The organism is Pseudomonas sp. NBRC 111133, from assembly GCF_001320605.1.
GTDB classification, from domain to species: Bacteria; Pseudomonadota; Gammaproteobacteria; order Pseudomonadales; family Pseudomonadaceae; genus Aquipseudomonas; species Aquipseudomonas monteilii.
Map to the genome: position 1 here is coordinate 1 of NZ_BCBJ01000019.1, position 57,671 is coordinate 57,671.

Below are 57,671 nucleotides of genomic sequence, written 5' to 3' on the forward strand. Positions count from 1 at the left end.
CCTGGGCGCTGGCCATCGGCAGCGTGTAGGTCAATGCCTTGAGCTTGCTGCCGCCGCGAATGGTCAGCGGTGGGCGGCCTTCCGGACCTGTCTCGACCACCGCACCCATTTCGCGCAGCGGGTTGGCCACACGGTTCATCGGGCGCTTGGACAGCGAAGCGTCGCCTGTCATGGTGACGTCGAACGGCTGACCGGCCAGCAGGCCCGACAGCAGGCGCATCGAAGTGCCGGAGTTGCCTACATACAGTGGCCCGGGTGGTGGCTTGAGGCCGTGCAGGCCAACGCCGTGAATGGTCACGCGACCGTGGTTGGGGCCCTCGATGACCACACCCATGTCACGGAATGCCTGCAGGGTCGCCAGCGCGTCTTCACCTTCGAGGAAGCCTTCGACTTCGGTGGTGCCTTCGGCCAGTGAGCCGAGCATGATCGAGCGATGGGAAATCGACTTGTCGCCCGGTACGCGAATACGCCCGTTCAGGCGGCCACCCGGTTGGGCCAGGAAAATCAGATCGTTGGCGTTCATAGCGTCCACATAGGCCCGGCGGGCCAGGATTTTACTGAAATGCTCGCGGGCAACCCGTGCGCGGGTGAATACACCCAGCAGCTGGTGCCCGTCCCCTTCAGCGATCGCGTCGCGCAAGGCGTCGAGATCGCTGCGATATGTATCTAGCGTGCGCAGGACAGCGTCGCGGTTGGCGAGAAAGATGTCGTGCCACATGGTCGGGTCGCTGCCAGCGATTCTTGTGAAATCGCGGAAACCTCCCGCAGCGTACCGGAAGATCTCGAGGTTTTCATTGCGTTTGGCCAACGAGTCGACCAGGCCAAAGGCCAGCAGGTGCGGCAAGTGACTGGTGGCTGCCAGCACTTCATCATGGCGCTCGACCGACATGTGCTCCACATCGGCATCCAGCGCACGCCACAGGCGATCCACCAGGGCCAGTGCGGCCGGGTCGGTTTCAGCCAACGGCGTGAGGATGACCTTGTGGCGGCGGAACAGGGCAGCGTTGGAGGCCTCTACCCCGCTCTGCTCGGAACCGGCGATGGGGTGGCCGGGCACGAAGCGCGGCAGACGCTCACCGAAAACGGCACGCGCTTCACGGACGACGTTGCCCTTGGCGCTACCGACATCGGTGATGATCGCGTCACCCAGGTCGAGCTGGGCCAGGCGGGCCAGGACTTTCTCCATGGCCAGGATCGGTACGGCCAGCATGATGACATCGGCACCGACACAGGCGACTGCAAGGTCCTCTTCGCAGCGGTCGACAACACCCAAGGCAACGGCTTGCTTGCGTGAGGGGGCGTCCAGGTCGACACCGACCACTTCGCGGCACAGGCCGCTTTCACGCAGGCCCTTGGCGAAAGAGCCGCCGATCAGGCCGAGACCGACCACGACCAGGCGGTTGATGATGGGTGCGGGTTTGGTTTTTGCTGCATTTACCACTGGTGCGAACCCTGTTCAAAAATCTAGACAGCCTTTAAGACCGTAGGGGGCTGCTTTGCAGCCCAATCGCAACCTTTGGTCGCCCCTACCAGCCTACGCGCCCCCTGTAGGAGCGACCGAAGGTCGCGATGGGGCGCAAAGCGCCCCCAACAACCTCAAATCACAGCACCGCCTTCGGATAAGACCCCAGCACCTTCAGCGCCACAGCCTCCTGGCTGATCTGCTCCAGCACCGCCTTGATCAGCGGGTCGCGGTGGTGGCCAACGAAGTCGATGAAGAACACGTAGGTCCACTTGCCGCTGCGCGACGGGCGGGTCTCGATGCGGGTCAGGTCGATGCCATTCTGGTGGAACGGCACCAGCAGCTCGTGCAAGGCACCGGGCTTGTTGCTCATCGAAACGATGATCGAAGTCTTGTCGTCGCCGGTCGGCGGCACTTCCTGGTTACCGATCATCAGGAAGCGCGTGGAGTTGTCCGGGCGGTCTTCGATCTTCTCGGCCAGGCGAGTCAGACCATACAGGTTGGCCGCCATATCACCGGCGATCGCCGCCGAATTCCACTCACCCTTGACGCGTTTGGCGGCCTCGGCATTGCTCGAAACAGCGACGCGTTCCACGTTCGGGTAGTGCGCGTCCAGCCACTTGCGGCACTGGGCCAACGACTGAGCATGGGAGTAGATACGGGTGATGCTGTCGGTCTTGGTATTTTCGCCCACCAGCAGGTGGTGGTGAATACGCAGCTCGACCTCGCCGCAAATCACCATGTCGTGCTCGAGGAAGCTGTCCAGGGTATGGCTGACAGCGCCTTCGGTGGAGTTTTCCACCGGCACCACGCCAAAGTTGACAGCACCGGCCGCCACTTCACGGAACACTTCGTCGATGGCCGCCATCGGGCGGCTGATCACCGCGTGGCCAAAGTGCTTCATGGCCGCCGCCTGGGTGAAAGTACCCTCAGGGCCGAGGTAAGCGATTTTCAGCGGTTCTTCCAGGGCCAGGCACGACGACATGATTTCGCGGAACAGCCGCGCCATCTCTTCGTTGCCCAGCGGGCCTTTGTTGCGCTCCATCACGCGTTTGAGCACCGCCGCCTCACGCTCTGGGCGGTAGAACACCGGCTTCTCGCCATCTTTCAGCGAGGCAGTCTTGACCCGGGCCACTTCTTCGGCGCAACGGGCGCGGTCGCTGATCAGCTCGAGGATTTTCTCGTCGAGGCTGTCGATGCGTACGCGCAGCGCCTTGAGCTCCTGTTCGGACATCAGCCGTGCTCCTTCTCGAATTCAGCCATATAGCCCACCAGTGCTTCCACTGCTTCCAGGCCCAGGGCGTTGTAGATGGAAGCGCGCATGCCGCCCACCGAACGGTGGCCCTTGAGGTTGAGCAGGCCACGGGCATCGGCACCGGCGAGGAAGGCCTTGTCCAGGCGCTCGTCAGCCAGGCGGAACGGCACGTTCATCCACGAACGAGCGTTGTGGCTGATCGGGTTGGTGTAGAAGTTGCTGCTGTCGATGAAGCCGTACAGACGCTCTTTCTTGGCGCGGTTGCGCTGTTCCATGGCGTCAACGCCACCCTGCTCTTTCAGCCACTCGAAGACCAGGCCCGAGAGGTACCAGGAGTAGGTGGCCGGGGTGTTGTACATCGAACCGTTGTCGGCCGAGACCTTGTAGTCGAGCATGGTCGGGCAGCTGCTGCGGGCGTGGCCCAGCAGGTCTTCGCGCACGATGACCACTACCAGGCCGCTTGGGCCGATGTTTTTCTGCGCACCGGCGTAGATCAGGCCGTACTGCGACACGTCGATGGGGCGCGAGAGGATGTCGGAGGACATGTCGACCACCAGCGGCACATCACCGGTTTCTGGCACCCAGTCAAACTGCAGGCCACCGATGGTCTCGTTGGATGCATAGTGCACGTAGGCGGCGTTTTTGGTCAGGCTCCACTCGTTTTGGCCCGGGATCGCCAGGTAGTCGTAAGGCTTGGCGCTGGCGGCGACGTTCACATTGCCGAAGCGGCGCGCTTCCTCGATGGCTTTTTTCGACCAGATGCCGGTTTCGATGTAGTCGGCAGTGCCGTTTTCCGGCAACAGGTTCAGCGGGATTTCAGCGAACTGCTGGCTGGCACCACCCTGCAGGAACAGCACCTTGTAGTTGGAGGGGACGGACAGCAGGTCACGCAGGTCCTGCTCGGCCTTTTCAGCGATGGCCACGTAGTCGTCGCTGCGATGGCTCATTTCCATCACCGACAAGCCCTTGCCGTTCCAGTCCAGCATTTCGGCCTGGGCGCGCTGCAGGACAGCGTCAGGAAGCGCGGCAGGGCCTGCGCAGAAGTTAAAGGCTCGTTTGCTCACATCCACTCTCGCTCTAATAGATCTAAACAGCTAGTTCTGCGGGAACCCTGTGGGAGCGGGCTTGCCCGCGAACACCGGCGAAGCCGGTGCCATACACCGCGGCGCCTCGTTCGCGGCCAAGCCCGCTCCCACAGGGCCAGGCAATGCCCGGCCTATTCAGTCAAACGGGGCGACCTTGGTCGCCCCGTTCGGGTTTACGCTTGCTTACTCCTGCGGGGCCTCTTCGGCGCCAGCAGCTTCTTCGTTGTCTGGCGCCTCGGCCTCGACGCCCTCTTCGTCCGTCTCGATCACATCGTCGAGTTCGTCCTCGGAAGGCTCCTGGATACGCTCCAGGCCCACCAGCGTCTCGTCGGCAGCCAGCTTGATCAAGGTCACGCCCTGGGTGTTACGACCCAGGCTGGACACTTCACCCACCCGTGTACGCACCAGCGTACCCTGGTCGGAGATCAGCATGATCTCTTCGCCTTCCTGCACCTGGATGGCGCCGATCAGCAGACCGTTGCGCCCTTTGGTACCCATGGCGATCACACCTTGGCCACCGCGGCCGCGACGCGGGAACTTGGACAGCGGGGTGCGTTTGCCGAAGCCACGCTCGGAGGCAGTCAGGATCTGTGCACCCGATTCCGGGATCAGCATGGAAATGATCCGCTGCCCCTTGCCCAGCTTCATGCCACGTACGCCACGGGCGTTACGGCCCATTTCGCGCACCACGCTTTCAGCGAAGCGGATCACCTTGCCGGCATCGGAGAACATCATGACTTCCTTGGCGCCGTCAGTAATGGCTGCAGCGATCAGGGTGTCACCTTCTTTCAGCTTGAGGGCAATCAGGCCGTTGGAGCGCGGACGGGCGAACTGCACCAGCGGCGTCTTCTTCACGGTACCCGAAGCGGTGGCCATGAAGATGTAGGCGCCAGTCGGCTCGGCCACCCACTCAGGGGTGTCGCCGTCTTCTTCGTCGACTTCCTCGGCCTCGACCACTTCGCCTTCGAGCACGGCGTCTTCCGCCTCGTCCAGCTCTTCTTCGGCGCCAGCGCTCTGCTGCAGGGCCTCGAGGTCGATCTGCAGCATGGCGGTGATGCGCTCACCCTCCTCCAGCGGCAGCAGGTTGACCAGCGGGCGACCACGGGCAGCGCGGGACGCTTCAGGGATGTCGTAGGTTTTCAGCCAGTACACCTTGCCCTTGCTGGAGAACAGCAACAAGGTAGCGTGGCTGTTGGCCACCAGCAGGTGCTCGATGTAGTCCTCGTCCTTCACCCCGGTGGCCGACTTGCCTTTGCCGCCACGGCGCTGGGCCTGGTAGGCGGACAGCGGCTGGGTCTTGGCGTAGCCGCCGTGGGAGATGGTGACCACACGCTCTTCTTCCGGGATCATGTCGCCGTAGTTGAGGTCGTGGCGCGCATCGAGAATTTCGGTACGTCGGGCATCACCGTACTCGGCACGGATGGCTTCCAGCTCTTCGCGGATCACTTCCATCAGGCGCTCGGCGCTGCTGAGGATGCGGATCAGCTCGCCGATCTGCTCGAGGATTTCCTGGTACTCGGCCAGCAGCTTCTCGTGCTCCAGGCCGGTCAGGCGGTGCAGGCGCAGGTCGAGAATGGCCTGGGCCTGCTCCGGCGACAGGAAGTACTTGCCGTCATGCAGGCCGTATTGCTCTGGCAGGTCTTCAGGGCGGCAGGAATCGGCGCCGGCGCGCTCGACCATGACCTGCACGGCACTGGATTCCCACGGCGTCGAAACCAGGGCTTCCTTGGCTTCGGACGGCGTCGGCGAGGCCTTGATCAGGGCGATGACCGGGTCGATGTTGGACAGCGCAACCGCCTGGCCTTCAAGGATGTGGCCGCGTTCGCGGGCCTTGCGCAGCTCGAACACGGTGCGGCGGGTCACCACTTCACGGCGGTGACGGACGAACGCTTCGAGCAGGTCCTTGAGGTTGAGCAGGCGCGGACGGCCGTCGACCAAGGCCACCACGTTGATACCGAACACACTCTGCAGCTGGGTTTGCTGATAGAGGTTGTTCAGCACCACCTCCGGCACCTCGCCGCGACGCAGCTCGATGACGATGCGCATGCCGTCCTTGTCGGACTCGTCGCGCAGTTCAGTGATGCCTTCGATCTTCTTCTCTTTTACCAGCTCGGCGATCTTTTCGATCAGGCGCGCCTTGTTCAGCTGGTACGGCAACTCGGTCACGACGATCTGCTGGCGGCCGCCGACCTTGTCGATGTCTTCGATTTCGGAACGGGCACGCATGTAGATGCGGCCACGGCCGGTACGATAGGCCTCGATAATGCCCTGGCGACCATTGATGATGCCGGCAGTCGGAAAGTCCGGGCCCGGGATGTGCTGCATCAGCTCATCGATGGTGACTTCCGGGTTGTCGATCAGCGCCAGGCAGCCGTCGATGACTTCACCGAGGTTGTGCGGCGGGATGTTGGTCGCCATGCCCACGGCGATACCGCTGGAACCGTTGACCAGCAGGTTGGGAATACGGGTCGGCATGACCGCCGGGATCTGCTCGGTGCCGTCGTAGTTGGGCACCCAGTCGACGGTTTCCTTGTGCAGGTCGGCCAGCAGCTCGTGGGCCAGCTTGGTCATGCGCACTTCGGTGTATCGCATGGCTGCGGCGTTGTCGCCGTCCACCGAACCGAAGTTGCCCTGGCCGTCGACCAGCAGGTAGCGCAGCGAGAACGGCTGGGCCATACGCACGATGGTGTCGTAGACCGCAGTGTCGCCGTGCGGGTGGTACTTACCGATCACGTCACCGACCACACGGGCGGATTTCTTGTACGGCTTGTTCCAGTCGTTGCCCAGTTCGCTCATCGCATAGAGAACGCGACGATGCACGGGCTTCAAGCCGTCACGCGCATCGGGCAGCGCTCGCCCGACAATCACGCTCATCGCGTAGTCGAGGTAAGACTGTCTCAGTTCGTCTTCGATATTGACCGGGAGGATTTCTTTGGCCAGTTCGCCCATGAGAAGCCTGATTCCTTTTTCTGGTGAAACTTCGCAGCTCCATCAAGGGCCGAACGAAGCTCGCCGCCGCAGCGCATAAGGGTGCGACGACTTACGACAAATCAATGAGTTGTGCCATGGATCTGCGCAATGAAGGCCGCCGTGATGGGCGGTCTTGGAAACTGCCGGATGTTATCACAAAGGCGGGGGCGGTGGGGAGATGTGGCACGGGTGTGCTTGCCGTGAATCTTGTGCCGCCCTACGCCCTCAGTGCAACCGCTTGCGGCACATCAACTGCGCCAGTTTGGCGGTATCCGGGCGTTCGACAATGCCTCGCTCGGTTACGATCACGTCGATCAGGTCGGCCGGGGTCACGTCGAACACCGGGTTGAACACCTCCACATCCGGCGCCACCCGGGTACCGGCAATGTCCAGCAGTTCGTCGGCCGCGCGCTCTTCCAGCGGAATATCCTCGCCAGTGGCCAGGTTCAGGTCGATGCTGGTACTCGGCGCCACCACCATGAAGCGCACACCGTGGTGCATGGCGCTGACCGCCAGCTGGTAGGTGCCAATCTTGCCGGCCACGTCGCCATTGGCAGCGATGCAGTCCGCGCCCACCACCACCCAGGTGATGCCTTTGGTCTTCATCAGGTGGGCGAGCGCCGAGTCGGCGCACAGGGTGACCGGGATGCCTTCGTTGGTCAGCTCCCAGGCGGTCAGGCGTGAGCCTTGCAGCCAGGGGCGGGTTTCGCCGGCATACACCCGCTCGACCATGCCTTCGAGGTAGCCGGCGCGGATCACCCCCAACGCGGTACCAAAGCCGCCGCTGGCCAGCGCACCCGCATTGCCGTAGGTGAGCAGGGTCTGGGCATTGCCCTGGTGACGACGGATCAGTTCGATGCCTTGCTGAGCCATGGTCAGGTTGGCTTCACGGTCGCTTTCATGGATGGCCACGGCTTCGGCCTCCAGCGCTGCCAGCACGTCTTCATCCGGGCGCAGACGCTGCAGGCGCTCGCGCATGCGGTTCAGCACCCAGAACAGGTTGGCTGCGGTGGGACGCGCCTCGGCGAGGCAGAGGAAGTCCTCTTCAAGGTCCATTTCCCAATCGCCACCTTCGGCCAGCCGCTCTTCAAGGGCCAGCACCAGGCCGTAAGCGGCGGCAATGCCGATGGCCGAAGCGCCGCGTACTGCCATGTCACGGATCGCCGCCGCCACCTGCGCGACATTGTCGCAGGCCAGCCAGCGTTCATCCGAGGGCAGCAGGCGCTGGTCGAGCAGGTGCAGGACGCCGCCCTGCCAGCGGATCCCGGTCACCTTCTCCGCCGCCAAAAGTCGCTCGCGCATCGCCTCTCCCCGTCGTTCGGATATCAAAAGCCGGCGATTATAGCGACCCTCGGGGCCGAGCGCTCGGGTATACTCCGGCGCAATTTTGCGAAGTTTCAGAGGACTGTTCAATGAGCAACGTCGACCGCGCCGAAATCGCCAAGTTCGAAGCGCTGGCCCACCGCTGGTGGGACCGCGAAAGCGAGTTCAAGCCGCTGCACGAAATCAACCCGCTGCGCGTCAACTGGATCGACGAACGCGCCAGCCTGGCCGGCAAGAAGGTGCTGGACGTCGGCTGCGGCGGCGGCATCCTCAGCGAAGCCATGGCCCTGCGCGGCGCCACGGTGACCGGTATCGACATGGGCGAAGCTCCCTTGGCCGTGGCCCAACTGCACCAGCTGGAGTCCGGCGTGCAGGTGGAATACCGGCAGATCACCGCCGAAGCCCTGGCCGAAGAGATGCCTGAACAGTTCGACGTGGTCACCTGCCTGGAAATGCTCGAGCACGTGCCCGACCCGTCTTCGGTGATTCGCGCCTGCTACCGTATGGTCAAGCCGGGCGGCCAGGTGTTCTTCTCCACCATCAACCGCAACCCCAAGGCCTACCTGCTGGCCATCGTCGGCGCCGAGTACATCCTGAAAATGCTGCCGCGCGGCACCCACGACTTCAAGAAGTTCATCCGCCCATCCGAACTGGGCGCCTGGAGCCGCGCTGCCGGCCTCGAAGTCAAAGACATCATCGGCCTGACCTACAACCCGCTGACCAAGCACTACAAGCTCAACAGCGACGTCGACGTCAACTACATGATCCAGACCCTGCGCGAGGAATGAGCATGCGTTTGCGAGCAGTACTCTTCGACATGGACGGCACCTTGCTGGACACGGCGCCAGACTTCATCGCCATCTGCCAGGCCATGCTCACCGAGCGCGGCCTGCCGGCCGTTGACGACAACCTGATCCGCGGCGTGATCTCGGGCGGTGCCCGCGCCATGGTAGCCGCCACGTTTGCCATGGCCCCGGAGGCCGAAGGCTTCGAGGCCCTGCGCCTGGAGTTCCTGGAGCGCTACCAGCGCGACTGCGCGGTGCACAGCAAGCTGTTCGACGGCATGGCCGAGTTGCTGGCCGACATCGAGAAAGGCAACCTGGTGTGGGGCGTGGTCACCAACAAGCCGGTGCGTTTCGCCGAGCCGATCATGCAGCAGCTGGGCCTGGCCGAGCGTTCGGCATTGCTGATCTGCCCGGACCATGTGAAAAACAGCAAGCCCGACCCCGAGCCGCTGATCCTGGCCTGCAAAACCCTGGACCTGGACCCGGCCAGCGTGCTGTTCGTCGGCGACGACCTGCGCGACATCGAGTCTGGCCGCGACGCCGGCACCCGCACGGCGGCGGTGCGTTACGGCTATATTCATCCAGAGGACAACCCAAACAACTGGGGTGCCGACGTGGTGGTGGACCACCCGCTGGAACTGCGCAAAGTGATCGACAGCGCGCTGTGCGGCTGCTGACCCCCGCCAACGAACACGAAGGACCTACCATGTTCGACTACACCGCCCGCCCCGACCTGCTGCAAGGCCGGGTCATTCTGGTTACCGGTGCCGGCCGCGGCATCGGTGCCGCTGCCGCCAAGGCCTACGCCGCGTTAGGCGCCACCGTGCTGCTGCTGGGCAAGACCGAGGCCAACCTGAACGAGGTCTACGACCAGATCGAAGCCGCCGGGCATCCGCAACCGGTGGTCATCCCGTTCAACCTGGAAACCGCCCTGCCCCACCAGTACGACGAACTGGCGGTAATGATCGAGGATCAGTTCGGCCGCCTGGACGGGCTGCTGAACAATGCCTCGATCATTGGCCCGCGCACGCCGCTGGAGCAGCTATCGGGCGACAACTTCATGCGCGTGATGCACATCAACGTCGATGCCACCTTCATGCTCACCAGCACCCTGCTGCCGCTATTGAAACTGTCGCAAGACGCGTCGGTGGTGTTCACCAGCAGCAGTGTCGGGCGTAAAGGCCGTGCCTACTGGGGCGCCTATGGCGTTTCGAAATTCGCCACCGAGGGCCTGATGCAGACCCTGGCCGACGAGCTGGAAGGCGTGGCGCCGGTGCGCTCCAACAGCATCAACCCGGGCGCCACGCGCACGGCGATGCGCGCCCAGGCCTACCCCAGCGAGAACCCGCAGAACAACCCGCTGCCCGAAGAGATCATGCCGGTGTACCTGTACCTGATGGGGCCGGACAGCACCGGGGTGAATGGGCAGGCGTTCAACGCTCAGTAAGGCTTGAGATTGCCGGGGCTGCTGTGCAGCCAATCGCGACGCAAGGCCGCTCCTACAAGGGTACGCGATCCCCTGTAGGAGCGGCCTTGTGTCGCGATGGGTCGCAAAGCGACCCCAGGGCCTTAGCCCGCTGCCAACGCAGGGCGCAGGCGGCCTTGCTGGCGCCCTTCCAGCTGCATGCACCGTTCCAGGAACAGGAACATGCAGTCGTAACTCTTGCAAATCGCCCTGCGCAGCTCGGTGCGCAGCCCCAGCGTCGGGTTCTCGCCCGCCAGGGTACAGATGATCTCCAGCGCCTCCCACGGGTGCGCATCGTCATACTGGGCATGCATCTTCAGCCACTTCATCGCCCGCTTGCGCTGGTCCTCCGGGAAGCCCTGTGCGTAGGTGTCGGTCGAGCACACCACCGCCGACCACTCCCCGGTAGCCCCCTCGATGGCGTAGTTGGTCGCCGCCATGGAAATGGCCAGGTTCTCGGTAGCACACACACGCCAGCACCAGTCGTTCAGGCCGTTCAGCTCGGGCGGCACTTCCTGGGCCTGCAACTCATGCAGGTGTACGCCATGCGCCTGACACCAGTTCACCCAGTAGTCGGCGTGGTTCAGCTCAACCCGGATATTGCGCATCAACCAGCGCCGCGCCATGTCTTCGCCCTGGTGCCGCCCATAACGGGTCTTTGTCAGGTTGTGGGCCATGTACAGCGAAAACTGCTCCACCACCGGCCAGCCACCGATCAGGTACTGGCGAATGGTCGACTGTTTGAGCTGGCCATCGCGCAGGCGCGCATAGAACTCATGCTCGACCACCCGGCGCTTGCTTTCGCGACAGTCTTCAATCAGTTGCTGGGCCCACTGGGGGTAGCTGGCGGGGTCCATCAAAGGCCCGATACGAACGAATGCATCAATCACTTTCAGCTCCTTGATCCTTGTGATTTCTAGCTAGCGAAACGTGCCAGGTGCGCGCTGCAACAGAGGCCGGGCGGCGATCCGTTGGCGCTGCAGACTGTCACAGGTGAACACCTGCGGGCGTTCGATCAGGTAACCCTGGGCGTAATCCACGCCTATTTCCTGTAGGGCCTGCTCGATCAAGGGTGTTTCGACGAACTCGGCGATGGTGCGTTTCCCCATGACATGGCCGATATGGTTGATGACCTCGACCATGGCCCGGTTGACCGGGTCGTCGAGCATGTCCCTGACGAAACTGCCGTCAATTTTCAGGAAATCCACGGGCAAATGCTTGAGGTAGGCGAACGACGACATGCCAGCGCAAAAATCATCGAGCGAGAAGCGGCAGCCCAGCCCCTTCAACTCGTTGATGAAGCGGATGGCGCTACCCAGGTTGGCAATGGCGCTGGTTTCGGTGATTTCGAAACAGATCATCCGCGGCGGGATGGCGTATTCGACAAACAGCCGCTGCAGGTACTCGAGAAACTTGTCATCGCCGATGCTCGACCCTGACAGGTTGATCGCGCAGATCGACAGCGGCCCTTCACGCCCTTCGTCCAGGCATTGGCGGATGACCTGGAACACATTGCGCACCACCCAGCGGTCCAGCGCGGTCATCAGGCCATAGCGCTCGGCTGCCGGAATGAAGCTGCTGGGCAGAATGGTACGGCCACTTTCGTCGTGCAGGCGCAGCAGGATTTCGATATGGCCCGGCCCTTCGAACGTTTTCAGCGGGGCAATTTCCTGGGCGTACAGGCAGAAGCGGTTTTCTTCCAGGGCCACATGCAAACGCTGGATCCAGGCCATTTCACCAAAGCGCATGGACAGCTCGCTGTCATCGGCGTGGTACACCTGCACGCGGTTGCGCCCCTTTTCCTTGGCCATGTAGCAGGCCATGTCGGCGGCGCGCAGCGAGGTTTCGAGGGTACCGGGGGGCTGGGCCATGTGCACCAGGCCAACACTGACCGTGGTGACGAACGGCCGCCCCTTCCACACGAAATGCAGGCTCTGCACCATCTGGCGTAACTGTTCGGCAATGCGCTCGGCCTGGTCGGATGGGCAGTTTTCCAGCAGCACGCCAAATTCGTCCCCCCCCAGCCGCGCCAGGGTATCGCCTTCACGCAGGCCGGATTGCAACACGGCGCAGATGTGCCGCAGCAGCTCGTCACCGGCGGCGTGGCCGCAGGTGTCGTTCACCAGCTTGAACTGGTCGAGGTCAAGGAACATCAGCGAATGCCGCCCAGCCTGGCGCGCCAGGCCATTGAGCGCCTGCTCCAGGCGATACTCGAACTCGCGCCGGTTGGCGAGGCCGGTCAGGGCATCGTGAGTGGCCTGCCAGGACAGGTTAGCGATGTACTGGCGTTCCTGGGTCATGTCATGCAGTACCAGTACGATGCCGCTGACCTGGCCATCGCTGACGATGGGCGAACCTACCAGGTTGATCGACACGGTACTGCCATCCAGGCGCTGAATCAGCCGGGCATGCTCCGCGCCGCCCTTGAGGCTACCGCTAAGCACCTGCTCGACCAGGCTGCTGCTATCCTCTTCAGCTTGCTCATCCACCAGGCTAAACAGCGCTGACAGCGGCAGGCCCTGGGCTTGACCAGACTGCCAGTGGGTCAGTTGCTCGGCGGCCGGGTTCATGTAGCCGATGTTGCCCTCCACGTCGGTGGTTATCACCGCATCACCAATGGCCTGCAGGGTGATCTGTGCCCGCTCCTTTTCCTCCTGCAGGGCACTGGCGAAGGCTTGCCGTTGGGCCAGCAGCTTGCTGGAGCGGCGCCAGGCGATGGTAATCAGGAACATGGCCGTCAGCAGGTTGGTGATCAGCAACACCCGCAACAGCATCCGCGAGCCTTCACCCAGCGCATCACTGAACGCCTTGGCGGCGGGTGTGACACCCTCGTTGATGGTGACGATACGGGCCTTCCAGGCACTCACTGCCTGGGTGTCTGCCGGGCCAGTGGCAAAGCTCTGGCGCATCTCGCCAGCCAGCACATCGAGCTTGGCCAGGTAGTCGTCGCCGATGTCCCAGTAGTCGATGGCTGTCTGCATATAGCTGATGTTGCGGAAATTGCGGTAGAACCAGATGATCCGCTCGACATCGTCGGGGTGGTTGCCACCCTGCAGCACCGCCCGGCGAGCGGCATCCAGATCAGGGTTGGGCTGGTCGAGCACCTCGCGCAACTGGTGGTCACCCTGCGGCACGGTAATGGCTTGGCGATAGCGCTGATAGGTGCTGTCGTCGCGGGTTTCGGCGTACAGGTTAAGGTAATAGATGGCGTCTTTCTGCGCCTTGGACCACAGGCTTTCGCCCGCGACATAGGCGCGCACGGCCGACAGCGTATAAAGGCTGAGGCTGCCCAGCGCCACCTGGAAGACCACAACGGCGATGAAGGGCCAGGTGATGCCGAGCAACTTAGGCGCTTCTAGAGTGCGATGTCCCTTCATGGATTCCCTGTCACAGAGCAGATAAGGCGCAAATCAACCCAGACAAGCACAGCGTAGGCCATTTGCCATCGTTGTGGAGGGGATTTTTATGACAGGGAATCGGGGGATTTGTACAGTTTGAACGTCAGCTCTGCTGCAGGTGCCCATAAAGCTTGGCGTATAACCCACCCTCGGCGATCAGCTGCTGGTGGTCGCCATCTTCGGCGACATGCCCACCATCAAATACCAGCACCCGGTCGGCCTGTTTCACCGCCGACAGGCGGTGGGCGATGATCAGCGTGGTACGGCCGCTGAGGAAGCGCGCCAATGCCTGATGCAGGTTGTACTCGGTGGCAGCATCCAGCGCCGAGGTGGCCTCGTCGAGAATCACCACCTTGGGCTCGGCCAACACCATGCGGGCGATGGCCAGGCGCTGACGCTGGCCGCCGGACAAGCGCACGCCAGAGCGACCCACCACACTGTCCAGGCCCTGCGGCAAGGCCGCAATGGTGGCATCCAGCTGAGCGATGCGCAGCGCTTGCCAGCAGGCGTCGTCGCTGCAGTCTCGGCCCATGGTCAGGTTGGCGCGCACGGTGTCGTTGAACAGTGACGGGTGCTGCAACACCACCGCCACGTTTTCACGCAGGGTTTCCAGGCCGATTTCCTGCAGGCTGGCACCGCCAAAGCGGATGGTACCGGCCTGGGCGCTATAAAGGCCCAGCAACAGCTGCACCAAGGTGCTTTTGCCGCCGCCACTGGCACCGACAATTGCCACCTTTTCACCCGGGGCGATGGACAGGTCCAGGTTATCCAGCACTGGCTCGTCGGCATAGGCAAAACGCAAGTCGCGCACCTCGATGCCCACCGTGTCGCGCCCGGCGAACGGGTCGCAGGCGGCCGGGTATTGCGGCTCGTCAGCACGCGCCAGCAGCTCGTTGAGGCGGCTCAGCGCACCGCCCGCGGCGTAGTAGGCGTATTGCAGGTTGAGCAGCTGTTCCACCGGGCCGATCATGAACCACAGGTAGCTGAACACCGCCAGCATCTGGCCGATCGACAGGTCGGAGAACAGCACGGTGAGCATGGCTGCTGCACGGAAAATATCGATGCCGAACTGGAACAGCAGGCCGCTGGCACGGCCACTGGCATCGCTTTTCCACTGCGAATCCACGGCGTAGTCGCGCACTTCGCGGGCACGCAGGCCAAGGCGGCCCAGGAAGTAGCCCTGGCGGTTGCCGGCACGGATTTCCTGGATGGCATCGAGCGTTTCCGCCAGCGCCTGGGTAAAACGCGCGGTGCTGTCGTTTTCGAGCTTTTTCAGGTGTTTGACGCGCTTGCCCAGCTGCACGGTGAAATAGATCACCAGCGGGTTGAACAGCAAAATCAGCAACGCCAGCTGCCAGTGCATCCAGATCAGGATCGCCGCCGTGCCGGTCAACGTCAGCATGGCCACCAGGAAACGGCTGAGGGTTTCGCCCACGAACTTGTCGAGGGTGTCCAGGTCGGTGACCAAGTGGGTGGTTACCGTGCCGCTGCCCAGGCTTTCGTACTCCTTCAGCGAGATGCGCTTGAGCCGCTCTATAAGGCGAATTCGCAGGCGGTAGACGATGTCCTTGGCCAAGCCGGCAAACAGCTTGGCCTGGATCACGTTGAACGCCAGCGCCGCCAGGCGCAGGCACAGGGTGAGCGCCAGCATCAGGCCGATGTAGCCGGCTGCCACCTGCCAGCTGGACGGCAGCAGGTGGTTCATCCACTTGAGCGCGGCATCGCCGTGGCCCAACAGCACTTCATCCACCAGCAACGGCAGCAGCAGCGGAATGGGCACGCTGCAACACGCCGCCAGCACAGCGATGAGGTTGGCGGACCAGAGGTTTTGCTTGTGGTGCAGGGCCAGGCGGCGGATTTCCGCCCAGCTCAGCCGATCGGCCGCAGTGTATGGCTTGCCCGGTACCGGGTCGGGTGACCCAGGCACATCAAGCACAGGCGGCCTGCTGCAGCCAACGGCCGAGCAAGGGTTGCAGGCGCTCCAGCGGCTGGTAGCCGTTGGTCAGCAGGGCCAGTTGGCCGTTGCGCTCGGCCAGCAAGGTCGGGAAACCGGCAATACCCAGGTCCTGTGCCCAGCTGAAGTCGGCCGCAGTGGCCGCACGGGTGTCGGCACGGGCGAAGGTTTCGGCGAACACGGCACGGTCGAAGCCTGCCTGTTCGGCCAGTTCGACCAGCTGCGGCGCAGTGGTCACATCCACGCCCTGCTCGTAGAACGAACGCTGAATCAGCGCCAGCAGCGGCCAGACGCGCTCGGCGTCCAGCTCGCGGGCTGTGACCAGGGCACGGCAGGCCGGTTCGGTGTCGTAGACGAAGCCGTCGGGCATGGCCCCCTCGAAGCGGAACGGCTGGCCGGTGGCATCGGCCACCGTCTGCCAGTGTTCGAGGATGTACTTGCGGGTAGAGCTGTCCAGCGCACTGCCACCGGTGCGCAGCCCACCCACCACCAGACGGGTTGCGATACCGGCCTCACGCGCCTGGGCGATCAGGGCCCCCGCCACTGGCGCGAAACCCCAGCACCAGGAGCACATCGGGTCCATCACATAGATCAGGCGTGCAGACATGCATCAAGCCTCGGCTTTGTAGTTGTAACCGATCGGGTGCGGCAGGTTGCGGGCCTTGGCCAGCTCGATCTGCTTCTGCCGGTCGATGGCACTGCGCCGGGTCTTTTCGCTCAGGGTGTCCCAGCAATGCGGGCAGCTGACCCCTGGCGAATAGTGCTCGGACGCGCGTTCCTCTGCATTGATCGGGTGGCGGCAGGCGTGGCACTGGTCGTACTCGCCTTTGCTCAGGTCATGGCGCACCGTGACGCGGTTGTCGAAGACGAAGCAGTCGCCGTCCCACAGGCTTTCTTCCTGAGGCACTTCCTCGAAGTATTTCAGGATGCCGCCCTTAAGATGATAGACCGCCTCGAAGCCTTCACCGAGCATGTAGCTGGAGGCTTTTTCGCAACGGATGCCGCCGGTGCAGAACATGGCGACCTTCTTGTGCTTGCTCGGGTCGAAGTTGGCCTTGATGTACTCCGGAAACTCGCGGAAGGTCTCGGTCTTGGGGTCGATGGCACCTTTGAAGGTACCAATGGCCACTTCGTAGTCGTTGCGGGTGTCGATCAGCAGCACTTCCGGGTCGCTGATCAGGGCGTTCCAGTCCTTGGGCTCGACATAGGTGCCGACCGCCTGGTTGGGGTCTACGCCTGGCACGCCGAGGGTGACGATTTCTTTCTTGAGCTTCACCTTGGTGCGGTAGAACGGCTGTTCGTCGCAGTACGACTCTTTGTGGTCGACATCGACCAGACGCGGGTCGTTGCGCAGCCAGGCCAGCAGGCCATCGATGCCTTCGCGGGTGGCCGACACGGTGCCGTTGATGCCCTCGTGGGCCAGCAGCAGGGTGCCTTTGACGTTGTTGTCGAGCATGGCCTTGAGCAGCGGCTCACGCAGCTCGACGTAGTCTTCCAGGGTGACGAATTTGTACAGCGCCGCGACGACGATGGCTTGGGACATGAAGCAGGTTCTCCAGGTGGTTGCCCTCGTAAAGGGCGGACCGGATTGACAAATAAAAACGCGCCGACAAGCGGCGCGTTGCGAATTCTACCAGAACGACAGAAAGGTTTCAGTGCCCGCCGCCCGCGCACACCGGCGAGGCCGGTGCAACGCCGACCTTGGCCCACTCTTCGGCGGTGTAGGTGTGGATGGCCAGGGCGTGAATTTCGCCCATCAGCTCACCCATGGTGGCGTACACCTTCTGGTGGCGCTTGACGCTGTTCAACCCGGCAAACTGCTCGCTGACGATCACTGCCTTGTAGTGGGTCTCCTGACCACGACTGTGCATGTGGCTTTCGTTGAGCACTTGCAGGTGTTCCGGCGCCAGGGCCGCCAGTTGCTGTTCAATGCGCTGCTGCATGGTCATTGCGGCGTACTCACTTCTTCGCCGGAGCGGCGGCCTTGCCAGCGTTCGGGTCCAGCTCTTTGGTCATGTCTTCCAGCAGCTTGTTCACCACGGGTACTGCTGGCTCCAGGCTCTGCTGGGTCAGCTGGGCCGACTGCTGGGTGACCTTGGGCATTTCACGCAGCACCTTCTTGCCCAGCGGCGATTCGTAGAACTTGACCAGGTCTTTGAGTTCCTGCTCGGTGAACGTCTGGGTGTACAGGTCGACCATCTTCGGCTTCAGTTTGTTCCAGCCGATGGCGTTGTCCAGTGCGGCGTTGGCCTTGGCCTGGTAGCTTTCCAGCACCGGCTGCTTGGCGGCCGGGGCCTTGGTCTGGGCGAAGCGCTGGGCGAACATCTGCTGCACTTGCATGTACACCGGGGTGCCCAGCTTGTCGGCGTTGGCCAGGGTCAGGAACTTCTCGGCAGCAGCGTTATGGCTGGCGGTGGCAGCGAGCACCTGGCCGCTGGCGCAAACCAGGGCAACGGCGGCACAAAGGACACGGAGACGGGTCATTGCATTTCCTTCAAGGAGAGGGAGGCGGGTACCTCAGAGTAGAGCATTCTGCGCCGTGGTGGCGATGTGCTCAAGTGGCACGACGAGCGACGGAACCGCTCGGTCGATTCAGGGCCTAAACTGCGAATTCGAACTACACAGGAGTGAGTACAGAATGAGCCGTATCGAGACAGACAGCCTGGGCCCGGTCGAAGTTCCGGAGGACGCTTATTGGGGTGCGCAAACCCAGCGTTCGCTGATCAACTTCGCCATTGGCAAGGAACGCATGCCCCTCGCGGTGCTGCACGCCCTGGCGCTGATCAAGAAGGCCGCTGCACGCGTTAACGACCGCAATGGCGACCTGCCGGCCGACATCGCCCGGCTGATCGAACAGGCCGCCGACGAAGTGCTGGATGGCCAGCATGACGACCAGTTTCCGTTGGTCGTCTGGCAGACCGGCAGCGGCACCCAGAGCAACATGAACGTCAACGAAGTGATTGCCGGGCGCGCCAACGAACTGGCCGGCAAGGGCCGTGGCGGCAAGGCGCCGGTACACCCTAACGACCACGTCAACCGCTCGCAAAGCTCCAACGACTGCTTCCCCACCGCCATGCACATTGCTGCAGCCCAAGCGGTGCACGACAAGCTGCTGCCGGCCATCGCCGAACTGTCGTCGGGCCTGGCAGAGTTGTCAGCGCGCCACCAAAAGCTGGTGAAGACTGGCCGCACGCACATGATGGATGCCACGCCAATCACCTTCGGCCAGGAGGTCTCGGCTTTCGTTGCCCAGCTCGATTACGCCCAACGAGCCATCCGCGCTACCCTGCCGGCGGTCTGTGAGCTGGCCCAGGGCGGCACCGCCGTGGGTACCGGCCTTAATGCCCCGCATGGCTTTGCCGAGGCCATCGCTGCCGAGCTGGCGGCGGAATCCGGCCTGCCGTTCGTCACAGCACCGAACAAGTTCGCCGCCCTCGCCGGCCACGAACCGCTGACCAGCCTGGCGGGCGCGTTGAAGACCCTGGCCGTGGCCCTGATGAAAATTGCCAACGACCTGCGCCTGCTCGGCTCCGGCCCGCGCGCCGGGCTGGCCGAAGTGCGCCTGCCAGCCAACGAACCCGGCAGCTCGATCATGCCGGGCAAGGTCAACCCTACCCAGTGCGAGGCGCTGTCGATGCTGGCCTGCCAGGTACTGGGCAACGACGCGGCCATCGGCTTTGCCGCCAGCCAGGGGCATTTGCAGCTCAATGTGTTCAAGCCGGTGATCATCCATAACCTGTTGCAGTCGATCGAACTGCTGGCCGATGGCTGCAGCAACTTCCAGCTGCACTGCGTGGCGGGCATCGAGCCGGATGCCGGGCAGATGGCTGCGCACCTGGAACGCGGGTTGATGCTGGTGACGGCACTTAACCCGCATATTGGCTATGACAAGGCGGCGGAGATTGCCAAGAAGGCTTATAACGAGGGCAAGACCTTGCGCGAGGCTGCGCTGGAATTGAAGTACCTGACCAATGAGCAGTTTGACCAGTGGGTAAGGCCGGAGAACATGCTGGCACCGGGTGGCAAGGGCTGAGTCATCTATAGCCTGTGCCGGCCTCTTCGCGGGTAAACCCGCGAAAGGGCCAGGACAGGCAACAACACTTTCAGCTATTTCTTGTCCTTGGCAAACGCCGCCTCAAGGGCCTGGTTGATGGTGCGCAACACCTTCACCCGCGCCCAGCGCTTGTCGTTGGCCTCTACCAACGTCCACGGCGCGATCTCGCTGCTGGTGCGGTCGACCATGTCGCCTACGGCCTGGACGTAGTCGTCCCACTTGTCCCGGTTGCGCCAGTCGTCCTCGGTAATCTTGTAACGCTTGAACGGGATCTGCTCACGCTCTTCGAAGCGCTCCAGCTGGGTCTGCTGATCAATCGCCAGCCAGAACTTGACCACCACCACGCCGGCATTCACCAACTGCTCTTCAAAGTCGTTGATCTCGCTATAGGCGCGCATCCAGTCGGCCGGGCTGCAGAAGCCCTCCACCCGCTCGACCAGCACCCGGCCATACCAGGACCGGTCGAAAATGGTGAATTTGCCGCGTGCCGGAATATGCCGCCAGAACCGCCACAGGTAAGGCTGCGCGCGTTCTTCTTCGGTGGGTGCGGCAATCGGCACGATACGGTACTGGCGGGGGTCCAGCGCCGCTGCCACTCGGCGGATCGCGCCGCCCTTGCCGGCGGCGTCGTTGCCTTCGAACACCGCCACCAACGCGTGCCTGCGCATGTGCTTGTCGCGCAGCAGGCCGGCCAGGCGGGCCTGTTCGGTGACCAGCTGTTCCTGGTAGTCGGATTTATCCAGCCGCACGGTCATGTCCAGGGCACCGAGCAGGCTGCGCTGGTCGATGCTGCGGCCCAGCGGGGCGACGTTGCCCTGGTGCTTGCCCTTGGGGTTGTTGGCCAGTGCGGCTTGCAGGCTTTCCAGCAGGATGCGCCCCACTGCCAGGCTGCGGTAGTTCGGGTCGACGCCTTCGATGATGTGCCACGGCGCGTAGTCGCGGCTGGTGCGGCGCAGTACGCGTTCGCCAAAACGCACGAAGCGGTCGTAGGTTTCGGACTGCTGCCAGTCCAGCGGACTGATCTTCCAGCTGTGCAGCGGGTCGTCCTTGAGCGATTTCAGACGAGCCTTCATCTGCTTCTTGGACAGGTGGAACCAGAACTTGATGATCAGTGCACCTTCATCGCACAGCATCTGCTCCAGCCGCTCGGCGCCCATGATGGCCTGGTCGAGCACGGCATCCTTGAATACCCCGTGCACCCGCCCCTGCAGCATCTGGCTGTACCAGTTGCCGAAGAACACACCCATCCGCCCCTTGGGGGGCAAGGCCCGCCAATAGCGCCAGGCCGGCGGGCGAGCCAGCTCTTCGTCGGTCTGCTGATCGAAGGTGAGCACATCGATCATGCGCGGGTCCATCCACTCGTTGAGCAGTTTTACCGTCTCACCCTTGCCGGCACCTTCGATGCCGTTGATCAGCACGATCACCGGGAAGCGCGCCTGCTGCTTGAGTTCGTACTGGGCTTCGAGCAGGGCCTCGCGTAAAGCGGGTACCTCGGCGTCGTAAGCCTCCTTGTCGATGCTGTGGCCGATTTCGGCGGATTCGAACATGCACTGGCTCCTTCAATGGATAAGCAAGACTAGCGGATTTGTGGGCCGCCTGTGCCTGCGCAAAATCATCAGATGGCATAAAATCCCGACCATCTGCTGCAACCGAGCCAACCATGTCCACCCTCCTCCAGCATGCCCAGATCGACTGGGACGACCAGGGCCGCCCCCACTCGCGGCAATACGACGACGTTTATTTCGCGGTCAACGAAGGCATCGAAGAAACCAAACATGTGTTCCTCGGCCAGACCCGCCTGGCCGAGCGTTTTGCCAGCCTGGCCCCGCACGCCTGCCTGGTGATCGGCGAAACCGGCTTTGGCACTGGCATGAACTTTTTCTGCGCCTGGCAGCTGTTTGAAGAGCATGCCCACAGCAACGCGCGCCTGCACTTCGTCAGCGTCGAAAAATACCCACTCAGCCTGGCTGACATGGCCCGCGCAGTACACCTGTGGCCTGAGCTTGCCGCCTACACCGAACCGCTGCTGGAGCAGTACGTGGCGGTGCACCAGGGCTTCCAGCAATTCACCTTCGCCGAGGGCAGGGTCACCCTGACGCTGCTGGTCGGTGATGTACTGGAACAGCTGCCGCAGCTCGATGCGCAGATCGATGTGTGGTTCCTCGATGGTTTCGCCCCGGCGAAGAACCCCGACATGTGGACCCCGGAGCTGTTTGCGCAACTGGCGCGGCTGTCGCACGCCGGCACCGTGCTGGGCACCTTCACCACCACGGGTTGGGTGCGCCGCAGCCTGGTCGAAGCCGGCTTCGCCATGAAGAAAGTGCCGGGCATCGGCAAGAAGTGGGAAGTGATGAGCGGCGCTTACGTCGGCCCCCGGCCCGGCCCCAAAGCGCCTTGGTATGCGCGCCCGCCCGCCATTCCAGGGCCGCGTGAAGCGCTCGTAATCGGCGCCGGGCTCGCTGGCAGCACAAGCGCGGCCAGCCTGGCCCGGCGTGGCTGGCAGGTGACCGTGCTGGAACGCCACGATGCACCGGCCCGGGAAGCCTCGGGCAACCCGCAGGGGGTGCTGTACCTCAAGCTGTCTGCGCATGGCACAGCGCTGTCGCAAATGATCCTGTCCGGTTTCGGCTACACCCGTCGCCAGCTCGAGCGCTTGCAGCGTGGCCGTGACTGGGATGCCTGCGGGGTGCTGCAACTGGCCTTCGACAGCAAAGAGGCCGAACGCCAGGGCAAGCTGGCTGCCGCTTTCGACCACGCCTTGCTGCACACCCTGGCGCGCACCGAGGCCGAAGCCATTGCCGGTGTGGCCCTGCCGGCCGGCGGCCTGTTCTACCCCGAAGGCGGTTGGGTGCACCCGCCGGCCCTGTGTCAGCAGCAGTTGCAGCACCCGGGGATTCAACGGGTGACACACCAGGAAGTGCTTGAGCTGCGCAAGGTGGATGGCCAGTGGCAAGCCTGGGCGGGTGAGCGCCTGCTGGCCAGTGCACCGGTGGTGATCCTGGCCGGTGCCGCCGACGTTCGGCGTTTCGAGCCTTGTGCACAGTTGCCGCTCAAGCGCATTCGCGGGCAGATTACCCGGCTGCCGGCCACTGCCAGCAGCCGCATGCTCAGCACCGTGGTATGCGCAGAGGGTTATGTAGCGCCACCCCGCGAGGATGAGCATACCTTGGGCGCAAGCTTCGACTTCCAGAGCGAAGACCTGGCGCCGACGGTTGCCGAACATCAGGGCAACCTGGCAATGCTGGACGAGATTTCCGTCGATCTGGCGCAGCGCTTGGGTGTGGCCGAGCTGGACGCCGAGCAGTTGCAGGGGCGTGCGGCGTTCCGCTGCACCAGCCCGGATTACCTGCCGATCGTGGGGCCGATGGCTGATGCGCAAGGGTTTGCCGAGGCCTATGCGGTGCTGGCCCGCGATGCGCGGCAAGTGCCCGATGTGGCCTGCCCTTGGCTGAGCGGGTTGTACGTGAACAGCGGGCATGGCTCACGCGGGTTGATCACGGCGCCATTGAGTGGGGAGCTGGTGGCGGCCTGGGTATGTGGAGAACCGCTGCCGTTGCCACGGGCGGTGGTGGAGGCGTGCCACCCAAACCGGTTTGCATTACGCAAGCTGATCCGAGGGAAGTGATCCCGCCCCATATAACAGATTGTTCTAAAACTCTCACAAAGCACATAGGTCAGTTCCTTAAGGTGCCCGAATCCTGGGCCCCCCCTCCCCAACGGAAAAACCGGTAAGGACTTATGTGCGGATTAGCAGGAGAGTTGCGTTTCACCCCCATGGACCAAGCCCCTCGCCCAGCCGACCTGGCTGCGGTAGAGCGCATTACCCATCACCTGGCGCCTCGCGGCCCGGATGCGTGGGGCTTCCATAGCCAAGGCCCGATCGCCCTCGGGCACCGGCGCCTGAAAATCATGGACTTGTCCGACGGCTCGGCGCAGCCAATGGTCGACAACACCTTGGGCCTGTCACTGGCGTTCAACGGTGCCATCTACAACTTCCCCGAGTTGCGCCACGAGCTACAGGACCTGGGCTACAGCTTTTGGTCCGATGGCGACACCGAGGTGCTGCTCAAGGGTTACCACGCCTGGGGCGCGGCGTTGCTGCCCAAGCTCAACGGCATGTTCGCCCTGGCCATCTGGGAGCGCGACAACCAGCGCCTGTTCCTGGCCCGCGACCGCCTGGGCGTAAAGCCGCTGTACCTGTCACGCGACGGCGAGCGCCTGCGCTTCGCCTCGACCCTCCCGGCCCTGCTCAAGGGTGGCGACATCGACCCGGTGCTCGACCCGGTGGCGCTCAACCATTACCTGAACTTCCACGCCGTGGTACCGGCACCGCGCACCTTGCTGGCCAACGTGCAAAAGCTGGAGCCCGGCACCTGGATGCGCGTCGATCGCCATGGCGAAGTCGAACGCCAGACTTGGTGGCAGCTGAAATACGGTGCCAACCCTGATGAGCGTGAGCTGGACCTGGAAGGCTGGACCACCCGCGTGCTCGACGCCACCCGCGAGGCCGTGGCCATCCGCCAACGTGCTGCCGTCGACGTCGGCGTGCTGCTGTCCGGGGGTGTCGACTCCAGCCTGCTGGTCGGCCTGTTGCGCGAAGCGGGCGTGGACGACCTGTCCACGTTCTCCATCGGTTTCGAAGACGCCGGTGGCGAGCGTGGCGACGAGTTCCAGTATTCGGACCTGATCGCCAAGCACTACGGCACCCGCCACCACCAGTTGCGCATCGCCGAACACGAGATCATCGAGCAGTTGCCATCAGCGTTTCGCGCCATGAGCGAGCCAATGGTCAGCCACGACTGTATCGCCTTCTACCTGCTGTCGCGGGAAGTGGCCAAGCATTGCAAGGGCGTGCAAAGCGGCCAGGGTGCGGACGAGCTGTTCGCCGGCTACCACTGGTACCCGCAGGTGGACGGCGCCGAGGATGCCTTCTCGGCTTACCGCGACGCGTTCTTCGACCGCAGCCACGCCGAGTACCGCGACACCGTGCAGGCGCCCTGGTTGCTGGAAACCGACGCGGCCGGCGACTTCGTGCGCGAGCACTTCGCCCGCCCCGGCGCCCGCGACGCCGTGGACAAGGCCCTGCGCCTGGACAGCACGGTGATGCTGGTGGATGACCCGGTCAAACGCGTGGACAATATGACCATGGCCTGGGGCCTGGAAGCGCGCACACCGTTCCTCGACTACCGCCTGGTGGAGCTTTCAGCGCGTATCCCGGCGCGCTTCAAGCTGCCCGACGGCGGCAAACAGGTGCTCAAGCAGGCGGCACGACGGGTGATCCCGCATGAGGTGATCGACCGTAAGAAGGGCTACTTCCCGGTACCGGGCCTGAAGCACCTGGAAGGCGCCACCCTGGGTTGGGTGCGCGAGCTGCTGACTGACCCCAGCCAGGACCGTGGGCTGTTCAACCCGGCCATGGTCGACCGCCTGCTGAGTAACCCGCATGGCCAGCTCACCCCGCTGCGCGGCTCCAAGCTGTGGCAGCTGGCGGCGCTGAACCTGTGGTTGAGCGAACAAGGAATCTGACCGATGAAAGCCCATGAAATCGCTTACGGTCAGCGCCTGCTGCGCGGCCAGGCGCCGTCCTACGAGCGCCTGCAGGCGCGCCTGGCCGGCGACGGCAGCCAGCCCCACAACCAGCCGCGTGCCGTGCACTGCGGCTGGGGTCGGCTGCTGATCGGCCATACCTACCCCAACCCGACCAGCCTGGCCGAGGCGCTGCTGGACGAAAGCCCCGGCGAGCGCGACATAGCCCTGTACGTGGCCGCGCCCCAGCAGGTGCTGGCCCAGGCCCCGCAACAACTGTTCCTCGACCCGTCCGACACCCTGCGCCTTTGGTTTACCGACTACCGACCAGCGCAACGGGTATTCCGCGGTTTTCGCGTACGCCGGGCGCAAAACGCGACCGACTGGCAGGCCATCAATACCCTGTATCAGGCACGCAGCATGCTACCGGTCGACCCTTGCCTGCTCACCCCCAGACACCTGGGCGGCCCTGTGTACTGGTTGGCCGAAGACGAAGACAGCGGTGCGGTGATCGGCAGCGTCATGGGCCTGAACCACGCCAAGGCTTTCGACGACCCGGAACACGGCAGCAGCCTGTGGTGCCTGGCGGTGGACCCGCAGTGCACCCGCCCCGGCGTGGGTGAGGTGCTGGTGCGCCACCTGATTGAACACTTCATGAGCCGTGGCCTGGCCTACCTGGACTTGTCGGTGCTGCACGACAACCGCCAGGCCAAGCGTCTGTACCAGAAGCTGGGTTTTCGCAACTTGCCCACCTTTGCGGTCAAGCGCAAGAACGGCATCAACCAGCAACTGTTCTTGGGCCCGGGCCCTGAGGCCGAGCTGAACCCCTACGCGCGCATCATCGTCGATGAGGCCATGCGCCGGGGCATCGACGTGCAGGTGGATGACGCCGTTGGCGGCCTGTTCACCCTGAGCCTGGGCGGGCGGCGCATCCGCTGCCGTGAATCGCTCAGCGACCTGACCAGTGCCGTGACCATGACCCTGTGCCAGGACAAACGCCTCACCCAGCATGCGTTGCATAACGCCGGGCTACAGGTGCCGGCACAGCAGCTGGCGGGAAATGCAGACGACAACCTGGCGTTTCTCGACGAGCATGGCGCGGTGGTGGTGAAACCGGTCGATGGCGAGCAAGGCCAGGGCGTGGCGGTGAACCTGACCTGCATCGACGACATCACCCGCGCCGTGGCGCACGCCCGCCAGTTCGACAGCCGTGTGCTGCTGGAGAGCTTCCATGCCGGGTTCGACCTGCGCATCGTGGTGATCGGCTACGAGGTGGTGGCTGCCGCCGTGCGCCACCCGGCCCAGGTGCTGGGCGACGGCAACCACAGCATCCGCCAGTTGATCGAAGCCCAAAGCCGTCGACGCCAGGCCGCCACCGGTGGCGAAAGCCGCATTCCGCTGGACGACGAAACCGAGCGCACAGTGCGCGCGGCGGGCTTTGGCTATGACGACGTGCTGCCTGCTGGCCAGCGCCTGACGGTACGGCGCACTGCCAACCTGCACACCGGTGGCACCCTGGAAGACGTCACCGAACGCCTGCACCCGGTGCTGGCCGACGCGGCCGTGCGCGCTGCACGGGCGCTGGAAATCCCTGTGGTCGGGCTGGACTTCATGGTGCGCGATGCCGGGCAACCGGAGTACGTGATCATCGAGGCCAACGAGCGTGCCGGGTTGGCCAACCATGAACCGCAGCCCACGGCCGAGCGCTTTATCGATTTGCTGTTTCCGCATAGCCGGCCTTTGGCGTAACTGCTGACGGCCTCTTCGCAGGCAAGCCCGCTCCCACAGGTAAAGCGCTGCCCTCAGGGATTGTGAGGTCCCTGTGGGAGCGGGCTTGCCCGCGAAGAGGCCAGTACAGGAGTAAAGGAGTTCCAAACATGTCCAATCAGTATCCTGAACCCGATCTCGATTACCTCAAACGCGTGCTGCTGGAGATGCTCGCCATCCCCAGCCCCACCGGCTTCACCGACACCATCGTGCGCTACGTGGCCGAACGCTTGGACGAGCTGGGCATCCCCTTCGAGCTGACCCGGCGCGGCACCATTCGCGCCACGCTCAAGGGCCGGCAAACTTCCCCCGACCGTGCCGTATCCGCGCACCTGGACACCATCGGTGCCAGCGTGCGCCAGTTGCAGGACAACGGCCGCCTGGCCCTGGCACCAGTGGGCTGCTGGTCCAGCCGCTTCGCCGAAGGCAGCCGCGTCAGCGTATTCACCGATACTGGCGTATACCGTGGCAGCGTGCTGCCGCTGATGGCCAGCGGGCATGCCTTCAACACCGCCATCGACCAGATGCCGGTGAGCTGGGAGCATGTGGAAGTGCGCCTGGATGCCTATTGCGCCACCCGTGCCGATTGCGAGGCGCTGGGCGTGAGCATTGGTGACTTCGTGGCCTTCGACCCCTTGCCCGAGTTCACCGAAAGCGGTCACATCAGCGCCCGCCACCTGGACGACAAGGCCGGCGTAGCTGCGCTGCTGGCGGCACTGAAAGCCGTGGTTGAAAGCGGCCAGCAACCACTGATCGACTGCCACCCGCTGTTCACCATCACCGAAGAAACCGGCTCGGGCGCGGCGGGCGCCCTGCCCTGGGATGTCAGCGAGTTCGTCGGCATCGACATTGCCCCGGTAGCGCCCGGCTAGGCCTCCAGCGAGCATGCGGTGAGCGTGGCCATGCAGGATTCGTCGGGGCCTTACGACTACCACCTGTCCCGGCACCTGCTGAAACTGGCCGGCGACCACGACCTGCCGGTGCGACGCGACCTGTTCCGCTACTACTTCAGCGACGCTCATTCGGCGGTGACCGCAGGGCACGATATTCGCACCGCGCTGGTGGCATTCGGTTGTGATGCCACCCATGGCTATGAGCGCACCCATATCGACAGCCTGGCTGCACTCAGCCGGTTGTTGTCGGCTTACCTGCTTAGCCCACCGGTGTTCGCCAGCGATTCGCAGCCGGCCAATGCTTCGCTTGAAAGGTTCAGCCACCAGCTGGAGCACGATGCGCAAATGGAGAGCGACACACGGGTGCCGGCGGTGGACAGCCTGATTGGCAATAAAGGCTGAGGACGTTTGGGGCCGCTTTGCGGCCCCAAAATATCAACTGTTTCGCGTAGCATGCCCACACCTACTTCAGACATCGCCTACCATGCTGATCCCCTACGACCAACTGCAAGCCGAAACCCTGACCCGCCTGATCGAAGACTTCGTCACCCGCGACGGCACCGACAATGGCGACGATACCCCACTGGAAACCCGTGTGCTGCGGGTGCGCCAGGCATTGGCCAAGGGGCAGGCGTTCATCCTGTTCGACCCCGAAAGCCAGCAATGCCAGTTGTTGGCCAGGCATGATGTGCCCCGCGAACTGCTCGGCTAGCAGGCCCGCGACGCGCCCCGGTACAGGCAACATCAGGCCTCGTTTTGCTTGGCCTCCTTGATGCGCTTGTACACCTCGGCCCGATGCACCGGCACCTCTCGCGGGGCCTCCACACCAAAGCGCACAATCCCTTCCCGGACATCCGCCACCATGATCCTGATGTCATCACCGATCACGATGATTTCGCCTACTTCGCGCCCTATTACCAGCATGTTCCGATCCTCCTGCCAACGGGAAAACCAGAGCCTGCCTCGTAGGGATTCGGCTACTCAATAGCTCCATCACTATTCGGAAGAGCCCTACACAGCCAGGTAACTTCTCCTACAGGTTATTCATCGCGACTGGGCTTTTGCGCGCATTTTCACCGCCATTTCGGCCATCTCGTCATACAGCCGCTCAGGGGCCTGGCATTTCAGCTGCCAGGCTTGCCGCCCTGCCTCGTGCGGCAGGATAAGGAACTCGCCAGCGACGACCTGTTGATGGATGTAGTCGGCAATGTCCGCCGCGCTGATCGGCGAGCCCTCCAGCAACTTGCCAACCTGCGCCTTCATCGCCGGGTTCGGCCCTCGGAACGAGTCGAGCAGGTTGGTCTGGAAGAACGACGGGCACACCACATGCACCGCCACCTCCAGCTGGCGCAGTTCCACCAGCAGGCTTTCCGACAGGGCCAACACACCCGCCTTGGCCACGTTGTAGTTGCTCATCCCAGGCCCCTGCATCAGCGCGGCCATGGAGGCAACGTTGATGATGCGGCCCTTGCTGCGCTCCAGCAGCGGCAAAAAGACCTTGCAGCCCTTGACCACACCCATCAGGTTGACCGCGATCTGCCAGTCCCAGTCTTCCAGCGACAGTTCGGCGAAGAACCCGCCCGAGGCAACACCGGCATTGTTGACGATCACGTCGATACCGCCGAACAGCTCGGTGCAGGCCTGGGCCAGGGCTGTCAGCTGGCTATAGTCACGCACGTCACAGTGCTGAACGAAGCCATCGCCGCCCGCTTCGCGGACCAGCGCCAGGGTTTCGCGCAGGCCGGTTTCATTGACATCAGCCAGCGCCAGGCGCCAGCCCTCACGCGCCCAGCGCAGGGCGATCTCGCGGCCGAGACCGGACCCGGCGCCGGTGATCATGATGCGGTTTTGCATGGTGGCTGGCCTTGTTCAAAGTGGTTGTGCAGCGAGTCTAATCAAGACCAGGCGGACAGGCAGGGTTCATCAGGGTAATGAATGGGTGGGCATGACTGCATGGTCGGTTCCGCCCGCCTGGCCGCACACAAATGGAATCTTTCCCGCGTGACGCCGGTCCTTACTTACAAGAGGCCAGCAGTCAGAGGCCCTTGACCCTCAACCATGCAAGGATTCCGTCATGACCACGATTCTCATCATCATCCTGATCCTTCTGCTGATTGGTGGCTTACCGGTCTTCCCACACTCGCGCAGCTGGGGCTATGGCCCGTCCGGCATCGTCGGCGTGGTGCTGGTGATCTTGTTGGTGCTGTTACTGCTTGGCATGATATGAGCCACCCCGGCCTGGCGTTCCAGATGGCGCTCCAGGCGGCGCATGCCGTCGCCCAGGGCGCGGACCGCCAGGCTGAGCGCCGGGCGCTGCAACGGCTGAGCGTTGCAACAACGCTCGACCTGCTCGCACAAGGTAACCAGGGCGTCGGCGCGGGCGATACGTGCGCCGCCCTTGACCCGGTGCGCCAGGCTGGCGATAGCCTCGGGCGCATCACCGAGGTTTTCCAACCGTTGCAGGTCCTCACGGTTGCTGGCACGCAGGTCGCCCAACAACGCCTTTAGCGCCGCTTCATCGTTACCCACCAGATGCCTCAAGTGCTGCAGGTCTAGCAGGCTGCCTTGGTCATTCGGTTCCTGCGCAGGCCGTGCACTGATCAGTGCCTGGGCGAGGCTACCCAAGTCCAGCGGCTTGAACAGACAGTCATCCATGCCCGCTTCGCAACTGCGCCTGCGCTCGGCCTCCTGGGCGCTGGCGGTCAGGCCAATCACCCTGCTACGCGGGCGAGCGCTGCGCCGCTCGTGTTCGCGTATGGCACGGGCCAGCCCGTGACCGTCCAGGCGCGGCATGTTGCAGTCGGTAATCACCACGTCGAAATGCTCCTTCAGCCACAAGCGCAAGGCTTGTGCGCCGTCTTCCGCAACCCGCGCCTGATGCCCGAGAAAATCCAGTTGCTGTGCCAACAGCAGCCGGTTTGCCGGGTAGTCGTCCACCACCAGCACCCGCAGCCGTGCGCCAGGCTCTGCAGCCAGCAAGGGTGAAACCTCAGGCGCTGGCGCCGCACTCGACAACAGCGGCAGCTTGAGCCGCACCTGCACTTCGGTGCCCTCCCCCAAGGTGCTGCGCAGCTGCAATTGCCCCCCCATCAACTGGCACAGGTTACGGCTGATGCTCAAGCCCAGGCCGGTGCTGGCACGTGGCGACTGGCGGTGGTTGCTGGCCTGACGAAACGGCTGCCCTAATGCAGCCAGCTCGCTGGCGGCGATGCCCACGCCGCTGTCCTTTACCAGCAGCACGATATCGAGCAGCCCGTCAGCCGGCGCTGCCTGCAGGCTGACCAAGATGCGCCCGCGCCGGGTGAACTTGATTGCGTTGCTCAGCAGATTGGCCAGCACCTGCTTGAAGCGCAGCGGGTCGAGCATGACCTCGGCACCCACTGCCCCTCCCAGTTGCATCTGTAACTCAAGGCCTTTGCCACGGGCCAATTGTTCGAACAGTTGCACCACCCGCCCGACCAGCTCGCCCACCCGTACCCGCTGCGGCGAAAGTTGCAAGTGGCCGGTTTCGATGCGGGTAATGTCGAGTATGTCGCCAATCAGCTCTTTCAGCCCCCGTGTCGCTTCGGTGGCCACCTCGATGGCCAGGCGGTCCAGTACACCTTGGGCGGCCTTGCGCTGTGCCAGTTCGAGCATACCCAGCACCGCATGCAGCGGGGTGCGGATCTCATGGCTAATGGTGGCAAGGAACTCGGTCTTGGCCTGGTTGGCGGCATCCGCCGCACGCTTGGCCCGCCGCAACCGTACCTGCAACCGGCGCAGGTAGCGGATCCACAACAGAGCAATGAACAGCAGGCAGAACGCGATGCCGAAGCCGAACAGCACCTTGACGCGATGGCGGGGCCAGACGCCGTCGGGGACGATCATCGGGTTGCGCCAGCGACGCACCAGCGCAGTGGTCTCTTGCGGCGTCAGGCTGAGCAACGCGCTGTCGATGATACCCAGCAGTTCACTGGCGCCGCGGGTACTGGCCAAGGCGAAATGCGCGGGCGGCAGGGCCAGGCCGGCACTGACCTGCAACTGCCCGGGGTACCACCGGGCGACCAGCGGACGGGCGTCATCCAGAGTCAGGAAGGCGGCGTCCACCCGGCCATCGGCGACCGCGTGCAGGGCATCCAGAGGGCCGCTCAATACGCGTTGGCGCACTTGCGGATAACGTTGTTGCAACAGCTCGACCATGGCACTGCCCGACACCACCGCCACGCGCCGTCCAGCCAGTTGCTCCAGGCTGGACGGCGCCTGTTCGCCAGTGCGGCTGACCAGCACCCGCGAAGCACTGAGGTAGGCGCGACTGAAGCCCAGGCGCTGCGCCAGGTTGTCGCTGTAGGGCAGCCCGGCAATCAGGTGCGCCTTGCCTTGAATGACTTGGCCGATCATCTGCTCGGCGCCCGCCCCTGCCTGCACGTCAAATTCAAGACCGGTGCGCCGGGTGATCATCTGCAGCACATCGAGGGTCAGGCCGCGCAGCTGGCCCTTACTGTCGCGGTAGCTCAGTGGCAGCACCTGATCGTCCACCAGCACGCGCACCTTGGGGTTGTCAGTCAGCCAGCGCTGCTGGGCCTCGCTCAAGTGCACCGACTGGGCCGAGCGTGGGCCGCTCGCCAGCGGGTTCCAGCGCGCCTGGATGCGCGCACGCTGGGCTGGGCTGATGCCCTCCAGCACCGTATCCACCAGGCGTGGCAACGGCGTACCGTTGTCAAGCATGGCAAAGCCAATACTTTGGCGCGGCAGGGCCGCGTGGCCAATTTCTTCCACCCCGCTAAAGGGGCTGCGGCCCTTCACGTAGCGTGCAATCAAGGCGTTGCCCAGGTACAGGTCAGCCTGGCCTAGGGCAAGCGCGGCCAGGGCGCTGAACGCAGTGGGGTGCACCTGCAGGTCGGCTTGTGGGTAGTACTGGCTGACCTGCTCCGGTGTGCGGTAACCGTCCACCATCACCATGCGCAACGCTTCATCGCCCGGGGAAACCGCCTTGTGCTCCTGGGCCAGCAACAGGGGATAGTCTTCGGCGTAGGGCGTCGACAGGCGCAAGCCGGCCTGCAGCGCCTGCTGCGCAGTGACCGAGCCAAGCAGGTCGACAGTGCCTTCGCGCAACGCCGCGACCGCCGCCTGGAACGACTCGAACACCTGCACCTGCATGTCCAGTTGCAGGTGTTCGGCCAGTAGCCCCGAGTAATCGGCCGTGATGCCTTCGTAGGCACGCCCGGTGCCGAGGATATCCAGCGGCGGCTGGTCGTCGCCAAGCACCCCCAGGCGCAGCACACGATGGTGCCACAGCCAGCGCAGGTCACTGCTGACCGGTTCGGCACGCGGCCCTTCGAATACCGCACGCCCATGGAACACCGGTGCAGCCACGCCCGACAGGGGAAACAGGCAGCACAACAACAGCAGCCAGATTGCACGCACCATTCAAATAAGCTGGTTGCGACGAGCGAAATCCGCCAGGTCGATAAGCGAGTTTAGACGCAGCTTTTCCAGCAGCCGCCCCTTGTAGGTGCTGACCGTCTTGTTGCTGAGCAGCATCACGTCACCGATAGCCTTGTTGCTCAGGCCACGGGCCAGGTGCTGGAGGATCATCAGTTCACGGTCACTGAGGCAGGCAATACGCTGCGCATCGGTGGCGTACAGGTCTTGGCTGTGCACCGAGCTCAGCGCCACCTCGGGGAAGTAGGTGAAACCCGACAGCACTGCGCGCACCGCCTTGTTCAGCTCTCCCAGGTCGTTGCTTTTGCACACAAATCCCGCCGCCCCGGCTTGCATGCACCGCAGGGAGTAGGCTTCGGCCTGGTGCGAGGTCAGCACCAGAGTCTTGGCCGGTCGTTCGTGGCGCTTGACCCGGGCGATCACCTCCATGCCATCGAGCCTGGGCAGGCTGATGTCGAGGATGATGATATCGGGCGCCTGCTCACGGGCCATGCGCACGGCGTCGATGCCATTGTCGGTCTGGCCGACGATCTCCAGGCGCTCCTGGCGCAGCAGCATGCACACCGTGGAACGTATGAAAGGGTGGTCGTCGACCACCAGTGCTTTATTCATCAGGCGTTCTCGCTTGGCAGGCTGGCTTAGAATTCGGCATCGAACACCACGGTGGCCATGCCGTTGTAGGTACTGCCGGCATGGTCGAGCATTTCGCCCACCGCAGCGCTCGCAACCTCGAAATGCAATTGCCCGGGCCGGTTGAGCGCCGGCGTAGCCGCTTCGAACTGCAACGCAGCGCCCCTGCCGGTTGGCAGCGGTACACGTTCAACGGCCTGACCGCGATGCTGAATGCCGGCAGGCAGGCTGAGGGATATCCCCACCGGTACCTGGTGCTGATCTGCATTGCGGATGGCACAGGTGCCGGCCATGTTGTACTGGCACAGCTTGTAGGCCTTGAACGGCCCGGTGGACCACACCCGAAACGGCAGGTCTCGATACAGCCTCTGCGGCGGCCGCCCTCCCGACAGCCGGGATTTCCAGCCGCCTCGAGGTTCGAGCACCGCGCGGTCGGAGCCGGGAGGAAATTCGAAGATGAACGCGTGCTGGACATCGAGCACGAAATCGACCGTCAGGGTGTTGGTGCTCAGGCCACTGACCTGGTTGCCGAAGTCGAAATCCCCTCCCGGGCCTACGCTATACACCACGCTGCCGCGGTAGATGCCGGCAGGAAGGCGATAGGGCGGCGGCAGATTCAACTGGTAGGCGACGCTGGTGTCGGTCACATCGACAGTGTCCCTCTGACCACTGCCCCCCTGAAGCACGGAGACCGAACAGGGCTGAGGTGCTGCCGGGCTTGTCATATCCCACAAGTACCTGACTATCGGGGGCCGGTATTGGGACACGGTGGTGACCATCCGGCATCCACCACGCACGTCTCTATTGCCTGGTGCAATACGTGTCACATCGCTGCCGTGGACTTCTTGACTGATTGCCGACCAGTCGAAAGTAATCTGCCGTGGCTCACCGGTTTGCTCATGATAGACATCGATCTGCTTGCGACCGGGCAGCTGCACATAGAATTGATCACGCACATCCGCCGCATCCTTTGTGGTTTGCTTGGTATACGTGATAGGCAACGCGACTGTCTGGCGGGTTCTACAGGTATAGGGCATGTACTGGCACATACCGCCGGGTGGCGTTGTATTGTCGAAACGGCCCGAGCCACCGCCACGATACTGGGCAGAGATCGTCACTTGTGCTGCCTCTACAAACGACATCGGCAAGGCAAGGGCGGTCAGCAACCAGACCAAAACCCTGCGGGTACGCGCCATGGTTTTCATCCCTCCAGTAACATCGGCTTGCGCTCAGCGCCTTCGTGCAACTCGAACTGATGCACCTTGGCCGCCTGCCCTTCGAACTGGCGGGTACGCCCTGGCAGCAGATGATGCTTGGTGGCCGGCTCGCACACCTGGTCCTGCGCCTGGCACTGGCGGAAGTGGTCGAGCACCACGGTGGCGTTGCCCTGGTTGGTTACGGTCAGCGCACCGCCCTGGCGGCGGATCGGGGTGTGGTAGCGGGTCTGGTCGGGGCGCACGAACAACAGCGTGCCGTAGCCGGCCAGGAGGTTGACGCCGGCCTTGAGGCTGTCGCGGTACTGCTCAGCTTCGGCTTCGCTGACGGCAAAGCCGTCGCCCAGTTCCGGCAGCACCGGGATGAAGCGCAGGCGGTAGTAGCGCTCCTTGTCGCGCTCGCCGCGGTACAGCAGGCGCACGGCCTGCATGCCCCGCGACGGCACGATCAGCCGCGCCGGGCTGACCACCAGGCCGCGCTGCTCCAGTGCCAGGCCTTCGAGGGCGACTTCACGGGGCGGGCCACTGCCGTCATACACCAGCTCAACCACGCTGACCTTGACGAAGGCCGTAGAATCACCGCCGTTACGTACGCGCTTGAGCAAGGTGCTCTTGCCTTCTTCCAGGTAGTCGTATAGCCCGCCCACATTCAGTTCGGGCCCCGCCTGGGCCAGGCAAGGCAGCATGGCCCAGGCCAGGCAGAAATAGCGAAATGATTTCACGCAAAATTCCTCATAGCAAAAAGCCTCTGATAGCCAATCAGCATCACTGAAGTGATTGTGGTCTTGTGCTCACACACAAAATGCAGGAAATTTCCTAATCGTTTGAGGAGATTTCCTAAAGACAGCTTCCGCCCTTATAGCTGGGCGTCGAAAACCACCGTCACCTCTCCCTCGTAGCGGCTGCCGGGATGCTCGATCATGGCTTTCACATCTTCGCCACCAACCTCGAAATGCAACTGCCCCGACTGGTTGAGCACCGGCATCACCGACTCGAAAGAGAGCGCAGCATCGCGACCGGTAGGCAGCTCGAGCTTACTCACCGGACCGCCTTGGTGCCGAATGCCGCCGGGCAAGGTCAATGCAACTGCAACAGGTACCTCATGGTTTGCGTCATTGCGGATACCGCAACCGGTACCCGAATAATGCCGGCATAACTTGTAAACTTTAAAAGGCCCGGTGGACCACAGCCGAAACGGCAAATCCCTGAGCAACCGCTGGGGCGCCCCCCTCCCCCCGAGCCACGCCCCCCATCCCCCTGGGGGCTCCAGCACGGCACGGTCCGATCCAGGTGGAAACTCGAAGACGAAGGCATGCTGTACGTCAAGTTCGAAGTTCAACGTCAAGCTGCTGCCATTCAGAGCGCTGACACCATTGCCAAAATCGAAGTCGCCGCCCGGTCCGATACTGTAAGTCAGGCTGCCGGTATAAAAACCGGGCTTCATGCGATTGGGCTCAGGCATGGTCAGCCGATAGGCGATACCCATGTTGCTAACCGAAGTTTCAACGGTATAACCGTTCGGCATCGCCCCATGAATGGAATGGCACCCGGAGGGTGAGCTTGGATTGCGTACCAGCCACAGGTAATGCGTCGCAAAAGGGCTGCCGGCATAACCGAATGTCTGCCGATAAGAGCAACCACCCCTGATTTCCCGTGTCCAGACCGGGTTGACGCGCAACTCCGGGGTACCCTGAACCTGCTGACTGACGCCAAGAAACTCAAAGTTCAGACGATGGGACTCCCCCGTGCTTGTGTGAAACACATCCACAGCCCTGGCCGAGGGCAGTTGAACGTAAAAATTGTCACGGACATCACCACTGTTCTTCACCGTCGTCCTGGCATAGGTAATGGGAAGCTGCATGGCGCGCATTTCGCGGCAGTCTGCAGACCAGCGTTGGCAATACGCAGCCAGCGGGGTGGTATTTTCGAAGTCACCCGAAGCATCCCCCAGGTATTGAGCACTGACAAGCGCCTCCAGGGCGACAGCATCCCGTCCGGGTGTTGCCAGGCCAAGGAGCAACCATACCCCCAAAGGCAGGCGCAAAGCCGTTCTGATAATCCGGTACCCACTCACCCCTTGTCCCCCGTATGCAATGACCCGGCCTGAGCAACTTTGCCCGGCTCACAGGCTAGATCGCCAGCCAGCAATACATCTCCCTCACGCTCGATCTGCGCCACTTTCAGCTCAAGCAGGCACAGCGCCTGCCCTCCCTTGCGCACCTCCAGCGTCGGCGTCGACTCACTCATCTCCACAGCAAAATGCCCCCCAGCTTCGCTCACGCTACGGCTGGCGTGATTGACCACCTGCGCCCCTTGCATCGGTTGCCCATGTCGATCGAGCAGCCGCCCCAGCACGGTCACCGTGCGCATCACCCGCAACTTGCGATAGCCCACCCCGCCCCGGTTGAGGTGGTAGTCGAAACTGGTCGGCTGGATCACCGCCGCCGCTTCGTTGTCGCCATCCAGGTCGAACTGCACATAGCCGGACTTGTAGGCGCCAACCGGGATCACGTTACGACCGGGGTGCAGCGTGGCGCTCAGCCCATACTGGTCGTCGGCGCGCAGGGCCAAGCCTTCTATGTCGCTCTCGACATCGACGATCAGCCCGGCATCGTGGGGCAGGTACTGGCCGCTCATGGCCAGCTTGCCTTCCCCCACCGCGACGATGCTCTGCAGGTTGAGCCCGGCGCTGACTTCGCCGTTGTAGGACGAACTCTGCGCGTAGGCGTCGCCGTACAGCGCCTGGTTCTGGAACTGAGCCGTGCCGCCGAAACCGGCGCCGTAGCGGTCCGCCGTGACGCTGCCGCCGAGGCTGCGCACCACGCCTAGGTCGACGTCGCGCTGGTAGGACAGCGAAGCATTCTGATCGCGCCCACCGTCATGGGCGGTGCGGCTACCGATGCTGGCGGCAATGCGCTCGCCGGGGCCACCCAGGCTCATGCTCACGGCCAGGTTGACGCCACGGCTGCGCTCGTCACCGCTGCTGCGGGTGCCAGGGCGGTCGAACAGGCTCAGGCGCCAGTTGGCGTCAGAGCCCAACAGCTTGCCGTAGTACGACCAGCCCAGGTCGATGCCGAGGCCATCGGCGGCCCCCGAACTGTGGGCCAGGCGAATGGTGGCGGTGCTGCGGTTGCTCAGGCGGTGGGTCAGCAACAGGGAGGTCTGGCTCTGTTCCTGGTAGCGCACGAACTGGCTGTGGGTCGGGCGACTGACCGTTTCCAGCCAGGAGCGGCTGTGGCTGAACACCAGCGAGCCCAGGTCGTGGTTGTGGATCACTTGCAGGTCATAACCATCGCCCTGGTTCTCGGTACGGTAGAGGTTGCCGTAGAGCTTGAGCCGATCGAGTGCGTCCCAGTCCAGCGAGGTACCGTATTGCATGGCTTCTTCCACCTGCTGCACGGACACGCCAAGTACCGCCCGCGGGTGCAGCAGGTAGTTGGCCATGACACCGGCGCTGAGGCTGTCGTCGTGATCCTCGTCCCAGTTGCTGAGCAGGCTGGCCTGCTGGCCCAGGTACAGGTTGTAGCGCCAGCGGCTGTCGGGGTTGCGCCAGCTGTTGGGCTTGTAGACGAACTCCTCGGTGCGTGCAGTTTCCTGGCCGTCTTCCAGCAGGCGCACCTCGACCTGGTAGATGCCACCTGGCAACACCCGGGTATCCAGTGCTTGCAAGCCAGGCTGCACCGTCTGGCTGTTGATCAGCGAGCCATTGCGGTAGATCTCCACCACGCCGGGGCGATTGGGGGTGACGTAGATGGGAGTCGAGCTGGGCTGGCCGTTGTCGATCAACAGGCTGTCGCTGCTGCCGAACATCAGGCCAAGCGTGGTATCGGGACTCTGCCCCAGCAGCCGCGGCTGGCGGGTGAGTCCTTGGTTGCCGGGGGTAAAATAGCCCAGGCGAAAGAAGTGGTCATCGTGCAAACGCTCGGCGTACAGCTGGCTGACCCGGCGCCGGGTTTGCTGACTGCCGACGCTGCCACGGTCAAGCTGGGCATCGGCCAGGGTGGTCCAGTTACCGACACTGCCCTGGCCTGCCAGAGAAAACAGGCCACTGGTGTCGCGGCCATCGCTGGCCAGGTTGAGTTGGTTGCGCAGCAGCAGCCCGCCGCCCTGTTCGGGCAAGGCGTGGTAGCGCGGTGCGTCGCCGGCCAGCTCGGCGGCGTGGGTCAGCAAGGACAGCTGCGAGTTGACCAAGCTGTAGTGGATAGCGCGCAAACCGTCCGGGCAGTCGCGCTTGCAGTCGCCCAACGGGCGACCAGAAGTTAGCCGCTCCTGCCAGCGGCGGCGCAGGGTTTCTGGCTCGCGGCTGTCGAAGTGGTCGGTGAACTCCAGCAGCTGCACACGCTCATCGCGGCTGAGCACCACCATGGCATCACCCAGGTAGCGGCCATCCAGGTCCACACGCACGGCCAGCGGCACGTCAAAAAAGTGCTCCTCGAATTCCCGTGGCAAGCCTTGGGCCTGGCTAACCACGCCCATTGCACGGTCAGACGCCTGGGCGGCAACCGGCAGCACAGCAAGACATGCCGTCAGCAGCAAAGTCTTTATAGTTAAGGAAAAGGCCATGACCCTGTCTGCAAGCAAGACGCTGCCCTCACCCCCGGCGCGACGCAAGGGGTGAAGGTGAGCAACAACGGATGAAAGAAGGGGAACAGTGCGGGGATCAGGGCGCAGCGGTTTCGAACATCATGCTGACCAGGCCTTGGTAGTTGCCTGGCTTGTAGCCACCGGCCGGGGTTTGCGCTGCCACTTCGAAGTCGACGATGGCTCCGGGTAAAGCCTGGGTCTCGGTGAGAATTTCGGTCGCATTGGTGGTGAGCAGCGTGTCGCCGATCTTCACATCCAGGCCGATGGAGTCCAGACCGCTGCTGACCACGGCTGGCGACAGCAGGTGGGCAGTGATCGGGCCGATGGTGCTCTTGGCTTGCAGTTGCTTGCGGACCGGGGTCAGGGTGCCTTGAAACGAGTTCCAGGCCATTTCCTGCGGGTCATTCATCCAGTTGCCGCCGACGGGCTCGACGTAGAAGTTGGCGGTAGGCACGGTAGCTGTAATCAGCACCTGTTTCTCGATCGGGTCTTCGGCCATGGCTGGGCCTGCAACGAGAGCAGCAAATGGAAGTGCCAGCATGAGTGCTTTCACGAATAGATCTCCTGGAAATCTGTAGACATAAGCTTTGATTGAAGGTCAATCAGGCTAAGCGCCGTTGACAGGCAGGAGTATCCGCAGTTACCCACAACGTAAATACGGGAACTATCCGAGCGAGTTGTTGACATTTCCTAACGACAATTCAGAGGGGGAGCACTTCCGCAGGAGAATACCAAGTACATTGGGGCCGCTTTGCGGCCCCAATTACCTGATTAGTGAGACACCGCCCCACTGGCACCCAGGCCAGTCTGCGAACGCACGAACTGCGGGAAGAACAGCGCGCGTTCGTCTTCAGCCGCCTTGGACTTGTCGGTGACCGAGAAGAACCAGATGCTGACGAAGGCAATGGCCATCGAGAACAGCGCCGGGTACTCGTACGGGTAGATCGGTTTCTCGTGGCCGAGGATCTGTACCCAGATGGTCGGGCCGAGGATCATCAGCGTCACCGCACTTACCAGCCCCAGCCAGCCACCAATCATCGCGCCGCGGGTGGTCAGCTTTTTCCAGTACATCGAAAGCAGCAGTACCGGGAAGTTGCAGCTGGCCGCGATGGAGAACGCCAGGCCAACCATGAAGGCGATGTTCTGCTTCTCGAACAGGATACCCAGGCCGATCGCCAGCACGCCCAGGGCGACGGTAGTGATTTTCGATACGCGGATCTCGTCCTTGTCGTTGGCCTTGCCCTTGCGCCATACGCTGGCGTACAGGTCGTGGGACACCGCCGAGGCACCGGCCAGGGTCAGGCCGGCAACCACCGCCAGAATGGTGGCGAAGGCGACCGCCGAGATGAAGCCCAGGAACACGCTGCCACCCACCGCATTGGCCAGGTGCACGGCTGCCATGTTGTTGCCACCCAGCAAGGCGCCGGCGGCGTCCTTGAAGTCCGGGTTGGTGCTGACCAGCAGAATCGCGCCGAAGCCGATGATGAAGGTCAGGATGTAGAAATAGCCGATGAAGCCGGTGGCGTACAGCACGCTCTTGCGCGCTTCCTTCGCGTCACTGACGGTGAAGAAGCGCATCAGGATGTGCGGCAGGCCAGCGGTACCGAACATCAGTGCCAGGCCCAGCGAGAAGGCCGAGATCGGGTCCTTGACCAGGCCGCCCGGGCTCATGATCGCCTCGCCCTTGCTGTGCACCTTGATCGCTTCCGAGAACAGGGTATTGAAGTCGAAGCCTACGTGCTTCATCACCATCAGCGCCATGAAGCTGGCACCGGACAGCAGCAGCACTGCCTTGATGATCTGCACCCAGGTGGTGGCCAGCATGCCGCCAAACAGCACGTACAGGCACATCAGGATACCCACCAGGATCACCGCGACGTGGTAGTCCAGGCCGAACAGCAGCTCGATCAGCTTGCCGGCACCGACCATCTGGGCGATCAGGTAGAACGCCACCACCACCAGCGAACCGGAGGCCGACAGGGTGCGGATTTCCTTCTGCCCGAGGCGGTACGAGGCCACGTCGGCAAAGGTGTATTTGCCCAGGTTGCGCAGGCGTTCGGCAATCAGGAAGAGGATGATCGGCCAGCCGACCAGGAAGCCGATGGAGTAGATCAGGCCATCGTAGCCAGAGGTGAACACCAGCGCGGAAATACCCAGGAACGAGGCGGCCGACATGTAGTCGCCGGCGATTGCCAGGCCGTTCTGGAAACCAGTGATCTTGCCGCCGGCAGCGTAGTAGTCCGACGCCGACTTGTTGCGTTTGGAGGCCCAGTAGGTGATGCCAAGGGTGAAGGCGACGAAGGCCACGAACATGGCGATGGCGGAAACGTTCAGCGGTTGCTTCTGCACCTCGCCGGTCAGGGCATCGGCAGCCCACACGGCGGGTGCGAAGGCTCCGCAGGCCAGTACGGCCAGGGTTTTGGCGTGGCGAATCATTGTTGCGCCTCCTTCAGGATGGCCTTGTTCAGCTCATCGAATTCGCCGTTGGCGCGGCGCACGTAGATGGCGGTCAGGACAAATGCCGAAACGATCAGGCCGACGCCCAGGGGAATGCCCCAGGTAATCGACGACTCAGGGCTGAGCTTGGCGCCCAGTATCTGAGGACCGTAGGCGATCAGGAGGATGAAGGCGCAGTACAGGCCGAGCATGATCGCTGAGAGTATCCAGGCGAACCGTTCGCGTTTGGTGACCAGCTCCTTGAAGCGGGGGCTGTTTTGTATCGAGAGGTAAATGCTGTCGTTCATTGTTTTTGTCCTAGCAGCACAGGTAGGGGATGAAACCCACGCCCTTACTTTATGCGGCTGTTGGACGGCAGCCAGACGACCTTAGTCTTAGATGCAACGGTGTTTTACCGATTGCGTAACAAAGTGAAGGCCCTTTCGCGGGCATGCCCGCCCCCACAGGGGGCATCACAAGGCCTGAAGGCAGTGATAGACCTGTGGGAGCGGGCAAGCCCGCGAAGCAGAAAAACCGGACGTTGAAGTAGATTACTTACCTGTCCACTCCTTCACGCGATCAGGGTGCTTGGCCACCCAGTCCTTGGCCGCTGCTTCAGGCTTGGCGCCTTCCTGAATCGCCAGCATCACCTCGCCAATCTCGTCCTTCGACTGCCAGCTGAACTTCTTCAGGAACTCCGCCACCTCCGGCGCCTTGGTCGCCAGTTCCTTGCTGCCAATGCTGTTCACGGTTTCCGCCGCGCCATACACGCCTTTCGGGTCTTCGAGGAACTTCAGCTTCCATTTGGCGAACATCCAGTGCGGTACCCAGCCAGTGACCGCAATCGACTGCTGCTTGGCATAGGCACGGCCCAGCTCCGCGGTCATGGCCGCACCGGAGCTTGCCTGCAGCTTGTAGCCTGTCAGGTCGTAGTCCTTGATCGCCTGGTCGGTCTTGAGCATTACGCCGGAGCCGGCGTCGATGCCGACAATCTTCTGCTTGAAGCTGCTGTCGGTCTTGAGGTCGGCAATGCTCACCGCCTTGACGTACTCGGGCACGATCAGGCCGATCTTGGCGTCCTTGAAGTTGGGGCCGTAGTCGACCACGTTGTCCTTGTTCTTGGCCCAATACTCGCCATGGGTGACGGGCAACCAGGCCGACAACATCGCATCGAGCTTGCCGGTTGCCACACCCTGCCACATGATGCCCGTGGCCACGGCCTGCAACTTCACGTCGTAGCCGAGCTTCTGCTTGATCACTTCTGCAGCCACGTTGGTGGTGGCCACGCTGTCGGCCCAACCATCCACGTAACCGATGCTTACTTCTTTGGCCATTGCCTGTGCAGCGCTCATGGCCATTACCAGGGCGGTGCCCACACCCAGTAAACGTCGCATTCTTTTTATCGCAGCCATCAAAGCATCCCCTCGTCAGGTCTAGGAGATTCCATCATCTGCCTGCAACACCGGGCGACCTGATCCAGCTGCGACCTGTACCCGCCCCATATGCGACAGCACTGTGCCATTAGCGCCATCGGCTCACGCCGGCCTGCGCGATCCTTGCATGCCAAAGCGTTGGCGCCGGGCTACTATCTACCCTTTTGCGCCTGACGATGGACCGCCCGATGCCCAGCTCTGCCCGCCTGCTGTTGCCGTTGTACCTGCTTGCCTGCCTGTTGGCCCTGCTGGGGCTTGCAGGGCTCTGGTACGGGCTTGGCAAGCCGGTGCACCTGCCGGATGCGGCCAGCCCGACGCACAAGTTGCAGTGCGCGTCCTACACGCCGTTCGACAAGGACCAGTCGCCCTACGACCAGCCGTTTCGCCTGCGCCCGGCACGCATGGACGCCGACCTTGCGTTGCTGGCTGAGCGATTCCAGTGCATCCGCACCTATTCCATGACCGGTCTTGAGGCAATCCCCGCGCTGGCGCGCAAGCATGGCCTGAAAGTGATGCTGGGTGCCTGGGTCAACGCCCACCCGGCCGATACCGACAGGGAAATCGACCTGCTGATTGCCGCCGCCAACGCCAACCCGGATGTGGTCAGCGCGGTGATCGTCGGCAACGAAACCTTGCTGCGCAAAGAGGTGACCGGCGCACACCTGGCCACGCTGATCGCCCGTGTGAAGCGCCAGGTGAAGGTGCCGGTGACCTACGCGGATGTATGGGAGTTCTGGCTGCAGCACCCGCAGGTAGCGCCGCAGGTGGACTTCTTGACTATCCACCTCTTGCCCTACTGGGAAGACGACCCACGCGGTATCGACGAAGCCTTGGCCCATGTGGCCGATGTGCGCAGGGTGTTCGGCACACGCTTCGCCCCCAAAGACATCCTGATCGGCGAAACCGGCTGGCCCAGCGAAGGGCGCCAGCGGGAGACCGCAGTGCCCAGCCGGGTCAACGAGGCGCGTTTCATTCGCGGCTTTGTGGCCATGGCTGAGAGCAACGGCTGGCGCTACAACCTGATCGAAGCATTCGACCAACCCTGGAAACGTGCCAACGAGGGGGCCGTCGGCGGTTACTGGGGGCTTTACGATGCCGACCGTCAGGACAAGGGCGTGCTGGAGGGGCCGGTGAGCAACCTGCATTACTGGCCGCAGTGGTTGCTGGCCTGCGCATTGTTGATGCTGGCCATGCTGTTACTTGCCGGGCGCCCCGCAACGGTTCAGGCAGCCTTGCTGCTGCCATTGCTGGCGGCGATTGGCGCCGGATGCCTGGGGTTGTGGGGTGAGCTGATGCGCACCCATGCGCGCTTTGCCGGGGAGTGGGTATGGGCGGTGGCGCTGGCCGGGTTGAACCTGCTGGTGCTGGCCCACGTGTTGCTGGCCCTGGCGCAGCGGGCCGGCTGGCGCGAGCGGTTGTTCGCCTGGCTACAGGCACGGGCAGGCTGGCTGTTGCTGGCGGCGGGCTTTGCCGCAGCGGTGAGCATGTTGGCGATGGTGTTCGACCCACGCTATCGCAGCTTCCCCAGTGCGGCGCTGGCGTTGCCGGCGCTGGTCTATGTGCTGTGGCCGGTACGGGCACGGCGTGCCGAGGTGGCGCTGCTGGCGTTCATTGTTGGGGCCGGGGTGGCGCCGCAGTTGTTCGTGGAAGGGCTGGAAAACCAGCAGGCTTGGGGCTGGGCGGTGGTGAGTGTGCTAATGACAGCGGCTTTGTGGCGGAGCTTGCGGCTGCGTTCGGCTTGATTGCTATGGTGGGGCGGAAATCGAGCGCCGCCCACGCGGCGCATCGCGAGCTGCGCTCGCTCCTACGTTTATTTCGGGCCAATTATTCCTGTGGGATTTGAGCGCGTACGCCTTGGCGCAAGGCGCAATATCGCGTCGTACAAACCAGGCAGTCGCGCGCGCCTGTCACAGGCATCACTGGCCCGAAATAAACGTAGGAGCGAGCGCAGCTCGCGATGCGCCGCGTGGGGGGCGCTCGATTTCCGCCCCACCGCAGTACCCAAGGCATGCACCTTTGAGCCCCACTGCAATTACCGAACCAACCGCAACCCCGCCAGCACCAGCGCAAACACCGCAATGCTGGCGGTATACAGCACAAGCGCTGGTACCGCGAAGAGCAGGGCCAACACCGCCAGCCACCAGCCGGTGCGGCGGGTCACCACCTGCGCCAACAACGCAAGGCCCAGCCCGGACCAGGCCATCACCTGATGGTGAATGCCCAATCCCAGCAACGACCGCACCTCACACTGCCAGTACGCCGCAGGTGTCGTACACAACCCCACCCACTGCCCGTCCTCCATCAAGCCGTAACGCACGCCATAACTGGCCGCAAGCCACAACCCCAGAAACAGCACAAGCAGCGCAGCCGGCAGCGTACGAGACATCCCGTTCTCCAATAGCGGTAATCGAAAGCATCCATGATCGCTTATGCCCCGATGTAAGGCAAAATCACAACCCTGCAGCTATGTTGCAGATAACCGGCACACCAAAGGCCACCGCGCCAGGCAACTTTGCCTGCGTTGATGTGGTCCTAGCCTGCACACCGCTCGACCTTGCGTTCTTTTGGGGGACTACATGCTTCGATCTTTGCGCCTCGCTGCCCTGCTCGGCAGCCTGCTCATGGCTGTGGCCGCTTCGGCGCGGGACATCGACGCCGCGAGTTATGGCTACCCCTTGACCAACCCGTTCGAGGCCACCATCGCCACCACGCCGCCGGACCAGCGCCCGACCCTGCCCAGCGACGACGAAATCACACAGTCCGACTACAGCCTCAACCTGCGCCCGGAGCGTGAGTTCACCCTGCCCGACAACTTCTGGGCAGTGAAAAAACTCAAGTACCGCCTGGCCCGCCAGGACCGCGAGGCGCCGCTGATCTTCATCATTGCGGGTACCGGCGCACCGTACTCCAGCAGCATCAACGAATACCTGAAAAAGCTGTTCTATCAGGCCGGTTTCCACGTAGTGCAATTGTCGTCGCCCACCAGCTACGACTTCATGAGCGCCGCTTCGCGCTTTGCCACCCCCGGTGTCAGCAAGGATGACGCCGAAGACATGTACCGGGTGATGCAGGCCGTGCGCGCCCAGCACCCGCGCCTGCCAGTCAGTGACTTCTACCTCACCGGCTACAGCCTGGGTGCGCTGGATGCGGCCTTCGTCAGCCACCTGGACGAAACCCGCCGCAGCTTCAACTTCAAGCGCGTGCTGCTGCTGAACCCGCCAGTCAACCTGTACACCTCGATCAACAACCTGGACAAGCTGGTGCAAACCCAGGTCAAGGGCATCGACCGCAGCACCACCTTCTACGAGCTGATGTTGCAAAAGCTCACGCGCTACTTCCAGGACAAGGGCTACATCGACCTCAATGACGCCCTGCTGTACGACTTCCAGCAGTCGCGCCAGCACTTGTCCAACGAACAGATGGCCATGCTGATCGGCACCTCGTTCCGCTTCTCGGCGGCCGACATTGCCTTTACCTCCGACCTGATCAACCGCCGTGGCCTGATCATTCCGCCGAAGTTTCCGATCACCGAGGGCAGTAGCCTCACGCCGTTCTTCAAACGTGCCCTGCAGTGCGACTTCGACTGCTACATGACCGAGCAGGTGATCCCCATGTGGCGCGCCCGCACCGACGGCAACAGCATCCTGCAACTGGTCAACCAGGTAAGCCTGTATGCCCTGGAAGACTACCTGCGCAGCAGCGACAAGATTGCCGTGATGCACAACGCTGACGACGTCATCCTTGGCCCCGGCGATATCGGCTTCCTGCGCAAGGTGTTTGGTGACCGGCTGACCCTCTACCCCCATGGCGGCCATTGCGGCAACCTCAACTACCGCGTCAACAGTGACGCCATGCTGGAGTTCTTCCGTGGTTAACAAACTCCTCTTTGCCACTGCCCTGCTGGCTGCCGGCCACGCGCTGGCCGCCGAAACCGCCCCACGGGCCAGCGTGGTCGAAGCCGACCCTCAGGTGACTGCCGCACCACTGGCGCCCGAAGCAGACGGCTTTCTCGACCCGCTGCGCGAGTTGAAATTCAACCCCGGGCTGGACCAGCGCGAGTTCGAGCGCTCTACCCTGGAGGCGCTGAACGTGTACGACCCGCTGGAGTCGATCAACCGGCGCATCTACCACTTTAACTACCGGCTGGACCAATGGGTGCTGCTGCCGCTGGTGAGTGGCTACCAGTACGTCACCCCGCGCTTCGTGCGTACCGGGGTAAGCAATTTCTTCAACAACATCGGCGATGTGCCGAACCTGTTCAACAGCGTGCTGCAGCTGAAAGCCAAGCGCTCGGCGGAGATCACGGCGCGGCTGATGTTCAACACCATCATTGGTGTGGGTGGGCTATGGGACCCGGCCACCAGCATGGGCCTGCCGCGTCAGAGCGAAGACTTTGGCCAGACCCTGGGCTTCTACGGCGTGCCGGACGGGCCGTACCTGATGCTGCCGGTGCTGGGGCCATCGAACCTGCGCGATACCACCGGGGTGGTGGTGGACTATGCGGGCGAGCAGGCCATCAACTACCTAAATGTGGCCGAAGCCAGCACCGACCATCCGGAAATCTTTGCCTTGCAGGTGGTGGACAAGCGCTACACCACCAAATTCCGCTATGGGCAGCTGAACTCGCCGTTCGAGTACGAGAAGGTGCGGTACGTGTATACCCAAGCGCGCAAGTTGCAGATAGCCGAGTAAGCAGGCCCGGCCTGTTCGCGGGCAAGCCCGCTCCCACAGGGACTGCACAATGCCTGAAGGTTGTGCGGTTCCTGTGGGAGCGGGCTTGCCCGCGAAAGGGCCAGAACAGGCAACATCAAATCCCCAGGAACTGACACAACTCCCGCTTCTTCGCCAAAGCATCCCGCCGCCCCAGCTCGATCAGCTCACTGCAATAGCTCGCCTCGAACAGCAAATAGCTCAACACCCCGGCCCCGCTGGTCCGCGTCGCCCCCGGCCCACGCAGGAACAAGCGCAACGCCGCCGGCAGCTCACGCCGGTGCCGTGCGGCAATCTCGTCCAGCGGCTGGCTGGGCGCCACCACCAGTACGTCGATCGGCGCCAGCCCCAGGCGACGGGCATCCAGATGTGCCGGTAGCAACCGGCTCAAATGATTGAGCCGCTGCAGCAATTCGATATCGTCTTCCAGGCTGTCAATGAACGTGCTGTTGAGCATGTGCCCACCAATCTGTGCCAGGCTCGGCTGCTGCCCGCTGAACACCCGCTGGGTCGGCAACGGCGGCGCTGGCCGCTGCGGGTTGCCACTGACCCCGACCACCAGCACCCGGCTGGCGCCCAGGTGCAAGGCCGGGCTGATGGGCGCCGACTGGCGGACTGCACCGTCGCCGTAATACTCGTCGCCCAGTTGCACCGGGGCAAACAGCAGCGGAATGGCCGCACTGGCCAGCAGGTGGTCGATGGTCAGCGGCGTGGGTACGCCAATGCGGCGGTGACGCAGCCAGGCCTCGATGCTGCCACGGCCCTGGTAGAAGGTGACCGCCTGACCAGACTCGTAGCCAAAGGCCGTGATTGCCACGGCGCGCAACTGCTCGGCGGCCAGGGAATGGCCGATGCCGTCCAGGTTCAGGTGTGCCTCCAGCAAGCCTCGCAAGGGACTGCTGTCCAGCAGCGCCACGGGTGCCGGGCCACCAATGCCTAACAGGTTGTGGCCAACGAAGCGACTGGCCTGGCGCACCACCCCGGGCCAGTCGCTGCGGATGACCAGGTGGCTGCGAAAGTTCTGCCAGAAGGTGGTAAGCCGTTGCACGGCGTCGTTGAAATGAGTGGCACCGCTGGCCAGGGTCACGGCATTGATGGCACCGGCAGAGGTGCCGACGATGACCGGAAAGGGGTTGTGCGCGCCGGCCGGCAGCAGCTCGGCGATGCCGGCCAGTACGCCGACCTGATAGGCCGCGCGGGCGCCGCCGCCAGAAAGGATAAGACCGGTTACCGGAGGTGGGGCCATGGCATCCTTCCTGGTTCAGCTGCTTTCAGCGCTTTTTCTTGTCATAGAGCCGCGGCGCACCCTCAGGCCGCGACTTGAACCGGCGGTGCGCCCACAAGTATTGCTCAGGGCACTCGCGCAGCACACTTTCAACCCACTGGTTGATGCGCAGGCAATCAACCTCTTCACTCTCCCCAGGGAAGTCTTGCAGCGGCGGGTGGATCACCAGACGATAGCCGCTGCCATCCTCCAGGCGCTTCTGGGTGAACGGAATCACCTGCGCCTTGCCCAGCCGGGCAAACTTGGTAGTGGCAGTTACCGTCGCAGCCGGGATACCGAACAGCGGCACGAAAATGCTCTGCTTGGCGCCGTAGTCCTGGTCCGGTGCGTACCAGATCGCACGGCCCGAACGCAGCAGCTTGAGCATGCCGCGCACGTCCTCACGCTCCACCGCCAGCGAGTCGAGGTTATGCCGCTCACGCCCACTGCGCTGGATGAAGTCGAACAACGCATTGCCATGCTCGCGGTACATACCGTCGATGGTGTGCTGCTGGCCCAGCAGCGCCGCGCCGATTTCCAGCGTGGTGAAATGCACCGCCATCAGGATGGCGCCCTGCCCCGCCTGCTGGGCGGCCTGCAGATGCTCCAGCCCTTCGACATGGGCCAGGCGCGCCAGCCTGGCCTTGGGCCACCACCAGCTCATGGCCATTTCGAAGAAGGCGATACCGGTGGACGCAAAATTGGCCTTGAGCAAACGCTGCCGTTCGTCGACCGACAGCTCCGGGAAACACAGCTCCAGGTTGCGTGCGGCAATGCGCCGACGCTCACCGGCAAAGTGATACATCACGGCACCCAACCCGGCACCGATTTTCAACAGCACCCGGTACGGCAACTGGACCACCAGCCACAGCAGGCCCAGGCCCAGCCACAGGCCCCAGAACTTGGGATGAAGGTAATAGGGACGAAAACGCGGGCGTTCCATTGAAGCATCCGGAAAGACAAAGGCCGCGCATTCTACAACGGATCAGTGCATGTTGCGGGCAACCGGTGTTCTCGTTATAAGTCAGGGCACTTTTTTCGCAACAAGCCGTCTATGCAGACCATGAGCCCAAACCACACACCCGACACCGCCTCCGTGTTCCAGCTCAAGGGCAGCATGCTCGCCATTACCGTACTGGAACTGGCGCGCAATGACCTTGAAGCCCTCGACCGCCAGCTGGCGGCCAAAGTCGCCCAGGCACCGAACTTCTTCAGCAACACGCCGCTGGTGCTGGCGCTGGACAAACTGCCAGCCGACGAAGGGGCAATCGACCTGCCCGGCTTGATGCGGATCTGCCGCCACCACGGCCTGCGTACCCTGGCCATCCGCGCCAACCGCATCGAGGACATCGCTGCCGCCATCGCCATCGACCTGCCGGTACTGCCGCCTTCCGGCGCCCGCGAGCGGCCACTGGAGCCCGAGCCCGAGGTGGTCAGAAAGCCCGAGCCGGCCCCGGCCCCACCACCGGCACCGGAACCCGAAGTGCGCCCGACCCGCATCATCACCTCGCCGGTACGCGGCGGCCAGCAGATCTACGCCCAAGGTGGCGACCTGATCGTTACCGCTTCGGTCAGCCCGGGTGCGGAACTTCTGGCCGATGGCAACATCCATGTGTACGGCGCCATGCGCGGCCGCGCCTTGGCCGGCATCAAAGGTAACACCAAGGCGCGTATTTTCTGCCAGCAGATGACCGCCGAAATGGTCTCGATCGCCGGCCAGTACAAGGTCTGCGAAGACCTGCGCCGCGACCCGCTGTGGGGCACCGGCGTGCAAGTCAGCCTGTCTGGTGACGTGTTGAACATCACCCGTCTTTAACGGATACTTGCCAGCATTTTTAGAGCAACTTTTTTACCGTTGCCGTTATTTAAGCTATTTCAGTTATTTGCAGGGACCCGTGTCCCGACTATTTTAGGGGTGAAACACCTTGGCCAAGATTCTCGTGGTTACTTCCGGCAAGGGGGGTGTGGGCAAGACCACCACCAGCGCCGCCATTGGTACCGGCCTCGCACTGCGTGGCCACAAGACCGTCATCGTCGACTTCGACGTGGGCCTGCGTAACCTCGACCTGATCATGGGCTGCGAACGCCGCGTGGTGTACGACTTCGTCAACGTGGTCAACGGCGAAGCCAACCTGCAACAGGCCCTGATCAAGGACAAGCGCCTCGAGAACCTGTACGTGCTGGCCGCCAGCCAGACCCGTGACAAGGACGCGCTGACCCAGGAAGGCGTTGAAAAGGTGCTGATGGAGCTGAAGAAAGACTTCGACTTCGTCATCTGCGACTCGCCAGCCGGTATCGAGAAAGGCGCGCACCTGGCCATGTACTTCGCCGACGAAGCCATCGTGGTCACCAACCCGGAAGTGTCCTCGGTACGTGACTCCGACCGCATGCTGGGCATCCTGTCGAGCAAGTCGCGCCGCTCCGAAAACGGCGAAGAGCCAATCAAGGAACACCTGCTGATCACCCGCTACCACCCCGAGCGCGTGGAAAAGGGCGAAATGCTGAGCATCGCCGACGTCGAAGAAATCCTGGCGATCAAGCTCAAGGGCGTGATTCCCGAGTCCCAGGCCGTGCTGAAGGCTTCCAACCAGGGTATCCCGGTCATCCTCGACGACCAGAGCGATGCCGGCCAGGCCTACAGCGACACCGTCGACCGTCTGCTGGGCAAAGAGAAGCCCCTGCGGTTCATCGAAGTGCCGAAGCAAGGATTCTTCGCGCGCCTGTTTGGAGGCAAGTAAACCATGAACCTTTTTGACTTCTTTCGTGGCAGACAGAAACAGACCAGCGCGTCGGTAGCGAAAGAGCGTCTACAGATCATCGTGGCGCACGAGCGCGGCCAACGCAGCGAACCGGACTACCTGCCGGCGCTGCAGAAAGAACTGCTGGAAGTCATCCGCAAGTATGTGAACATCGGCAACGATGATGTGCATATCGAGCTGGAAAACCAGGGCAGCTGCTCGATTCTGGAGCTGAACATTACCCTGCCGGATCGCTGATCCGCGCTACCGGGAATTTGGGGCTGCTGTGCAGCCCATCGCGACACAAGGCCGCTCCTACAAGGGAATGCACTCCCCTGTAGGAGCGGCCTTGTGTCGCGATGGGACGCAAAGCGGCCCCAATAGCTTTCCCCGATTTAACAGAGACCACGCAATGCCGCTGTCGAACATCCAGATCCTGCACGAAGACGCCGCCATCCTCGTGATCAACAAGCCGACCCTGCTGCTGTCGGTGCCCGGCCGCGCCGAAGACAACAAGGACTGCCTGATCACCCGCCTGCAGCAAAACGGCTACCCTGATGCGCTGATCGTGCACCGCCTGGACTGGGAAACCTCCGGCATCATCCTGCTGGCCCGCGATGCCGACAGCCACCGCGAGCTGTCTCGCCAGTTTCACGACCGCGAAACCGAAAAGGCCTACACCGCGTTGTGCTGGGGCCAACCGGCGCTGGACAGTGGCAGCATCGACCTGCCACTGCGCTACGACCCGCCAACCAAGCCACGGCATGTGGTGGACCACGAACAGGGCAAGCACGCACTGACCTTCTGGCGCATCGTCGAGCGCTGTGGCGATTACTGCCGGGTGGAACTGACGCCGATTACCGGGCGTTCTCACCAGTTGCGTGTGCACATGCTGTCGATCGGGCATCCGCTGCTGGGTGACCGGCTGTATGCCAACCCTGAGGCGCTGGCTGCGCATGAGCGGCTGTGCCTGCATGCATCCATGCTGAGCTTTACCCACCCGGTGTCGGGGGAGCGGTTGAAGTTCGAGTGCCCAGCGCCCTTCTGAATGTGTACTGCCTTTACAGGCCTCTTCGCGGCTTTAGCCGCGAAGAGGCAGACACAATTTGTCGACTTAATACGCTAAACTCGCGCCACTGCTGTCTGGAGTGAGCTATGCGCGACGCACTGAATTCTGGCCTTATCGACTTCCTCAAGGCCTCCCCCACGCCCTTCCACGCCACCGCCAGCCTGGCCCAGCGCCTGGAAGCGGCCGGCTACCAGCGCCTGGACGAGCGCGACAGCTGGGCCACCGTGCCCGGCGGCCGCTATTACGTCACCCGTAACGACTCCTCAATCATCGCCATCAAGCTGGGCAAGCAAGCCCCCCTGCTGAACGGCATCCGCATGGTCGGCGCCCACACCGACAGCCCGTGCCTGCGGGTGAAACCGCAGCCCGAGCTGCAGCGCCAGGGCTTTCTGCAACTGGGTGTCGAGGTGTATGGCGGTGCCCTGCTGGCGCCGTGGTTCGACCGCGACCTGTCGCTGGCCGGGCGCGTTACCTACCGCCGTGACGGCAAGGTTGAAAGCCAGCTGATCGACTTCAAGCTGCCGATCGCGATCATCCCCAACCTGGCCATTCACCTGAACCGCACCGCCAATGAAGGCTGGGCGATCAACCCGCAGAACGAGCTACCGCCCATCCTCGCCCAGGTGGCCGGAGACGAGCGCATCGACTTCCGCGCCCTGCTCACCGAGCAACTGGCCCGCGAGCACGAGCTGATCGCCGACGTGGTGCTGGATTACGAGCTGAGCTTCTACGACACCCAGGATGCCGCACTGGTCGGCCTGAACGGCGACTTCATCGCCGGCGCCCGCCTGGACAACCTGCTGTCGTGCTACGCCGGCCTGCAAGCCTTACTGGCCGCCGACAGTGATGAAACCTGCGTGCTGGTGTGCAACGACCACGAAGAAGTCGGCAGCTGCTCAGCCTGCGGCGCCGATGGCCCGATGCTGGAGCAGACCCTGCAGCGCCTGCTGCCGGATGGCGACGCCTACGTGCGCACCATTCAGCGCTCGCTGATGGTGTCGGCGGACAACGCCCACGGCGTGCACCCCAACTACGCCGACAAGCACGACGGCAACCACGGGCCCAAGCTGAACGCCGGGCCGGTGATCAAGGTGAACAACAACCAGCGCTACGCCACCAACAGCGAAACCGCCGGGTTCTTCCGCCACCTGTGCATGGCCGAAGAAGTGCCGGTGCAGAGCTTTGTGGTGCGCAGCGACATGGGCTGTGGTTCGACCATCGGGCCGATTACCGCCAGCCACCTGGGGGTGCGCACGGTGGACATCGGGCTGCCGACCTTTGCCATGCATTCGATTCGTGAACTGTGCGGCAGCCATGACCTGGCGCACCTGGTGAAGGTGTTGACCGCCTTCTACCGTAGCCGCGAGTTGCCTTGATGTAGGCAGGTCCGGCCCTATCGCGGTTTTATCCGCAAAGGGCCGGACCTGCTCAAGGTCAATCCCGCCTCGCTTGCCACCCGCTATGCTTGATACATGGCCCCACTGCAAAAGGATTGCTGTCCATGTCCCCGTTCCTGTCCCTGTTCGTGCCGGTGTTCCTGTTTCTGATGCTGCTGACCATCGGCTTCAGCATGCGCGAACGCAATATCGGGGTACTGATGATGTGGATCGGCACCTTGGGTATCTTCGGCCTCACCTGCTGGAAGATCCTTGAGAAACTGCCGTCATAAACCTCTACACTCGGTCAATCGTTTGACCTGAGGTAGATTTGCCAGTGCCTGCCCTCCTGCGTTACCTGTTCCTGCTGCTGTTGCTGTTCATCACCCCGGTAAAGGCGGCGGGCCTGCCTGGCCTGCTGGGTGGCAGTGCGCCTGCGCAACCGGAGGCCACCGAGCCGCTGGGCAAGTCGCTGGACGAGGTGATCAAGAACCTCGAAAACGATCAACAGCGGGCCAAGCTGCTGGCCGACCTGAAAAAGCTGCGCGACGCGACCAAGCAGTCGCAACCCAGCGTCGAACAGGGCGTGCTCGGGCTGATCGGCGGTGCCCTGCATGACTTCGAAAAACAGTTCAGCGGCGACGCCAGCCCGTTCCATCGCTGGGCGGCGGAAATCGAACAGGCCCAGGCGGAACTGACCGAACTGATGGTGCCGGTGCACCAGTGGCCAGCCATCCTGTTCGGCTTTGCCGCTGTCATTGCCGTGTGGAGTGTGCTGGCCTACGCCTTCAACTGGGTCGGGCACCGGATACGCCTGCGCTTTGGCCTGAGCGAAGAACTACCGCAACACCCGCGCACCTGGGACCTGGTGCGCTTTGCCTTGCGCAAGCTCGGCCCATGGCTGGTGGCGCTGGTATTCACCGTTTACCTGAGTTTCGTGCTGCCGCCGTCGCTGGGCAAATCGCTGGCCATGGTGCTGGCCTACGCGCTGGTCGTGGGCACTTGCTTCTCGGCCATCTGCGTCATCGCCTTCTCGCTGCTGGACGGCCCGCACCGCCACCGCGCCCTGCACATCCTGCGGCGCCAGGCGTTCCGCCCGTTGTGGCTGATCGGCAGCTTCGCTGCGTTCGGCGAGGCCATGAGCGACCCGCGCATGCTGGTTGCACTGGGTACCCACCTGGCCCATGCCCTGGCCACCCTGGCCAACGTCATCGCCGCACTGTGCACCGGGCTGTTCATCCTGCGCTTTCGCCGCCCCATCGCCCACCTGATCCGCAACCAGCCGCTGTCGCGGCGCCTGACCCGGCGCACCCTGAGCGACACCATCGAGATTCTCGGCAGCTTCTGGTTCATTCCGGCACTGATTCTGGTGGCCATTTCGCTGTTCGCCACCTTCATCTCGGCGGGCGACACCAGCACCGCCCTGCGCCAGTCACTGATGTGCACGGTGCTGGTGGTGGTGTGCATGGTGCTGAACGGACTGGTACGCCGCCATGCGGCCAACCCCAAACGCGCCAACAAGCGCCAGGCCGTGTATGCCGAGCGCCTGCGCAACTTTGGCTACCTGCTGGTGCACCTGTTCATCTGGCTGGTATTCATCGAGCTGGGCCTGCGTGTGTGGGGCCTGTCGATGATCAGCTTCGCAGAGGGCGACGGCCACGACATCAGCCTGCGCCTGCTGGGCCTTGCCGGCACACTGATCGTCGCCTGGCTGGTGTGGATCCTTGCCGACACCGCCGTGCACCATGCCTTGGTGCGCTCGCGTCGGGGCCTGGCCAACGCCCGTGCGCAAACCATGATGCCGTTGATCCGCAACGTGATGTTCGTGGTCATCTTCATCATCGCGGTGATCGTTGCCCTGGCCAACATGGGCATGAACGTCACCCCGCTGCTGGCCGGTGCCGGTGTGATCGGCCTGGCCATCGGCTTTGGCGCACAGTCACTGGTGGCGGACCTGATCACCGGGCTGTTCATCATCATCGAGGACTCGCTGGCCATCGACGACTACGTGGACGTGGGCGGCCACCTGGGCACGGTGGAGGGGCTGACCATTCGTACCGTGCGCCTGCGGGACATTGACGGCATCGTGCATACCATCCCCTTCAGCGAGATCAAGAGCATCAAGAACTACTCGCGGGAGTTTGGCTATGCGATTTTCCGCGTGGCGATTCCGCACAACATGAACATCGACCAGGCGATCACGCTGATTCGCGAAGTGGGGCAAAAGCTGCGCAATGACCCGCTGATGCGCCGCAACATCTGGTCGCCACTGGAACTGCAAGGGGTGGAGAGTTTCGAGTCGGGGTCGGCAATTTTGCGGGCGCGGTTCAAGACGGCGCCGATCAAGCAGTGGGAAGTGTCGCGGGCCTTCAACCTGGCGCTGAAGCGGCAGCTGGATGAGGCAGGGCTGGACTTGGCGACACCACGGTTGTCGGTGCAGGTGGTGACTGCGGGTGGTGGTGGAATGGCGCAATCCGGCGCCTCCAGCTAGGCCCTAACCCGCCACGGCACGAATACGAATGGCATCATGCCGCCAATACTCCAGGTCACAGTCGATCAGGTGCCCATGCTGATCACTGTTGACCCGCGTGATGTGCAGCCCCGGGCTGCCCGTCGACACCTTCAGCGCCCCCGCCGCCTCTACCGGCAACGCCGTCGGCAGGATCTCGAAGCACACCTGCCCGTACCGGATGCCATACACCCGCCCATATATCTCGGTAAGCGATTGCGCCAGCTCCTGTTCGAGAATCCCCGGAAAGTACCGGGGGTTCAGGTAATGCTCGGCATACAGCACCGCCCGCCCATCAATCCGCCGTAACCGGCAGATACGCACCACACTGGACAAGGCCGGCAGCTGCA

General features: G+C 63.3%; 48 protein-coding genes and 1 pseudogene (1 of these 49 running past the window's edge). 20 read left to right on the plus strand and 29 right to left on the minus strand.

Annotated features, from left to right (window positions below; translation table 11 throughout):
• The 5 genes from APH36_RS03815 to mtnA form a co-directional block, all read right to left on the minus strand.
• Positions 1 to 1,408, minus strand: a 1,408-nt coding sequence (locus APH36_RS03815; protein WP_156342055.1) for a prephenate dehydrogenase/arogenate dehydrogenase family protein, incomplete at its 3' end; no start/stop codon positions are given.
• Positions 1,409 to 1,601: 193 nt separating this feature from the next.
• Positions 1,602 to 2,696 carry a prephenate dehydratase gene (gene pheA, locus APH36_RS03820; RefSeq protein ID WP_060497552.1) on the minus strand — a complete coding sequence of 365 codons (1,095 nt, stop codon included), beginning with the start codon at positions 2,694 to 2,696 and terminating at the stop codon, positions 1,602 to 1,604.
• Positions 2,696 to 3,781, minus strand: a complete 1,086-nt coding sequence (gene serC, locus APH36_RS03825) for a 3-phosphoserine/phosphohydroxythreonine transaminase (RefSeq protein ID WP_060497592.1) — start codon at positions 3,779 to 3,781, stop codon at positions 2,696 to 2,698. The genes pheA and serC overlap by 1 nt, the downstream gene beginning before the upstream one ends.
• Positions 3,782 to 3,985: 204 nt before the next feature.
• Positions 3,986 to 6,751, minus strand: coding sequence for a DNA gyrase subunit A (gene gyrA / locus APH36_RS03830; RefSeq protein ID WP_060497553.1), 2,766 nt, complete (start codon positions 6,749 to 6,751; stop codon positions 3,986 to 3,988).
• A 246-nt stretch (positions 6,752 to 6,997) separates the two neighbouring features.
• The gene (mtnA, locus tag APH36_RS03835) at positions 6,998 to 8,074 is read right to left on the minus strand and encodes an S-methyl-5-thioribose-1-phosphate isomerase (protein WP_060497554.1); all 1,077 of its coding nucleotides are present in this window, start codon (positions 8,072 to 8,074) and stop codon (positions 6,998 to 7,000) included.
• 110 nt (positions 8,075 to 8,184) lie between these two features.
• Between mtnA and ubiG the strand changes: the two genes are divergently transcribed.
• Genes ubiG through APH36_RS03850 form a run of 3 tightly spaced genes read left to right on the plus strand, consistent with a single transcriptional unit; the run spans position 8,185 to position 10,327 of the window.
• Positions 8,185 to 8,883 (plus strand): bifunctional 2-polyprenyl-6-hydroxyphenol methylase/3-demethylubiquinol 3-O-methyltransferase UbiG, encoded by a 699-nt coding sequence (ubiG, locus tag APH36_RS03840; protein ID WP_016715017.1) that lies wholly within the window; start codon positions 8,185 to 8,187, stop codon positions 8,881 to 8,883.
• Between the two features lie 2 nt (positions 8,884 to 8,885).
• Complete coding sequence (gene mupP, locus APH36_RS03845) at positions 8,886 to 9,557, plus strand: N-acetylmuramic acid 6-phosphate phosphatase MupP (RefSeq protein WP_060497555.1); 672 nt, start codon at positions 8,886 to 8,888, stop codon at positions 9,555 to 9,557.
• 29 nt (positions 9,558 to 9,586) lie between these two features.
• A complete protein-coding gene (locus tag APH36_RS03850; protein WP_020371284.1) occupies positions 9,587 to 10,327 on the plus strand; it encodes a YciK family oxidoreductase in 741 nt (246 codons plus the stop codon).
• A gap of 122 nt (positions 10,328 to 10,449) precedes the next feature.
• Here the strand turns inward: APH36_RS03850 and APH36_RS03855 are convergent, their stop codons facing one another.
• From APH36_RS03855 to APH36_RS03885, 7 genes are all read right to left on the minus strand, one after another.
• Complete coding sequence (locus tag APH36_RS03855) at positions 10,450 to 11,235, minus strand: TenA family transcriptional regulator (RefSeq protein WP_060497556.1); 786 nt, start codon at positions 11,233 to 11,235, stop codon at positions 10,450 to 10,452.
• 30 nt (positions 11,236 to 11,265) lie between these two features.
• Positions 11,266 to 13,722: an EAL domain-containing protein gene (locus APH36_RS03860; protein WP_060497557.1), complete on the minus strand. Its 2,457-nt coding sequence runs from the start codon at positions 13,720 to 13,722 to the stop codon at positions 11,266 to 11,268.
• Between the two features lie 124 nt (positions 13,723 to 13,846).
• Positions 13,847 to 15,679 (minus strand): ABC transporter ATP-binding protein, encoded by a 1,833-nt coding sequence (locus tag APH36_RS03865; protein WP_060497558.1) that lies wholly within the window; start codon positions 15,677 to 15,679, stop codon positions 13,847 to 13,849.
• Positions 15,672 to 16,304, minus strand: coding sequence for a DsbA family protein (locus APH36_RS03870; protein ID WP_060497559.1), 633 nt, complete (start codon positions 16,302 to 16,304; stop codon positions 15,672 to 15,674). Before APH36_RS03870 ends, APH36_RS03865 begins: the two co-directional genes overlap by 8 nt.
• Before the next feature lie 3 nt (positions 16,305 to 16,307).
• The gene (locus tag APH36_RS03875; protein ID WP_060497560.1) at positions 16,308 to 17,240 is read right to left on the minus strand and encodes a rhodanese-related sulfurtransferase; all 933 of its coding nucleotides are present in this window, start codon (positions 17,238 to 17,240) and stop codon (positions 16,308 to 16,310) included.
• A 109-nt stretch (positions 17,241 to 17,349) separates the two neighbouring features.
• The gene (locus APH36_RS03880; protein WP_016715010.1) at positions 17,350 to 17,646 is read right to left on the minus strand and encodes a BolA family transcriptional regulator; all 297 of its coding nucleotides are present in this window, start codon (positions 17,644 to 17,646) and stop codon (positions 17,350 to 17,352) included.
• Positions 17,647 to 17,656: 10 nt separating this feature from the next.
• Positions 17,657 to 18,181, minus strand: coding sequence for a DUF2059 domain-containing protein (locus tag APH36_RS03885; protein WP_003252642.1), 525 nt, complete (start codon positions 18,179 to 18,181; stop codon positions 17,657 to 17,659).
• Between the two features lie 154 nt (positions 18,182 to 18,335).
• Between APH36_RS03885 and APH36_RS03890 the strand changes: the two genes are divergently transcribed.
• The gene (locus APH36_RS03890; RefSeq protein WP_060497561.1) at positions 18,336 to 19,730 is read left to right on the plus strand and encodes a class II fumarate hydratase; all 1,395 of its coding nucleotides are present in this window, start codon (positions 18,336 to 18,338) and stop codon (positions 19,728 to 19,730) included.
• Between the two features lie 74 nt (positions 19,731 to 19,804).
• Here APH36_RS03890 and pap read toward each other — a convergent pair whose 3' ends face one another.
• The gene (pap, locus tag APH36_RS03895) at positions 19,805 to 21,298 is read right to left on the minus strand and encodes a polyphosphate:AMP phosphotransferase (RefSeq protein ID WP_060497562.1); all 1,494 of its coding nucleotides are present in this window, start codon (positions 21,296 to 21,298) and stop codon (positions 19,805 to 19,807) included.
• 113 nt (positions 21,299 to 21,411) lie between these two features.
• Here pap and mnmC point away from each other — a divergent pair, with 113 nt between their 5' ends.
• The 5 genes and pseudogenes from mnmC (at position 21,412) to APH36_RS03920 (ending at position 28,649) form a co-directional block, all read left to right on the plus strand.
• Positions 21,412 to 23,376, plus strand: coding sequence for a bifunctional tRNA (5-methylaminomethyl-2-thiouridine)(34)-methyltransferase MnmD/FAD-dependent 5-carboxymethylaminomethyl-2-thiouridine(34) oxidoreductase MnmC (gene mnmC, locus APH36_RS03900; protein ID WP_060497563.1), 1,965 nt, complete (start codon positions 21,412 to 21,414; stop codon positions 23,374 to 23,376).
• A gap of 113 nt (positions 23,377 to 23,489) precedes the next feature.
• On the plus strand, positions 23,490 to 25,277 hold the full coding sequence (locus tag APH36_RS03905) for an N-acetylglutaminylglutamine amidotransferase (RefSeq protein WP_060497564.1): 1,788 nt from the start codon (positions 23,490 to 23,492) through the stop codon (positions 25,275 to 25,277).
• Positions 25,278 to 25,280: 3 nt separating this feature from the next.
• On the plus strand, positions 25,281 to 27,026 hold the full coding sequence (ngg, locus tag APH36_RS03910; protein ID WP_060497565.1) for an N-acetylglutaminylglutamine synthetase: 1,746 nt from the start codon (positions 25,281 to 25,283) through the stop codon (positions 27,024 to 27,026).
• Positions 27,027 to 27,154: 128 nt separating this feature from the next.
• Positions 27,155 to 28,339, plus strand: a pseudogene (locus tag APH36_RS03915) (osmoprotectant NAGGN system M42 family peptidase).
• Positions 28,340 to 28,421: 82 nt separating this feature from the next.
• Positions 28,422 to 28,649 (plus strand): YheU family protein, encoded by a 228-nt coding sequence (locus APH36_RS03920; protein WP_060497566.1) that lies wholly within the window; start codon positions 28,422 to 28,424, stop codon positions 28,647 to 28,649.
• Positions 28,650 to 28,681: 32 nt separating this feature from the next.
• Here APH36_RS03920 and csrA read toward each other — a convergent pair whose 3' ends face one another.
• Both csrA and APH36_RS03930 read right to left on the minus strand, forming a co-directional pair.
• Positions 28,682 to 28,861 carry a carbon storage regulator CsrA gene (gene csrA / locus APH36_RS03925; protein WP_060497567.1) on the minus strand — a complete coding sequence of 60 codons (180 nt, stop codon included), beginning with the start codon at positions 28,859 to 28,861 and terminating at the stop codon, positions 28,682 to 28,684.
• Between the two features lie 120 nt (positions 28,862 to 28,981).
• The gene (locus APH36_RS03930) at positions 28,982 to 29,791 is read right to left on the minus strand and encodes an SDR family oxidoreductase (RefSeq protein WP_060497568.1); all 810 of its coding nucleotides are present in this window, start codon (positions 29,789 to 29,791) and stop codon (positions 28,982 to 28,984) included.
• A gap of 220 nt (positions 29,792 to 30,011) precedes the next feature.
• Here APH36_RS03930 and APH36_RS30530 point away from each other — a divergent pair, with 220 nt between their 5' ends.
• The gene (locus APH36_RS30530) at positions 30,012 to 30,164 is read left to right on the plus strand and encodes a DUF3309 family protein (protein ID WP_012271016.1); all 153 of its coding nucleotides are present in this window, start codon (positions 30,012 to 30,014) and stop codon (positions 30,162 to 30,164) included.
• Here APH36_RS30530 and APH36_RS03935 read toward each other — a convergent pair.
• The 10 genes from APH36_RS03935 to APH36_RS03980 form a co-directional block, all read right to left on the minus strand.
• Entirely contained in the window at positions 30,092 to 33,343 is a 3,252-nt protein-coding gene (locus APH36_RS03935; protein WP_156867538.1) for a response regulator, read from the minus strand. The genes APH36_RS30530 and APH36_RS03935 overlap by 73 nt on opposite strands.
• A complete protein-coding gene (locus APH36_RS03940; RefSeq protein ID WP_060497569.1) occupies positions 33,344 to 33,970 on the minus strand; it encodes a response regulator transcription factor in 627 nt (208 codons plus the stop codon).
• 26 nt (positions 33,971 to 33,996) lie between these two features.
• Positions 33,997 to 35,184 (minus strand): hypothetical protein, encoded by a 1,188-nt coding sequence (locus tag APH36_RS31995; protein ID WP_177337075.1) that lies wholly within the window; start codon positions 35,182 to 35,184, stop codon positions 33,997 to 33,999.
• Between the two features lie 5 nt (positions 35,185 to 35,189).
• Positions 35,190 to 35,888 carry a hypothetical protein gene (locus tag APH36_RS03950; RefSeq protein WP_060497594.1) on the minus strand — a complete coding sequence of 233 codons (699 nt, stop codon included), beginning with the start codon at positions 35,886 to 35,888 and terminating at the stop codon, positions 35,190 to 35,192.
• A gap of 170 nt (positions 35,889 to 36,058) precedes the next feature.
• Positions 36,059 to 37,246 (minus strand): hypothetical protein, encoded by a 1,188-nt coding sequence (locus tag APH36_RS32000; RefSeq protein WP_177337076.1) that lies wholly within the window; start codon positions 37,244 to 37,246, stop codon positions 36,059 to 36,061.
• A gap of 26 nt (positions 37,247 to 37,272) precedes the next feature.
• Positions 37,273 to 39,765, minus strand: coding sequence for a TcfC E-set like domain-containing protein (locus APH36_RS03960; RefSeq protein WP_060497571.1), 2,493 nt, complete (start codon positions 39,763 to 39,765; stop codon positions 37,273 to 37,275).
• A gap of 97 nt (positions 39,766 to 39,862) precedes the next feature.
• Positions 39,863 to 40,339 carry a CS1 type fimbrial major subunit gene (locus APH36_RS03965; RefSeq protein WP_060497572.1) on the minus strand — a complete coding sequence of 159 codons (477 nt, stop codon included), beginning with the start codon at positions 40,337 to 40,339 and terminating at the stop codon, positions 39,863 to 39,865.
• A gap of 218 nt (positions 40,340 to 40,557) precedes the next feature.
• Entirely contained in the window at positions 40,558 to 42,222 is a 1,665-nt protein-coding gene (locus APH36_RS03970; protein ID WP_060497573.1) for a cation acetate symporter, read from the minus strand.
• A complete protein-coding gene (locus tag APH36_RS03975; RefSeq protein WP_054900493.1) occupies positions 42,219 to 42,530 on the minus strand; it encodes a DUF485 domain-containing protein in 312 nt (103 codons plus the stop codon). The genes APH36_RS03970 and APH36_RS03975 overlap by 4 nt, the downstream gene beginning before the upstream one ends.
• A 243-nt stretch (positions 42,531 to 42,773) precedes the next feature.
• Positions 42,774 to 43,634 (minus strand): glycine betaine ABC transporter substrate-binding protein, encoded by an 861-nt coding sequence (locus tag APH36_RS03980; RefSeq protein ID WP_060497574.1) that lies wholly within the window; start codon positions 43,632 to 43,634, stop codon positions 42,774 to 42,776.
• A 197-nt stretch (positions 43,635 to 43,831) separates the two neighbouring features.
• Between APH36_RS03980 and APH36_RS03985 the strand changes: the two genes are divergently transcribed.
• Positions 43,832 to 45,397, plus strand: coding sequence for a hypothetical protein (locus APH36_RS03985; protein WP_060497575.1), 1,566 nt, complete (start codon positions 43,832 to 43,834; stop codon positions 45,395 to 45,397).
• Between the two features lie 290 nt (positions 45,398 to 45,687).
• Here the strand turns inward: APH36_RS03985 and APH36_RS03990 are convergent, their stop codons facing one another.
• The gene (locus tag APH36_RS03990) at positions 45,688 to 46,041 is read right to left on the minus strand and encodes a hypothetical protein (RefSeq protein ID WP_060497576.1); all 354 of its coding nucleotides are present in this window, start codon (positions 46,039 to 46,041) and stop codon (positions 45,688 to 45,690) included.
• A 190-nt stretch (positions 46,042 to 46,231) separates the two neighbouring features.
• On the opposite strand from APH36_RS03990, the gene APH36_RS03995 reads away from it, so the two are divergent.
• Positions 46,232 to 47,530, plus strand: coding sequence for a serine/threonine protein kinase (locus tag APH36_RS03995; RefSeq protein ID WP_060497577.1), 1,299 nt, complete (start codon positions 46,232 to 46,234; stop codon positions 47,528 to 47,530).
• Entirely contained in the window at positions 47,523 to 48,347 is an 825-nt protein-coding gene (locus APH36_RS04000; RefSeq protein ID WP_082426333.1) for a VacJ family lipoprotein, read from the plus strand. Before APH36_RS03995 ends, APH36_RS04000 begins: the two co-directional genes overlap by 8 nt.
• 115 nt (positions 48,348 to 48,462) lie before the next feature.
• On the opposite strand, the gene APH36_RS04005 is transcribed toward APH36_RS04000, so the two are convergent.
• Both APH36_RS04005 and APH36_RS04010 read right to left on the minus strand, forming a co-directional pair.
• Positions 48,463 to 49,611: a patatin-like phospholipase family protein gene (locus APH36_RS04005; RefSeq protein ID WP_060497578.1), complete on the minus strand. Its 1,149-nt coding sequence runs from the start codon at positions 49,609 to 49,611 to the stop codon at positions 48,463 to 48,465.
• Between the two features lie 25 nt (positions 49,612 to 49,636).
• Entirely contained in the window at positions 49,637 to 50,572 is a 936-nt protein-coding gene (locus APH36_RS04010) for a lipid A biosynthesis lauroyl acyltransferase (RefSeq protein ID WP_060497579.1), read from the minus strand.
• Positions 50,573 to 50,683: 111 nt separating this feature from the next.
• On the opposite strand from APH36_RS04010, the gene minC reads away from it, so the two are divergent.
• The 7 genes from minC (at position 50,684) to APH36_RS04040 (ending at position 57,303) form a co-directional block, all read left to right on the plus strand.
• On the plus strand, positions 50,684 to 51,445 hold the full coding sequence (gene minC, locus APH36_RS04015) for a septum site-determining protein MinC (RefSeq protein ID WP_019097103.1): 762 nt from the start codon (positions 50,684 to 50,686) through the stop codon (positions 51,443 to 51,445).
• A gap of 109 nt (positions 51,446 to 51,554) precedes the next feature.
• On the plus strand, positions 51,555 to 52,367 hold the full coding sequence (gene minD / locus APH36_RS04020; RefSeq protein WP_016715526.1) for a septum site-determining protein MinD: 813 nt from the start codon (positions 51,555 to 51,557) through the stop codon (positions 52,365 to 52,367).
• Between the two features lie 3 nt (positions 52,368 to 52,370).
• A complete protein-coding gene (gene minE / locus APH36_RS04025) occupies positions 52,371 to 52,625 on the plus strand; it encodes a cell division topological specificity factor MinE (protein WP_003252572.1) in 255 nt (84 codons plus the stop codon).
• 154 nt (positions 52,626 to 52,779) lie between these two features.
• On the plus strand, positions 52,780 to 53,415 hold the full coding sequence (locus APH36_RS04030) for an RluA family pseudouridine synthase (protein WP_060497580.1): 636 nt from the start codon (positions 52,780 to 52,782) through the stop codon (positions 53,413 to 53,415).
• A gap of 107 nt (positions 53,416 to 53,522) precedes the next feature.
• Positions 53,523 to 54,812, plus strand: coding sequence for a M18 family aminopeptidase (locus APH36_RS04035; RefSeq protein WP_016715525.1), 1,290 nt, complete (start codon positions 53,523 to 53,525; stop codon positions 54,810 to 54,812).
• A gap of 125 nt (positions 54,813 to 54,937) precedes the next feature.
• Positions 54,938 to 55,105 carry a hypothetical protein gene (locus tag APH36_RS32005; RefSeq protein ID WP_016715524.1) on the plus strand — a complete coding sequence of 56 codons (168 nt, stop codon included), beginning with the start codon at positions 54,938 to 54,940 and terminating at the stop codon, positions 55,103 to 55,105.
• A 44-nt stretch (positions 55,106 to 55,149) separates the two neighbouring features.
• Positions 55,150 to 57,303: a mechanosensitive ion channel family protein gene (locus APH36_RS04040; protein WP_060497597.1), complete on the plus strand. Its 2,154-nt coding sequence runs from the start codon at positions 55,150 to 55,152 to the stop codon at positions 57,301 to 57,303.
• Positions 57,304 to 57,306: 3 nt separating this feature from the next.
• On the opposite strand, the gene APH36_RS04045 is transcribed toward APH36_RS04040, so the two are convergent.
• On the minus strand, positions 57,307 to 57,671 hold the 3' portion of the coding sequence (locus tag APH36_RS04045; protein ID WP_060497581.1) for a UTRA domain-containing protein. It continues 349 nt past the right edge of the window; the window shows 365 of its 714 coding nt (coding positions 350-714); its start codon lies beyond the right edge, outside the window; the stop codon is at positions 57,307 to 57,309.

Bases quoted from the DNA above. Each gene is read 5' to 3' on its own strand.
- APH36_RS32005 (WP_016715524.1), top strand. From the start codon at position 54,938: ATGTCCCCGTTCCTGTCCCTGTTCGTGCCGGTGTTCCTGTTTCTGATG.
- mupP (WP_060497555.1), top strand. From the start codon at position 8,886: ATGCGTTTGCGAGCAGTACTCTTCGACATGGACGGCACCTTGCTGGAC.
- minC (WP_019097103.1), top strand. From the start codon at position 50,684: ATGCAGACCATGAGCCCAAACCACACACCCGACACCGCCTCCGTGTTC.
- APH36_RS03995 (WP_060497577.1), top strand. From the start codon at position 46,232: ATGCTTCGATCTTTGCGCCTCGCTGCCCTGCTCGGCAGCCTGCTCATG.
- APH36_RS30530 (WP_012271016.1), top strand. From the start codon at position 30,012: ATGACCACGATTCTCATCATCATCCTGATCCTTCTGCTGATTGGTGGC.
- minE (WP_003252572.1), top strand. From the start codon at position 52,371: ATGAACCTTTTTGACTTCTTTCGTGGCAGACAGAAACAGACCAGCGCG.
- pheA (WP_060497552.1), bottom strand. From the start codon at position 2,696: ATGTCCGAACAGGAGCTCAAGGCGCTGCGCGTACGCATCGACAGCCTC.
- mtnA (WP_060497554.1), bottom strand. From the start codon at position 8,074: ATGCGCGAGCGACTTTTGGCGGCGGAGAAGGTGACCGGGATCCGCTGG.
- APH36_RS03985 (WP_060497575.1), top strand. From the start codon at position 43,832: ATGGACCGCCCGATGCCCAGCTCTGCCCGCCTGCTGTTGCCGTTGTAC.
- APH36_RS31995 (WP_177337075.1), bottom strand. From the start codon at position 35,184: ATGGCGCGTACCCGCAGGGTTTTGGTCTGGTTGCTGACCGCCCTTGCC.
- APH36_RS03860 (WP_060497557.1), bottom strand. From the start codon at position 13,722: ATGAAGGGACATCGCACTCTAGAAGCGCCTAAGTTGCTCGGCATCACC.
- pap (WP_060497562.1), bottom strand. From the start codon at position 21,298: ATGTTCGAATCCGCCGAAATCGGCCACAGCATCGACAAGGAGGCTTAC.
- gyrA (WP_060497553.1), bottom strand. From the start codon at position 6,751: ATGGGCGAACTGGCCAAAGAAATCCTCCCGGTCAATATCGAAGACGAA.
- mnmC (WP_060497563.1), top strand. From the start codon at position 21,412: ATGTCCACCCTCCTCCAGCATGCCCAGATCGACTGGGACGACCAGGGC.
- APH36_RS03905 (WP_060497564.1), top strand. From the start codon at position 23,490: ATGTGCGGATTAGCAGGAGAGTTGCGTTTCACCCCCATGGACCAAGCC.
- APH36_RS03890 (WP_060497561.1), top strand. From the start codon at position 18,336: ATGAGCCGTATCGAGACAGACAGCCTGGGCCCGGTCGAAGTTCCGGAG.
- APH36_RS03885 (WP_003252642.1), bottom strand. From the start codon at position 18,181: ATGACCCGTCTCCGTGTCCTTTGTGCCGCCGTTGCCCTGGTTTGCGCC.
- APH36_RS03990 (WP_060497576.1), bottom strand. From the start codon at position 46,041: ATGTCTCGTACGCTGCCGGCTGCGCTGCTTGTGCTGTTTCTGGGGTTG.
- APH36_RS03950 (WP_060497594.1), bottom strand. From the start codon at position 35,888: ATGCTGCCTTGCCTGGCCCAGGCGGGGCCCGAACTGAATGTGGGCGGG.
- ubiG (WP_016715017.1), top strand. From the start codon at position 8,185: ATGAGCAACGTCGACCGCGCCGAAATCGCCAAGTTCGAAGCGCTGGCC.
- APH36_RS04030 (WP_060497580.1), top strand. From the start codon at position 52,780: ATGCCGCTGTCGAACATCCAGATCCTGCACGAAGACGCCGCCATCCTC.
- APH36_RS03940 (WP_060497569.1), bottom strand. From the start codon at position 33,970: ATGAATAAAGCACTGGTGGTCGACGACCACCCTTTCATACGTTCCACG.
- APH36_RS03880 (WP_016715010.1), bottom strand. From the start codon at position 17,646: ATGACCATGCAGCAGCGCATTGAACAGCAACTGGCGGCCCTGGCGCCG.
- APH36_RS04035 (WP_016715525.1), top strand. From the start codon at position 53,523: ATGCGCGACGCACTGAATTCTGGCCTTATCGACTTCCTCAAGGCCTCC.
- APH36_RS03850 (WP_020371284.1), top strand. From the start codon at position 9,587: ATGTTCGACTACACCGCCCGCCCCGACCTGCTGCAAGGCCGGGTCATT.
- APH36_RS03920 (WP_060497566.1), top strand. From the start codon at position 28,422: ATGCTGATCCCCTACGACCAACTGCAAGCCGAAACCCTGACCCGCCTG.
- APH36_RS03930 (WP_060497568.1), bottom strand. From the start codon at position 29,791: ATGCAAAACCGCATCATGATCACCGGCGCCGGGTCCGGTCTCGGCCGC.
- APH36_RS03935 (WP_156867538.1), bottom strand. From the start codon at position 33,343: ATGGTGCGTGCAATCTGGCTGCTGTTGTTGTGCTGCCTGTTTCCCCTG.
- APH36_RS03970 (WP_060497573.1), bottom strand. From the start codon at position 42,222: ATGATTCGCCACGCCAAAACCCTGGCCGTACTGGCCTGCGGAGCCTTC.
- APH36_RS03875 (WP_060497560.1), bottom strand. From the start codon at position 17,240: ATGTCCCAAGCCATCGTCGTCGCGGCGCTGTACAAATTCGTCACCCTG.
- ngg (WP_060497565.1), top strand. From the start codon at position 25,281: ATGAAAGCCCATGAAATCGCTTACGGTCAGCGCCTGCTGCGCGGCCAG.
- APH36_RS03975 (WP_054900493.1), bottom strand. From the start codon at position 42,530: ATGAACGACAGCATTTACCTCTCGATACAAAACAGCCCCCGCTTCAAG.
- APH36_RS04005 (WP_060497578.1), bottom strand. From the start codon at position 49,611: ATGGCCCCACCTCCGGTAACCGGTCTTATCCTTTCTGGCGGCGGCGCC.
- APH36_RS03870 (WP_060497559.1), bottom strand. From the start codon at position 16,304: ATGTCTGCACGCCTGATCTATGTGATGGACCCGATGTGCTCCTGGTGC.
- APH36_RS04010 (WP_060497579.1), bottom strand. From the start codon at position 50,572: ATGGAACGCCCGCGTTTTCGTCCCTATTACCTTCATCCCAAGTTCTGG.
- APH36_RS03960 (WP_060497571.1), bottom strand. From the start codon at position 39,765: ATGGCCTTTTCCTTAACTATAAAGACTTTGCTGCTGACGGCATGTCTT.
- APH36_RS03980 (WP_060497574.1), bottom strand. From the start codon at position 43,634: ATGGCTGCGATAAAAAGAATGCGACGTTTACTGGGTGTGGGCACCGCC.
- csrA (WP_060497567.1), bottom strand. From the start codon at position 28,861: ATGCTGGTAATAGGGCGCGAAGTAGGCGAAATCATCGTGATCGGTGAT.